This window comes from Telmatospirillum siberiense (assembly GCF_002845745.1).
GTDB lineage: Bacteria > Pseudomonadota > Alphaproteobacteria > Rhodospirillales > Magnetospirillaceae > Telmatospirillum > Telmatospirillum siberiense.
In genome coordinates this window covers 1-56712 of sequence record NZ_PIUM01000023.1, presented here as the reverse complement: position 1 = coordinate 56712, position 56712 = coordinate 1, and the positions used below count along the sequence as shown (strand labels likewise).

At 61.5% G+C, this 56712-nt stretch carries 55 protein-coding genes and 1 riboswitch (1 of these 56 only partly in view); of the genes, 15 read left to right on the top strand and 40 right to left on the bottom strand.

Annotated elements, in window-relative coordinates:
• From CWS72_RS18080 to CWS72_RS18045, 8 genes are all read right to left on the bottom strand, one after another.
• Positions 1 to 307, bottom strand: the 5' portion of a protein-coding gene (locus tag CWS72_RS18080) for a TetR/AcrR family transcriptional regulator (RefSeq protein WP_101252035.1). It extends 305 nt beyond the left edge of the window; the window shows 307 of its 612 coding nt (coding positions 1-307); it begins with the start codon at positions 305 to 307; its stop codon lies off the left edge, out of view.
• 76 nt (positions 308 to 383) lie between these two features.
• Positions 384 to 2450 carry a methyl-accepting chemotaxis protein gene (locus CWS72_RS18075; RefSeq protein WP_101252034.1) on the bottom strand — a complete coding sequence of 689 codons (2067 nt, stop codon included), beginning with the start codon at positions 2448 to 2450 and terminating at the stop codon, positions 384 to 386.
• A gap of 185 nt (positions 2451 to 2635) precedes the next feature.
• The gene (locus CWS72_RS18070) at positions 2636 to 3733 is read right to left on the bottom strand and encodes a mannonate dehydratase (protein WP_101252033.1); all 1098 of its coding nucleotides are present in this window, start codon (positions 3731 to 3733) and stop codon (positions 2636 to 2638) included.
• 16 nt (positions 3734 to 3749) lie between these two features.
• Entirely contained in the window at positions 3750 to 5084 is a 1335-nt protein-coding gene (locus CWS72_RS18065) for an MFS transporter (RefSeq protein WP_101252032.1), read from the bottom strand.
• Between the two features lie 167 nt (positions 5085 to 5251).
• Positions 5252 to 6334: a lactonase family protein gene (locus CWS72_RS18060; protein ID WP_241911802.1), complete on the bottom strand. Its 1083-nt coding sequence runs from the start codon at positions 6332 to 6334 to the stop codon at positions 5252 to 5254.
• Positions 6335 to 6517: 183 nt separating this feature from the next.
• Positions 6518 to 7288: an aldolase/citrate lyase family protein gene (locus tag CWS72_RS18055; RefSeq protein ID WP_101252030.1), complete on the bottom strand. Its 771-nt coding sequence runs from the start codon at positions 7286 to 7288 to the stop codon at positions 6518 to 6520.
• A gap of 21 nt (positions 7289 to 7309) precedes the next feature.
• Positions 7310 to 8200: a 2-hydroxy-3-oxopropionate reductase gene (gene glxR, locus CWS72_RS18050; protein ID WP_101252029.1), complete on the bottom strand. Its 891-nt coding sequence runs from the start codon at positions 8198 to 8200 to the stop codon at positions 7310 to 7312.
• Positions 8201 to 8529: 329 nt separating this feature from the next.
• Complete coding sequence (locus CWS72_RS18045) at positions 8530 to 9438, bottom strand: LysR family transcriptional regulator (RefSeq protein WP_101252084.1); 909 nt, start codon at positions 9436 to 9438, stop codon at positions 8530 to 8532.
• Positions 9439 to 9626: 188 nt separating this feature from the next.
• On the opposite strand from CWS72_RS18045, the gene CWS72_RS18040 reads away from it, so the two are divergent.
• The 4 genes from CWS72_RS18040 to CWS72_RS18030 all read left to right on the top strand — a co-directional run bounded on the left by CWS72_RS18040 (position 9627) and on the right by CWS72_RS18030 (position 14446).
• Positions 9627 to 11111 carry a methyl-accepting chemotaxis protein gene (locus tag CWS72_RS18040; protein WP_101252028.1) on the top strand — a complete coding sequence of 495 codons (1485 nt, stop codon included), beginning with the start codon at positions 9627 to 9629 and terminating at the stop codon, positions 11109 to 11111.
• Between the two features lie 338 nt (positions 11112 to 11449).
• On the top strand, positions 11450 to 11590 hold the full coding sequence (locus tag CWS72_RS27885; RefSeq protein ID WP_158240707.1) for a hypothetical protein: 141 nt from the start codon (positions 11450 to 11452) through the stop codon (positions 11588 to 11590).
• A gap of 406 nt (positions 11591 to 11996) precedes the next feature.
• Positions 11997 to 12980, top strand: coding sequence for an aldo/keto reductase (locus CWS72_RS18035; protein WP_274540609.1), 984 nt, complete (start codon positions 11997 to 11999; stop codon positions 12978 to 12980).
• Between the two features lie 152 nt (positions 12981 to 13132).
• The gene (locus CWS72_RS18030) at positions 13133 to 14446 is read left to right on the top strand and encodes an MFS transporter (protein ID WP_101252027.1); all 1314 of its coding nucleotides are present in this window, start codon (positions 13133 to 13135) and stop codon (positions 14444 to 14446) included.
• Positions 14447 to 14483: 37 nt separating this feature from the next.
• Here the strand turns inward: CWS72_RS18030 and CWS72_RS18025 are convergent, their stop codons facing one another.
• From CWS72_RS18025 to CWS72_RS18005, 5 genes are all read right to left on the bottom strand, one after another.
• The gene (locus CWS72_RS18025) at positions 14484 to 14999 is read right to left on the bottom strand and encodes a hypothetical protein (RefSeq protein WP_146002797.1); all 516 of its coding nucleotides are present in this window, start codon (positions 14997 to 14999) and stop codon (positions 14484 to 14486) included.
• Positions 15000 to 15052: 53 nt separating this feature from the next.
• Positions 15053 to 15862 (bottom strand): ABC transporter permease, encoded by an 810-nt coding sequence (locus CWS72_RS18020; protein ID WP_101252025.1) that lies wholly within the window; start codon positions 15860 to 15862, stop codon positions 15053 to 15055.
• Positions 15859 to 16455 (bottom strand): ABC transporter ATP-binding protein, encoded by a 597-nt coding sequence (locus tag CWS72_RS18015; RefSeq protein WP_101252024.1) that lies wholly within the window; start codon positions 16453 to 16455, stop codon positions 15859 to 15861. The genes CWS72_RS18020 and CWS72_RS18015 overlap by 4 nt, the downstream gene beginning before the upstream one ends.
• Positions 16456 to 16739: 284 nt before the next feature.
• Complete coding sequence (locus CWS72_RS18010; protein WP_101252023.1) at positions 16740 to 18392, bottom strand: NRAMP family divalent metal transporter; 1653 nt, start codon at positions 18390 to 18392, stop codon at positions 16740 to 16742.
• Positions 18393 to 18561: 169 nt separating this feature from the next.
• The gene (locus CWS72_RS18005) at positions 18562 to 18765 is read right to left on the bottom strand and encodes a hypothetical protein (protein ID WP_101252022.1); all 204 of its coding nucleotides are present in this window, start codon (positions 18763 to 18765) and stop codon (positions 18562 to 18564) included.
• 422 nt (positions 18766 to 19187) lie between these two features.
• On the opposite strand from CWS72_RS18005, the gene CWS72_RS18000 reads away from it, so the two are divergent.
• Positions 19188 to 21209, top strand: coding sequence for a M3 family metallopeptidase (locus CWS72_RS18000; protein ID WP_101252082.1), 2022 nt, complete (start codon positions 19188 to 19190; stop codon positions 21207 to 21209).
• A gap of 52 nt (positions 21210 to 21261) precedes the next feature.
• Here the strand turns inward: CWS72_RS18000 and CWS72_RS17995 are convergent, their stop codons facing one another.
• Complete coding sequence (locus CWS72_RS17995) at positions 21262 to 22878, bottom strand: methyl-accepting chemotaxis protein (RefSeq protein WP_241911798.1); 1617 nt, start codon at positions 22876 to 22878, stop codon at positions 21262 to 21264.
• Between the two features lie 341 nt (positions 22879 to 23219).
• On the opposite strand from CWS72_RS17995, the gene CWS72_RS17990 reads away from it, so the two are divergent.
• The 3 genes from CWS72_RS17990 to CWS72_RS17980 all read left to right on the top strand — a co-directional run bounded on the left by CWS72_RS17990 (position 23220) and on the right by CWS72_RS17980 (position 27621).
• Positions 23220 to 24125: a patatin-like phospholipase family protein gene (locus CWS72_RS17990; protein ID WP_241911797.1), complete on the top strand. Its 906-nt coding sequence runs from the start codon at positions 23220 to 23222 to the stop codon at positions 24123 to 24125.
• A 338-nt stretch (positions 24126 to 24463) separates the two neighbouring features.
• Positions 24464 to 26407 (top strand): methyl-accepting chemotaxis protein, encoded by a 1944-nt coding sequence (locus CWS72_RS17985; protein ID WP_146002796.1) that lies wholly within the window; start codon positions 24464 to 24466, stop codon positions 26405 to 26407.
• A 248-nt stretch (positions 26408 to 26655) separates the two neighbouring features.
• Positions 26656 to 27621: a 2-hydroxyacid dehydrogenase gene (locus CWS72_RS17980; protein ID WP_101252019.1), complete on the top strand. Its 966-nt coding sequence runs from the start codon at positions 26656 to 26658 to the stop codon at positions 27619 to 27621.
• A 33-nt stretch (positions 27622 to 27654) separates the two neighbouring features.
• On the opposite strand, the gene CWS72_RS17975 is transcribed toward CWS72_RS17980, so the two are convergent.
• Together CWS72_RS17975 and crcB are read right to left on the bottom strand one after the other, a co-directional pair.
• Positions 27655 to 28005, bottom strand: a complete 351-nt coding sequence (locus CWS72_RS17975; protein ID WP_101252080.1) for a DUF190 domain-containing protein — start codon at positions 28003 to 28005, stop codon at positions 27655 to 27657.
• Between the two features lie 14 nt (positions 28006 to 28019).
• On the bottom strand, positions 28020 to 28403 hold the full coding sequence (crcB, locus tag CWS72_RS17970; RefSeq protein ID WP_101252018.1) for a fluoride efflux transporter CrcB: 384 nt from the start codon (positions 28401 to 28403) through the stop codon (positions 28020 to 28022).
• Positions 28404 to 28503: 100 nt separating this feature from the next.
• Positions 28504 to 28563, bottom strand: a riboswitch (Fluoride riboswitch).
• A 151-nt stretch (positions 28564 to 28714) separates the two neighbouring features.
• Between crcB and CWS72_RS17965 the strand changes: the two genes are divergently transcribed.
• The gene (locus CWS72_RS17965; RefSeq protein WP_241911796.1) at positions 28715 to 29338 is read left to right on the top strand and encodes an HAD family hydrolase; all 624 of its coding nucleotides are present in this window, start codon (positions 28715 to 28717) and stop codon (positions 29336 to 29338) included.
• Positions 29339 to 29350: 12 nt separating this feature from the next.
• Here the strand turns inward: CWS72_RS17965 and CWS72_RS17960 are convergent, their stop codons facing one another.
• The 14 genes from CWS72_RS17960 to CWS72_RS17895 form a co-directional block, all read right to left on the bottom strand.
• On the bottom strand, positions 29351 to 30691 hold the full coding sequence (locus CWS72_RS17960; protein WP_101252017.1) for a sensor histidine kinase: 1341 nt from the start codon (positions 30689 to 30691) through the stop codon (positions 29351 to 29353).
• 4 nt (positions 30692 to 30695) lie between these two features.
• A complete protein-coding gene (locus CWS72_RS17955; protein ID WP_101252016.1) occupies positions 30696 to 32174 on the bottom strand; it encodes a sigma-54-dependent transcriptional regulator in 1479 nt (492 codons plus the stop codon).
• 364 nt (positions 32175 to 32538) lie between these two features.
• Positions 32539 to 33585 carry a hydrogenase expression/formation protein HypE gene (gene hypE, locus CWS72_RS17950; RefSeq protein WP_101252015.1) on the bottom strand — a complete coding sequence of 349 codons (1047 nt, stop codon included), beginning with the start codon at positions 33583 to 33585 and terminating at the stop codon, positions 32539 to 32541.
• Between the two features lie 185 nt (positions 33586 to 33770).
• On the bottom strand, positions 33771 to 34898 hold the full coding sequence (gene hypD / locus CWS72_RS17945; protein WP_101252014.1) for a hydrogenase formation protein HypD: 1128 nt from the start codon (positions 34896 to 34898) through the stop codon (positions 33771 to 33773).
• Complete coding sequence (locus CWS72_RS17940) at positions 34895 to 35119, bottom strand: HypC/HybG/HupF family hydrogenase formation chaperone (RefSeq protein WP_101252078.1); 225 nt, start codon at positions 35117 to 35119, stop codon at positions 34895 to 34897. The genes hypD and CWS72_RS17940 overlap by 4 nt, the downstream gene beginning before the upstream one ends.
• 124 nt (positions 35120 to 35243) lie before the next feature.
• Complete coding sequence (hypB, locus tag CWS72_RS17935) at positions 35244 to 36209, bottom strand: hydrogenase nickel incorporation protein HypB (protein WP_101252013.1); 966 nt, start codon at positions 36207 to 36209, stop codon at positions 35244 to 35246.
• On the bottom strand, positions 36209 to 36550 hold the full coding sequence (gene hypA, locus CWS72_RS17930; protein ID WP_199175773.1) for a hydrogenase maturation nickel metallochaperone HypA: 342 nt from the start codon (positions 36548 to 36550) through the stop codon (positions 36209 to 36211). The genes hypB and hypA overlap by 1 nt, the downstream gene beginning before the upstream one ends.
• Complete coding sequence (locus CWS72_RS17925) at positions 36550 to 37701, bottom strand: nickel-dependent hydrogenase large subunit (RefSeq protein ID WP_101252012.1); 1152 nt, start codon at positions 37699 to 37701, stop codon at positions 36550 to 36552. The genes hypA and CWS72_RS17925 overlap by 1 nt, the downstream gene beginning before the upstream one ends.
• 28 nt (positions 37702 to 37729) lie before the next feature.
• Positions 37730 to 37984: a HypC/HybG/HupF family hydrogenase formation chaperone gene (locus CWS72_RS17920; RefSeq protein WP_101252011.1), complete on the bottom strand. Its 255-nt coding sequence runs from the start codon at positions 37982 to 37984 to the stop codon at positions 37730 to 37732.
• A gap of 6 nt (positions 37985 to 37990) precedes the next feature.
• On the bottom strand, positions 37991 to 38470 hold the full coding sequence (locus CWS72_RS17915; RefSeq protein WP_101252010.1) for a HyaD/HybD family hydrogenase maturation endopeptidase: 480 nt from the start codon (positions 38468 to 38470) through the stop codon (positions 37991 to 37993).
• Positions 38471 to 38560: 90 nt separating this feature from the next.
• Positions 38561 to 40270 (bottom strand): nickel-dependent hydrogenase large subunit, encoded by a 1710-nt coding sequence (locus CWS72_RS17910; RefSeq protein ID WP_101252009.1) that lies wholly within the window; start codon positions 40268 to 40270, stop codon positions 38561 to 38563.
• 14 nt (positions 40271 to 40284) lie between these two features.
• A complete protein-coding gene (gene hybB / locus CWS72_RS17905) occupies positions 40285 to 41478 on the bottom strand; it encodes a Ni/Fe-hydrogenase cytochrome b subunit (protein WP_101252008.1) in 1194 nt (397 codons plus the stop codon).
• A 2-nt stretch (positions 41479 to 41480) separates the two neighbouring features.
• Positions 41481 to 42452 carry a hydrogenase 2 operon protein HybA gene (gene hybA, locus CWS72_RS17900; protein ID WP_101252007.1) on the bottom strand — a complete coding sequence of 324 codons (972 nt, stop codon included), beginning with the start codon at positions 42450 to 42452 and terminating at the stop codon, positions 41481 to 41483.
• A 4-nt stretch (positions 42453 to 42456) separates the two neighbouring features.
• Entirely contained in the window at positions 42457 to 43581 is a 1125-nt protein-coding gene (locus CWS72_RS17895; protein ID WP_101252006.1) for a hydrogenase small subunit, read from the bottom strand.
• Between the two features lie 714 nt (positions 43582 to 44295).
• Here CWS72_RS17895 and CWS72_RS17890 point away from each other — a divergent pair.
• Entirely contained in the window at positions 44296 to 44520 is a 225-nt protein-coding gene (locus CWS72_RS17890) for a hypothetical protein (protein ID WP_101252005.1), read from the top strand.
• Positions 44521 to 44588: 68 nt separating this feature from the next.
• Here CWS72_RS17890 and CWS72_RS17885 read toward each other — a convergent pair whose 3' ends face one another.
• Complete coding sequence (locus CWS72_RS17885; RefSeq protein WP_101252004.1) at positions 44589 to 46058, bottom strand: nickel-dependent hydrogenase large subunit; 1470 nt, start codon at positions 46056 to 46058, stop codon at positions 44589 to 44591.
• Positions 46059 to 46062: 4 nt separating this feature from the next.
• Complete coding sequence (locus tag CWS72_RS17880) at positions 46063 to 47076, bottom strand: NADH-quinone oxidoreductase subunit B family protein (RefSeq protein ID WP_101252003.1); 1014 nt, start codon at positions 47074 to 47076, stop codon at positions 46063 to 46065.
• 124 nt (positions 47077 to 47200) lie between these two features.
• Between CWS72_RS17880 and CWS72_RS17875 the strand changes: the two genes are divergently transcribed.
• Together CWS72_RS17875 and CWS72_RS17870 are read left to right on the top strand one after the other, a co-directional pair.
• A complete protein-coding gene (locus tag CWS72_RS17875) occupies positions 47201 to 47404 on the top strand; it encodes a hypothetical protein (RefSeq protein ID WP_146002795.1) in 204 nt (67 codons plus the stop codon).
• An 84-nt stretch (positions 47405 to 47488) separates the two neighbouring features.
• The gene (locus CWS72_RS17870) at positions 47489 to 47818 is read left to right on the top strand and encodes a DHCW motif cupin fold protein (protein WP_101252001.1); all 330 of its coding nucleotides are present in this window, start codon (positions 47489 to 47491) and stop codon (positions 47816 to 47818) included.
• A gap of 270 nt (positions 47819 to 48088) precedes the next feature.
• Here CWS72_RS17870 and acpS read toward each other — a convergent pair whose 3' ends face one another.
• From acpS to folK, 5 genes are all read right to left on the bottom strand, one after another.
• Positions 48089 to 48502, bottom strand: a complete 414-nt coding sequence (gene acpS, locus CWS72_RS17865; RefSeq protein ID WP_101252000.1) for a holo-ACP synthase — start codon at positions 48500 to 48502, stop codon at positions 48089 to 48091.
• An 18-nt stretch (positions 48503 to 48520) separates the two neighbouring features.
• On the bottom strand, positions 48521 to 49255 hold the full coding sequence (locus CWS72_RS17860) for a pyridoxine 5'-phosphate synthase (RefSeq protein WP_101251999.1): 735 nt from the start codon (positions 49253 to 49255) through the stop codon (positions 48521 to 48523).
• A gap of 28 nt (positions 49256 to 49283) precedes the next feature.
• The gene (locus tag CWS72_RS17855) at positions 49284 to 51440 is read right to left on the bottom strand and encodes a RelA/SpoT family protein (RefSeq protein WP_101251998.1); all 2157 of its coding nucleotides are present in this window, start codon (positions 51438 to 51440) and stop codon (positions 49284 to 49286) included.
• Between the two features lie 150 nt (positions 51441 to 51590).
• Positions 51591 to 51983, bottom strand: coding sequence for a DNA-directed RNA polymerase subunit omega (rpoZ, locus tag CWS72_RS17850; RefSeq protein ID WP_101251997.1), 393 nt, complete (start codon positions 51981 to 51983; stop codon positions 51591 to 51593).
• A 99-nt stretch (positions 51984 to 52082) separates the two neighbouring features.
• Positions 52083 to 52613 carry a 2-amino-4-hydroxy-6-hydroxymethyldihydropteridine diphosphokinase gene (folK, locus tag CWS72_RS17845; protein WP_101251996.1) on the bottom strand — a complete coding sequence of 177 codons (531 nt, stop codon included), beginning with the start codon at positions 52611 to 52613 and terminating at the stop codon, positions 52083 to 52085.
• 119 nt (positions 52614 to 52732) lie between these two features.
• Between folK and CWS72_RS17840 the strand changes: the two genes are divergently transcribed.
• The 3 genes from CWS72_RS17840 (at position 52733) to CWS72_RS17830 (ending at position 54444) form a co-directional block, all read left to right on the top strand.
• The gene (locus tag CWS72_RS17840; RefSeq protein ID WP_101251995.1) at positions 52733 to 53305 is read left to right on the top strand and encodes a LabA-like NYN domain-containing protein; all 573 of its coding nucleotides are present in this window, start codon (positions 52733 to 52735) and stop codon (positions 53303 to 53305) included.
• Between the two features lie 8 nt (positions 53306 to 53313).
• Entirely contained in the window at positions 53314 to 53955 is a 642-nt protein-coding gene (locus tag CWS72_RS17835) for a uracil-DNA glycosylase (protein ID WP_101251994.1), read from the top strand.
• A gap of 84 nt (positions 53956 to 54039) precedes the next feature.
• A complete protein-coding gene (locus CWS72_RS17830; RefSeq protein ID WP_101251993.1) occupies positions 54040 to 54444 on the top strand; it encodes a bacteriohemerythrin in 405 nt (134 codons plus the stop codon).
• A gap of 20 nt (positions 54445 to 54464) precedes the next feature.
• Here the strand turns inward: CWS72_RS17830 and CWS72_RS17825 are convergent, their stop codons facing one another.
• From CWS72_RS17825 to dapA, 3 genes are read right to left on the bottom strand one after another with little or no spacing between them, the layout of a single operon-like run.
• The gene (locus CWS72_RS17825) at positions 54465 to 54959 is read right to left on the bottom strand and encodes a glutathione peroxidase (protein ID WP_101251992.1); all 495 of its coding nucleotides are present in this window, start codon (positions 54957 to 54959) and stop codon (positions 54465 to 54467) included.
• 52 nt (positions 54960 to 55011) lie between these two features.
• Entirely contained in the window at positions 55012 to 55485 is a 474-nt protein-coding gene (gene smpB, locus CWS72_RS17820; RefSeq protein WP_101251991.1) for an SsrA-binding protein SmpB, read from the bottom strand.
• Between the two features lie 2 nt (positions 55486 to 55487).
• A complete protein-coding gene (dapA, locus tag CWS72_RS17815; protein ID WP_101251990.1) occupies positions 55488 to 56360 on the bottom strand; it encodes a 4-hydroxy-tetrahydrodipicolinate synthase in 873 nt (290 codons plus the stop codon).
• Between the last annotated feature and the right edge of the window lie 352 nt (positions 56361 to 56712).

Genomic DNA, 56712 nt, shown 5'->3' with positions numbered 1-56712 from the left:
TGGCCGGGGTATCGCGCACGATGCGCAACTGAACGTCGAGTACGGCGTTCAGGCGGCCGAGCGGAGTGTCGGCGGTATCGGCGGCGGCCCGCAGGCGCGGCGCCACATGGCCGGCGATCCAATCGACCACCGCCAAAAGGATCTCCTCCCTCTTGGGAAAATGGCGGAAAATCGCGGCCTGGCTCACCCCGACGATCTCAGCGATGGCCGTCGTCGTCGCCGCCGATGGCCCTCCCCGGTCGATCAGGGCAAGAGCCGCCCCGACGATCTCCTCGCGCCGCTCCAACGCGCTTTTGCGCAAACGCATGACCGCCTCGCACGATTAAGTAAGTGAGTACACACTAACATAATCGCCTTAAACGGTCAATTCCGAGCCCGCCACATCACGTCAGCGTGGCCACCTGCCCCAGGAAAGCGTTCACCTTATCGTGAAACTGACGAACCTCACCGGCCATGGCTTGCGCGGAGGTTTGCACATGAGCGGCCTCGTCTTTCGCCTGGGCGGCCGCTTCAGCCAATTTTTTAGCCAATTTGGCGCCTTTTTCCGCCCCGTCGGCGGCGAATTGCACGCGCCGGCTGATTTCCTCGGTTGCCGCATGCTGCTGCTCGATCGAGGCCGCCACGTCGCCGGCCAGCGTGGTGATGCGGGAAATGCTGCCATCAATCTCTCCCATCGAAACGACGGCATTGTCCGAGGCCAAACGAATGGCCTCGATCTGCTCTCCAACGTCCTTGGTCGCCTGAGTGGTCCGCACGGCCAGCGCCTTCACCTCGCCGGCCACCACCGAAAACCCCTGTCCCGCTTCGCCGGCGCGCGCCGCCTCGATGGTGGCGTTCAGGGCCAAAAGATTGGTCTGCCCCGCGATCTCGCGGATCAGGTCCACCACGTCGCCGATCTTGGCGGCATAGTCCGCCAGCAGGGCGAACTGCTCGGAACTGCGTTTCACATTTTCCGAAGCGCTGAGGGACTGATCGGCCGTGTCGCCGACGCGGCTGGCGATTTCCCCAATCGAAGCCGAGAGCTCCACCGCAGTTCCGGCCAGCGCCTGCACTTCCATGCCGACATTGTTGGCCGCCTCGGCCACGCCATGAGCATCCGCCATCGTGGACGATGCGCTGGTCGTCATGCTTTGCGTGGTTCCGCACATGGCCTCGACGCCGGTTGACACCTCATCCAGCGCCTTGCCGGCTTCCGTTTCGAATTGCCTCACCTCGCCGGACAGACGTTCGGCCCTCGTCAACCGCTGCTCCTGGGCCTGCCTCGCCTCGGCGGCCACCTGGCGCATGTGGCGGGCATTGTCGCGCAAAACGATCAACGCCTTGGCCATCGCCTCGACCTCGTCGGCGCGTTCGGAGCGGTCGATCTCCACCTCCAGATCATCGGCGGCCAAACGGGTCACGGCCTCGGTCAACCGCCCCAGACGGAGGATCACCTGACGAAGCAGAACGATGATCACGCTGGCCGTGACGACACAAACCATCGACAGGACCGCCAACGAACCGCCAAGACGAATCCAGGCATTTTCGATGGCGGCGCCGTTGATGTCGTAGGCGGTGGCGATCGCGGCGTCGCGCATCACCAAACCGTTGTTCAACATCGGCGTCGTCCAGGTCCGCCATTCGCTGTCGGGCATCGGCGACGGCTGTCCATTGCGCGCCGCCTCGAGAATCGCGCGATACCGCTGTTCGCCTTCGGTCATCACCGTGTTGCGGACATGATCCAGCGCCTTGGCCAGCTTGGGGGGATTGCCGAGATTGGCCACCGCCTGCATCTGCATTTGCCAAATCAGCGCCACCTTGCCCGACAGTTCAGTCGAAACGACGACGCGGTCGGGCGAAAACGCCTGACCGCGCACGAACAGGCCAAGCAAGGCCGAACGGCCACCGTTTACATTCCGGGATTCCTGGGCCAACCGGGCCAGATTGGCCGGCCCGGAGAGATTGGGGCCGGCATTTGTCGTGCTGCGAAAGGATTCGTCGACCGCCGTATCGATGAAGGCCAACCCCCGCGAGATACCATCGACCGATGCCGCCAGGGCGTTGGCGGAGCGCTCCGCCTTCGGTTTCCGCAAATCCAGACGGGTCTGATCGCGCGTGCTTTTGAAGACCGAGATGGCGGAATCGATGGATGCCGTCGACAAACCGGCGATCAACGCCGCCTCCCGCGCCGCCGTCAAAGTCGCGTCGGTGGTGGCCACGGCCTTGTCGACCGCAGCCGCCACATCGCCCGACATGGGCGCGGCATTGTCCAGCGCACCGCCCCAGGCGCTCCGCTCCGAGGCCAAAAGACCACCGATCTGGAGACATAATTCGAACGTCTTAAGGGAACGGGTCGCGGCATTCTGCTGACGAAGATCGGAGACGGCGCTCCAGGCGATGAAGATGGAAACACCGACCGCAAGAACGGCAATAGCCAGATTTCCCGTCAAGATCTTGGCCCGCACATTCATGTTTGTCTCCCCCTCGACTATTTCCGAATACGATCGAAAATCACTATGCCATTCCCAAACAAACCCTCATGACCTTCAGCGAAGACAAGCGGCTCATGTCTAGTTTCACCGCCAGATACCAATAAGAAATACACCATTCACCGCTCAGTTCTCGTTGAAGGATATTCTCGAATAACGCTTTACTTTTATGACCTTACCCCCGCCGCTTGTAACAGTCCCCGGGTATAGCCCAGACAAAATGAGAAAAAGCGTTCCCGGCCGGGATCGACATCGGATAGGGGAACGTGATCGGGGCAAAGGATACCGGCGTAGCCGGCATCCCGATAAGCCGCGATGCATTTCAACATGTCGACCGACCCCTCGTCCGGCATGGCTTCGCGAAAATCGAGGTAGCCGCCCTTGATATTGCGGAAATGCACCATGAAGATCCGGTTGATGCCACTGGCGGGACCAAAGGCGCCGATCGCCTCAAGCACCGCCTCCGTGGGGTTGGGTGACATTTCCGCCACCGTTCCCTGGCAGAAATTGAAGCCATGCGACCTGCTTTCCGGCGCCAGGGCGATGAAGCGACGCATGCCGCCGATCGATCCCAAAACGTGATGGACGCCGTTCAATCCGCCCGGCGGATAAGCCGGATCGTGGGGATGGCAGGCCAGGCGCACGCCGGCCTTTTCCGCCGTAGGCAGCAGTTCCCCGACCAGATATTCGATGGCCTTCCACCCTTCGGCCTCGCTGATGCCGCCGGCCTCCGACGCCATCACCTGGCCGCAGGTTTCCGGGGCGCCCTTCGCCTCGACGGGCGATTGCGCCCCCTTCGTTCCATCCTCGGGAAGAACGACACCCCAATAGGAAAAACGGGCATCGGCCTCCGCCTTGTAATCGGCGGCCCGGAAGGTGCTGCATTTCATGCCGCCGCGTCCCTCGGTGACGCCGGTCCGGGTGATGCCCACCATGGCGACGGTATATTTCAAGGTGTCGACACCGCCGTCCGCGGCGGCCTGGATGTCTTTGCGCAATCTGCGGACGATGGCCTGGGCACGGTCGGGCTGGCGCAGGCTGTCGAGCAGGACGGACCCGACATCGAGCGCCATGACCTCAAGCCGCATGCCGAATCCCTCGACCCAGCGCCGCAGGGCGGCGACCTTGCCGGCGTCCCAGGCGCCGTCATCGCCCTGGATGGCGAAATTGGGCCGGGTATCGATGACAATTCCCGAAACGCCGAGCTGCGCCGACAGACGCATCCTCTCGTCGGTGGGACTGATCAGTTGTTCTCCGAGATACATGAATGACCTCCCCTGCCTATTCCTTCAGTTCCATACGTTTGACCTCGCCCACGATCACCAGATAGCTGAGAGCGGCGACCAGGGCATTGGCGCCGACGAAGACCAGCGCGCCGTTGAAGGATCCCGTTTCCTGAATGATGAAGCCGATGATGATCGGTGTCGAAATCGACGACAGATTGCCGCACATGTTGAAGACGCCGCCGGAAAGGCCGGTGATCTGCTTGGGCGCCGTATCGGACAGGACCGCCCAGCCCAGGGCGCCGACCCCCTTGCCGAAAAAGGCCAGGGCCATCAGGGCGACGACCAGCCATTGAAGGTCAGTGTAATTGCAGGCGATCATCGTCATCGACAGGACCATGCCGGCGACGATGGGAGTCTTGCGCGCCGCGGACAGGGAATAGCCCCGGCGCAGCATGTAGTCCGACATGATGCCCCCCAGGATTCCGCCCGCGAAACCACAGACCGCCGGCAGCGAAGCGACGAAACCGGCCTTCAGGATCGACATGCCGCGAGCCTGGACCAGGTAGACCGGAAACCAGGTGATGAAAAAATAGGTAATGGCGTTGATACAGAATTGGCCGAGAAAGATGCCCGACATCATGCGGCTGGCGAAAAGCTGGCGGATATAGTCCCATTTCGGGCCGCCGTCCGCCGCCTTTTCCTTCCTTCCCTGGTCGAGATTGACCAGTCCGCCGCCGCCGGCGATGTAATCGACCTCGGCCTGGTTGGCCCGCGGATGATTTACCGGGCTTCGCATGATCTTCAGCCAGACGAAGGTCATGACGATGCCCAGCCCCCCCATGACGCCGAAAACCCAGGGCCAGCCGAAGGCATGGGTGATCCAGCCCATCAGGGGCGCGAAAATCACCGTGGCGAAATACTGTGCCGAATTGAAGATGGCCGATGCCGTCGCCCGTTCGTTTCCGGGAAACCAGGCGGCGACGACGCGGCTGTTTCCGGGAAATGACGGGGCTTCGGCCAGTCCCACCAGGAAACGCAGGCCGAACAACAGGGCGATCGCCGCTCCGCCGGTGAAAAAGCCGACGGCTCCCTGGCACAGGGTGAACAGCGACCAGAGGAAAATGCTGAAAGCGTAAACGTTTTTCGAGCCGAAACGATCGAGCAGCCATCCGCCCGGTAATTGCCCGATGACATAGGCCCAGCCGAAGGCCGAAAAGATGATGCCCATCTGCGCCGCGTCGAGCCCCAGATCCTTCGAAACGACGGGTCCCGCGATGGCCAGTGTGGCCCGATCGGCATAATTGATGGCCGTCAGGACGAAGAGAAGAAGAACGATGTAATAGCGGAAATGTGTCCGCTTTTCCTGTGTTGACCCCGGCGTGACGTCCATGGACCTGTCCTCCCCGAAGATTGAGCCGGATCACCGGCCCGCTTTTAAGGCGCGTGGCATGTCATGAATCAAAGCTCAAGCCGGATGAATCCGGCCGATGGGCTATCCGCAAACAACCGTTTTCCGGCCGCCGTCCTTGAGAACGACGGCCGGAAACATGCTCCGAGTTACGGCAAATCGACGATTTCGACCCAGTTGGCGCCCTTGCCGGCTGGATAGCGGTCGAGCAGGGTCAATTCCCCTGTAGTCTGATTGATCCGATAAACCGCCAGGCGATCCGATTTCTCGCCGGATGCGATCAAAAAAGTCCCGGTTGGATCGATGCCGATCCCCCGTGGCTGCGTTTCCGTCGGATACTCGGTCACATAGGTGAGCCGCCCCGTTCCGGGTGCCACGGAGAGTAACGAGATCTTGCTTCTCGTTCTTTCGCTCACATAGAGAAAGCGGCCATTGGGCGTGATCTTCAAATCGGCGGACCAAACCCGCGATTTGTCGTCCTTGATGCCGGACTTGGCATTGGCTGCCGCCACTTGGGGATAGAGCCCGGGAACGAGGCCGGACCCGGCGGGCATGCTGGCGGTATCACCGACAGCTTTCAATGTTCCCTTGGCTTTATTGACGGAAAATTGAAAGACATTTCCACTCAGCTCATTGCTGACATAGATGTTTTTTTGATCCGGAGAAAAAATAATATGCCGAGGACCGTTTTCCTCGGGCTCTTTTATGAGGGCGGGCTTGTTCTCCGACAATTTTCCCGTCTTCGCGTCGAAACGGAATTGCAGGATTTGGTCGCTGCCGAGATTTGTCGCATAGACGAATTTATTGGACGCGTCGATACGAATGCTATGTGCGTTGTGGCCGGTCGGAACGACCTGAATGGCCTCGGCGCGGGCAAGTCCGGCTTCATCAATCGGGTTTACGGCGATCTTGTCCCCGCCGTAGGACGCCGTGAAAAGAAACCGCCCCGTAGCGTCGATCGAAATGTAGGCCATGCTGTCGGGCAATGGCGCGCTCGCCTTTTGACTGAGCGCGCCGCTCGACGGATCGATGGCATAGGTCACCACGTTGAACGGTTTCGACCGAACGGAGGCATAAAGGAATTTCTTGTCCGGGCTGACGGTCATCGGCATCACCGCCTTGCCCGCCGAGGTCTTACCGAGGGAGGAAAGCGATCCGGTTTCCTTGTCCAAGAGGAAACCGTCGATGTCGCCGTCCTCGGCATTGGAAACGTAGACGAAGGTTTTAGCCATGGCCGGCACCTGTCCGCCCATGCCTAAAAGCGCAGCCGCAAGGCAAGCTGCACCCAGCGCAAGCCTGGATGTCTTCACGATGTTTCCTCCTGATATCCCAAGGTCCTTTTATTTTACGAGCGGCCGCTTCAGCGGCCGCCGACGCCCCGGCGGACCAATGCCGGGGCGATTTGAAGGTTCCTTTCAGCTCTTGAACTTCTGGACCAACTGCTCGGAACCGCGAGCGAGCAAGCCGAGGTCGGATCCGACGGCGGTGAACAGGCATCCCAGTTCGATATAATGACGGGCCAGGGCCTCGTCGGGGGTCAGAATGCCGGCAGGCAGGCCGGCCGCCTGGATACGCCCGATGGTCTGGTCAATAATGGTCAGAACCTCGGGATGTTTCGGATTACCGGCGTGACCCAAGGCGGCGGAGAGATCGCCGGGCCCGATGAACAGGCCGTCGACACCCTCGACGGCGGCGATTTCCTCGAGGTTGTCGAGCCCCTTGCGGGTCTCGACCTGCAAAAGGACGCAAATCTCCTCCTCGCAGATCTGCGGATAGTTCTTCACCCGGCCATAGAGCGCGGCGCGCGGCGCCGCCGAATAGCCGCGCACACCCTTCGGCGGATAGCGGGTGGCGGCCACCGCCGCCCTCGCCTCCGCCGCCGATTCGATGGTCGGAATCAGCAGGGTCTGCACCCCGATATCGAGATAGCGCTTGATATCCACCGTGTCGTTCCAGGGAATGCGCACCACCGGATGGGCGGTGCCCCCCTGCGCCGCCTGCAATTGCGACATGACCATGGGAAGCTCGTTCGGAGCATGCTCGGTGTCGAGGACCAGCCAATCGAAGCCGGCACCGGCGATCACCTCGACCGTCATATGGTTCGACAGGATTGACCACAGACCGATTTGCAGCCGGCCGCTCTTGATCGCATGCTTGAAATGGTTCACGGGTAAGGTCGTGTTCATTTTCGCGTGTCCATCCTGCTTTCAGGCTTTCTGCCCGATCTCGAAGTTGGCCATGATCTCCAGGGCTCGGACCATGCCGGAATGATCCCAGGCCTTTCCGCCGTGCGAGGAACAGGCGTTGAAAAGCTCCTGACAGGTCGCCGTGTTGGGAAGCGACAGGCCGATCTTGCGGGCCGTCGACAAAGCCAGATTGAGATCCTTCTGATGCAGTTCGATCCGGAAGCCGGGATCGAAATTCCGTTTGACCATGCGTTCGCCATGCACTTCCAGGATGCGCGACGAAGCGAAGCCGCCCATCAGGGCCTGGCGCACCTTGGCCGGATCGGCCCCAGCCTTGGCGGCCAGCAGCAGCGCTTCGCCGACCGCCTCGATGGTGAGCGCCACGATGATCTGGTTGGCGACCTTGCAGGTCTGACCGTCGCCGTTGCCGCCGACCAGGGTGATGTTCTTGCCCATCAGGTCGAAAAGCGGACGGGCCCGTTCGAAGGCGGCGTCGCTGCCGCCCACCATGATGGTCAGGGACGCCGCCTTGGCGCCCACCTCGCCGCCCGACACCGGCGCGTCGAGATAGTCGGCGCCCAGCGCCTTGATCTTCTCGGCGAACTGCTTGGTCTCGATCGGCGAGATCGAGCTCATGTCGATCACCAGCTTGCCCTTCGACAGTCCCTCGGCGACCCCCTTCGCCCCGAACAGGACCTTCTCGACGTCCGGCGTGTCGGGGACCATGACGATCACGATCTCGGCCTGCTCGGCCACGGACTTGCCGTCGGCGCAGGCCTTGGCTCCACCCTTGACCAATATGTCCGGTACCGGACCGATCGTATGGACGAACAATTCATGGCCGCCCGCCAGCAAGTGACCCGCCATCGGCGTGCCCATGATGCCTAATCCGATAAAACCAACCTTGCTCATGGCGTCCTCTTTCGAAAGCTTGTTGAAACGACGTGACGGGGTGGTGGAAAGGTTTCAACGCAAAAGCCGACACCGCACTTTGATCTCCGCCCGGCGCTCCCGCCGACCGGACATGAGGCCATGGCGCCGCCGCACGAGCTTTTCTCGGCTCAGTGGACGGACGACGCACCAACTCCGGGGTGTGGTTTTTCGGTCATGACGCTTCCACTCGACTTGGTCGAATTCTTGATTCCGCCACCACGGTAATTTTGGGAAGCCTCAAGGTCCATGTCGTCGGAAGCATCGTTCGATGCATTTTCGGTATCGCTGACGCGAGAACCGAACGGCTCTCATTTCGCGGAGGATCCGCCCCCGCCGAATTCCCGCAGGATGAGTTCGCTCAGTACCGAAGCGGCGGGATTTTCATTGCCATCCCGCCAAGCCAGGAAAAGCTCGGTGGAAGCCTTCGCCTCAGACGGAAAATCGCGCAGAACGACGCCATCCGGATGCAGGTTGCGGGCCGATTCCGGCACCACGGCGAGGCCGATGCCGGCATTGACCAGCGCCAGGATGGAGTGTGTCTGAATGGCGTATTGGACGTAATTGGGGGCGACGCCGGCGGTCTGGAACAGTCCGGCCAGGAGATCGTGGAAATAACGCCCCTCGACCGGGGAATAGGTAATGAACGGCTGACGGTCGAGATCGGTGAGACGAAGCTGCTCGCACGCCGCCAGCGGATGATCGCGCGGCACGGCGAGCAGCAATGGTTCCCGCAGAATCCGTTTCCCCGAAATTCCATAGCGATTGAGCGGCGGACGCAAGAAACCGAGATCGATCCGTCCGGAGTTCAGAGCCTCGATCTGGTCAAGGGTTACCATTTCGCGCAAGACCAGATCGATCTCGGGCAGCTTTTCCTTGGCCAGCGCGACCAGCCGGGGCAGGAAGGCATAACTCGACGCCGCGGTGAAACCCAAGGTGACCAACCCCGATTCGCCGCGCGCCATCCTCTGGGCGATGACCTTGGCGTTTTCGGCGATATGCAGCAGCCGGCGCGCTTCCAAATAAAACGCCTTGCCGGCCGGGGTAAGTTCGACCAGCCGGCTCGAACGCCTCAGCAGACAAACTCCCAACTCATGTTCGAGAAGCTGGATCTGCCGGCTTAGCGGAGGCTGGGTCATGTTCAGCCGCTGGGCCGCGCGATGGAAGTGCAGCTCCTCGGCCAGGACAATGAAACAGCGCAGATGGCTGAACTCGAACATCGATCCAATATAAGCATTGATTGCGACGTAATCCACTCCGCCGTCAGCATCACGCCATAGGGCTCGAAAAATTAGAGACGTCCTAAAATGGGGATAGCACGCCATTATATTCATGGCAGAATATCTCAGTATGCGAATCAAGCCATCCGGCTGAAATCGAATTTGACGCAGACATTGAGGTATTTTCGATGCTCAAAATTATTTCCGGTGCCCGCTGTTCCGAAATGGAAGGCACGCTGGCGGCTTTGGAAAAGACACAGGCCGTCATTGAATTTCAGATGGATGGCACCATCATCCGCGCCAATGACAATTTCCTGACCCTGATGGGCTACCGGCAGGAAGAAATCCGCGGCAAGCATCATTCGATGTTCGTCGAACAGGCTTACCGCGACAGCCCAGAATACAAGCAATTCTGGGAAAAGTTGCGTAGTGGCCAATTCCAGAAGGCGCAATTCAAGCGCATCGCCAAGGGCGGCCGCGAGGTGTGGATCGAAGGCGCCTACAATCCGATCATGGGCTCCGACGGCAAGCCGTTCAAAGTGGTGAAATACGCCACGGACGTCACCGAGGATAAATTGAAATACGCCGACCTTCTGGGCCAGATCCAGGCCATCGGCAAGGCTCAGGCCGTCATCGAATTCAAGCTCGACGGCACGGTGATCACGGCCAACCAGAACTTTCTGAACGCGCTCGGCTATTCTCTACCGGAAATCCAGGGCAAACATCACTCCATGTTCGTCGAGCCGGCCTATCGCAACAGCGCCGAATACAAGCAATTTTGGGAAAAACTGCGCAGCGGGCAATATCAGGCCGCGCAATACAAACGCATCGGCAAGGGCGGCCGCGAGGTGTGGATCGAAGCCTCCTACAACCCCATCCTCGATCTCAACGGCAAGCCGTACAAGGTGGTGAAATACGCCACCGACATCACCCGGCAGATCGCCCTGCTGGACAGCCTGAAAACGCTGATCGACGTCAATTTCGGAGAAATCGACGGCGCTCTCGGCCGCTCATCCAACCAGACGTCGGAAGCCGTCCGCGCCGCGTCCGAAACTTCGGGCAATGTCCAGATGCTGGCGTCGAGCGCCGAGGAACTTGACGCCTCCATCAAGGAAATCTCGGAAAGCATGGCGAAGTCCAAAGGCGCCACGGACCATGTTTTCGAGCAGACCTCGGTGGCCGATCAGTCGGCCTCGCGCCTCCAGGACGCGGCGACCGCCATGGGCGGCGTGGTGGTGTTGATCCAGACCATCGCCGGTCAGATCAATCTGCTGGCATTGAACGCCACCATCGAATCGGCCCGGGCCGGCGAGGCCGGCAAGGGATTTGCCGTGGTCGCCAACGAAGTCAAGCATCTGGCCAATCAGGCGGCCCGCGCCACCGAACAGATTTCCGAGGAAATCGAAAAGGTGCAGGCGGCTTCCGTCGACGTGGTCTCGGTGCTTACCGACATCCGTCACTCCATCGCCACGGTGCGCGAATATGTCACCGGCACCGCCGGGGCGGTCGAGGAACAAAGCGCGGTGACCCGCAGCATGTCGTCGAGCATGCAGGGCACGTCGGTGGCGGTGGACACCATCAGCGGAAGCATCAACGAAATTTCCGCGGCCATCCAACAGGTCAGCCAGGCGGTGACCAAAACCAAGGAAGCCGCCCAGGTCCTGGCGCGATAAGCGCGGCGAAGCGTCAGAGGAAGAACCCCGGGCGGACGAATGTCCGCCCGGGGCGGCGGCACTTGAATTTGAAACAAGGAAAAGCAGGGTCACCGACTACCCCGGCACCAGACCACCGCGGCTCAAGATCAACCCTGTCTGTAGTTTCTTGTCTCAGGATGGGGTGCACTCCACATCTGCACCTATCTGTGTTCATCGGTGTTCATCTGTGCTCCATTTTGACAAGGCCCGGTCCCCGGACCGAGCCTTCGGGAGCAGCCCGATTAGCCCCGGGATAACTCGCCGGAATCGATCATAAGGAAACACAGATCAGAACCGATAAACACCGATGAACACAGATGCGGATCGAAGCGCTACAGGCGGCCGGGGCTCCGAACTCAGGTTTCGATTTCTTTGACATCGGCGTCATGGCCGTGCGCAACATACGGCTGTCCGGCACGGATCGTGCTGGCCTCTATTTGAGTGGTAATCACACCTAAAAACCGTCATTGCCGGACTTGATCCGGCAATCCATGGTTGCATAGATCGACCGACATCATTTGAAGTGGGCACGTGGATGCCCGTCTCAAGCACGGGCATGACGACCTTTGGTGGTTAAACTCGGCCCAATTTTTCCTAAATATTGAGGGCAAAATCTGTGCCGGACAGCCGTGTGTCAGGCACGGGCATGACGACTCTTGAGAGTCGTGCCGGCAAATGAAATTGGCGGCGCCAAACGATTGTTACCCTGAATTCGTTGCCCGGCCCCTGACCCATGGCCGATAACGAAACGCCGAAAAATATGCCATAGTGGCCGCTTCATTTCAGAAGACGGGCCGGAACGGTGCGACGTCTCAAACCGGCGCCACTTTCGCCTCCAGTCCTTATTCGAGAAGGAGCATCATCTTGCGCAACCGTCTCCTCGCTCCCGATCTTTCCGTCTCGGCGCTGGGCCTTGGTTGCATGGGGATGTCGGAATTCTATGCCGGCGGCAGCGAGGAGCAATCCATCGCCACCATCCATCGTGCCCTCGATCTGGGCGTCACCCTGCTCGACACCGCCGATATGTACGGATGGGGCCACAACGAACGCCTGGTCGGACGGGCCCTGAAGGGACGCCGCGATCAGGTGGTGCTGGCCACCAAATTCGGCAATGTGCGTGGTCCCAACGGTGAATTCCTGGGGATTGACGGTCGTCCGGACTATGTCCGCAAGGCCTGCGACGCCAGCCTCCAGCGGCTGGGGATCGACGTCATCGATCTCTACTACCAGCATCGGGTCGATCCCAAGACGCCGATCGAGGACACCGTCGGCGCCATGGCCGATCTGGTCCGTCAGGGCAAGGTGCGTCATCTCGGCCTGTCCGAGGCGGCTCCGGCGACGATCAGACGGGCGGCGGCCACCCATCCCATCGCCGCGCTGCAAACCGAGTATTCCCTGTGGAGCCGCGATCCGGAAACGGAAATCCTTTCCACCTGCCGCGAACTCGGTATCGGATTCGTAGCCTATAGCCCGCTCGGACGCGGTTTTCTCACCGGACGTTTCCGCCGGCCCGAGGATATTCCGGAAAACGACTGGCGCCGCCATCATCCCCGTTTTTCCGGGGAAAATTTCGCGCATAATCTGCGTCTGGCCGAAACCGTGCGGAGCATGGCGAAGGAACACCGCTGCACCGCCGCGCAACTGGCCCTGGCCTGGGTGCTGGCGCAAGGCAAGGATATCGTCCCCATTCCGGGAACCAAACAGGTCGCCCTGTTGGAGGAAAATCTGGGCGCCTTGTCCATCACCCTTTCAGAGGATGATCTGCAACGCCTCGACGAAGCCTTTCCACGCGGCGCCACCGCGGGCGATCGCTACCTGCCGCAAGGCATGCAGGCGCTCAATCTCTGATCGATTCCCTCCACGCGTTCCATTCCGGGACACGCCGATTGTGCCCATACCAAAAGCGGGATAAAACCGTAATGGTATATCGCGATGCACTATACCGGGATCAATAATAAATGAATCCCGCAGGCATACCGGAAGATGCGAAGGAGGAAACAATGACGGCCACCACGGTTTTGGAGCCAGAAAATCCCGTCGATCTGAGAAAAACATATAAAAAAGTCGCGCTTCACCTGCTGCCGTTTCTATTCATCTGCTATCTCTTCAATTACCTCGACCGGGTGAATGTCGGCTTCGCCAAGCTGCAGATGCTCGATGATCTCCACCTGAGCGAAACCGTCTACGGCCTGGGAGCCGGCATCTTTTTCATCGGCTATGTCCTCTGCGGGGTGCCCAGCAATCTTACCCTCTACAAGGTGGGGGCGCGGCGCTGGCTGACGGTCACCATGATCCTGTGGGGCATCTTTTCGACCTGCCTGCTGTTCGTCACCTCGGCGACGTCCTTTTACGTCCTGCGCCTGCTCACCGGTGCTTCCGAGGCGGGTTTCTTCCCCGGCATCATTCTTTACTTCACCCTTTGGTTTCCCTCCGCCGAACGGGGCCGGATCATCGCCCTGTTCATGTCGGCCATCCCCATTTCCGGCCTGATCGGCAGCCCGTTCTCCGGCTGGATTCTGAAAAGCTTCGCCTCCGGCATGGGGGGATTGGCCGGATGGCAATGGCTTTATCTGCTGCAGGGACTGCCGACCATCCTGCTGGGCATCGGACTGTTCTTCCTGCTGAACGACGGCATCGACCAGGCCAAATGGCTGAACGAGAACGAGCGCCACGCCCTGAAGCAAGCCCTGATCGACGATGAAAAGAACCGCCCGGCCACGGTTTCGGACTCCTTCGCGCGGGTCCTGCGCAATCCCAGCGTCTGGGTTCTCGGGATCATCTATTTCTGCATTCAATGCGGCGTCTATTCGATCAACTTCTGGCTGCCGACCATCATCAAATCAAGCGGCATCGCCAATCCGATGACCATCGGCTGGTTGAGCGCCATTCCCTATCTCGCGGCCAGCATCTTCATGGTGATCGTCGGCCGTTCGGCCGATGCCAAACGCGAGCGTCGCTGGCATCTTGCGGTGCCGATGCTGATGGGGGTCGTGGGATTGCTGATCGCCGCGAATTTCGCCTCCAGCACGACCGTGGCCACCATCGGATTGACATTGGCGACCATGGGGGCGCTGACCGGGCTGCCCATGTTCTGGCCGCTGTCCGGCGGCTTCCTCACCGCCTCGGCCGCGGCCGGCGGCTTGGCATTGATCAATTCGCTGGGCCAATGCGCCGGCTTCTTGAGCCCCTATCTCGTCGGCTGGATCAAGGACACCACGCACAGCACGGATCTGGCGCTCTACATCCTGGCCGCGCTGATGCTGCTGGGCGTCGTCCTGGTGCTGCGCATTCCGGGACGGGTGGTCAACCGCTGAGTGGTTTTCCGAAGCGGCGCCTCACGCCGGGACCGGCTTACCGAAGCGGCTGACGTGAAACGCTGGGCTGCGGAGCGGCCGCCGGGGCCGGTGGAGTGGCGTAAGAGCCGCCTCCGCCGCCTCCGGTCCCCGCGCCGATGGCGGGAGCCACGGTGATGATGGTTTCGACGCCGAAAGTGGTGTCCCGGATCTGCACGGTGGCGATGCGATCGGCGCGCTGCCAGGTCTGGATGCTGATACTGGCGCGCACCGAGGTGATTTCCTGCCAGCCGAACCCGGGCATGTCCGACTTATAGAGGTCGTAGATGGGGCCCGTTCCGCCCCCGGTCGTATAGACGAGCCGCCCCACCCAGCTTTCCCCATGGCCGAGCAGAAGCGACTGGTCAACGTCCATCCTGGCCTTGGCCGGGATCGGGATATCGGAAAACTGGCTGAAGCTGGGAGCCGCCGGCGAACCATCGGATCGCGCCGAACTGGGTGCCAGGGCATTTCCGGAACAGGCCGCGAGACCCAGGAGAACGACCAGGCCGATGGAGGCCGCGCCAGCTTTCATCTTCATCCTCCGGAGATGTCCCTCGTTGTTATTACCATGCCCGGCACCCTTCGTCATTCCCCGCTCAACGGCCGCAACCGATCCAACCGCAGGCGATGGCGGGCATCGGTCAGGCGGAAAACACCCCCCATCACCGCGCCGACGGCGCCGATGCCGGTACCGCCGGCGATCAGGAACATGATGAGGATCTGATATTTGACCGCTTCCATCGGCGCGACACCGCCCAGGATCTGACCGGTCATCATCCCGGGCAGGGAAACGACCCCGGTGGCCGACATGCTGTTGATGGTCGGCATCAAGGCGTTACGCAGGGCATCGCGGATGACCGGCCCCAAAGCCTCGAAACGTGGCGCCCCCAGCATCAGCCGAGCCTCGACGCCCGAACGGCGCTGCGCCAGACCGTTGGTCAGGGTGTTCAAGCCAAGGGAAACCCCGGTCATGGTGTTACCGAGAATCATCCCCAGAAGCGGAATGGCGTAGCGCGGATCGTACCAGGGATCTGGACGCAGGGCGGTCGTCAGGGCGAAAATGGTCACCAGGCAGGCCGCCATGCTCATGCAGGAGGTGCCAAGGCCGAACGACCACCATCCCGCCAGGGGACGATCCTGACGCGCCGTCGCCTCACGTCCGGCGAACAGGACCATGACCAGCGCCGCCAGCCCCGTCCACCAGGGTGAGACATGGGAAAACAGCGTGGCCAGGACCAAACCCATCAGCGAAAGCTGCACCACCATGCGAACGGCGGCGATCAACAGACGCCGGTGAACCCCCAGATGCAGGGCCAGGGAAAGGGCGGCATTGGCCAGCACCAGCAGGCTGCCCAAAGCCAGATCGGTGGCGGAAAGAGCGATATAGCCGTTCATGCCGCCTCCTCCCGCACCTGTCCGGCTTCGACCCGCAGAAAACGCCTGGCCACCCGCTCGCCCTGAGCGGCATCATGGGTGACCCACAGCACCGCCAACCCATCCCGGACGCGCTCGGCGATCATCGCCTCCACCACCGACACCGACGCCGCGTCCAAGGCCGCCGTCGGTTCGTCGAGAAGGAGCACCTTCGGACTCTGCGTCAGGGCCCGCACCAGGGCGAGGCGCATGCGCTCGCCGGTCGAGGGCCGGGTCAATGGCCAGTCCCCGGCATCGGCCGGCAACCCCAGCCGCTCGACCAGGGGCAAGGCCGTCGCCCAATCTGAAAAATGCCGGCCGACGCGATCATCCCACCAACCGGGCTCGGCCGGCAGATAGCCGACCAGCCGTCGCCAGGCCGGACCGTCCATCGCCTCCCGCGCCACACCGTCGAGACTGACCTCGCCGCTGTTGGGATCCAAATCGACGATAGAACGCAACAATAGGGATTTTCCGGCCCCCGACGGACCACGAACGGCGACGCATTCGCCGTAATCCAACGAAAAGGAAGCGGGCGCCAGACCAGACCGGCTCAATTGGGAAATGACAAGCATGGCAGGGATTTAACCATGAACCTTCATTGCGGCCTAGTCGAACATGTCATTTGAAATGACATGTTCGACTAGGCTTTTTGTGAAGCCTTCGCCTCCGGCTTCGGCGATGCTCAGGCGCCGCTCGGGCTTGGTGGCACCTTTCATTTAAGATGAAACGCGCCACGAGTGGTGAAAGTCCGACGGACGGCGCCGCCGCCATCCGTCGGACTTTCATAACAATTCAATCAGTTGGCCCACCACGCTTTGTAAACGGTTGATGGCATCGCGGATGCCCCCCACCCCGGCTAACCGGCGGTACCGATCGCCAACTGCACGATCCGGACAAGCACAAGCCCACCGGCGATGACCAGATAGCCGCGCAACAGTCCCATCCACAGGCGACTTGCGGGGGACAGGCGGGCCGGCGGCAAAGTCTTGAGAGGCGGCATCATCCAAGTGGCCTTCACCTCCCCCGCATTCCCCCCGTTCCCCATCGCCGGCGACGGAGGACGGCCATGCCCCCACACAACGAACGCCAGGGCGACGACCGCCGCCGTCAAGCCGCCGCCGATTAAGACGAGGAAGATGACCTGCTCGCTCAAGTCCGGCCAAAGAACCGAAGCCGTCAGGATCATCGAGAGCATGACCAGCACGGCGATGACGGCGCCGGTGAAATAATTGAGAAGCCGGGAGTTGACCCATGGCCCCAAGACCGCCTTGTCGTTGCAGAGCAACAGCAGGAATACCGTGGCGCTGGGAAGCAGAACGCCGGCCAGGGTCTGCACCGCGTTGGTCAGCAGACCGAGCGGAGTCCCGGGGGTCAGCACCAATGCCGCCGCCAGAGCGATGAGACCGCAATAGACCAGATAGAAAACCTTGGCATCCGACGGTTTGCGGTGCAGCGAATGCTTGAGCGACAGCACATCGCCGATGGCGTAGGCGGTGGAAAGAGACACCGCCGAGGCACCGATGATGCTGGCATCGATCAGAGCTATGGCGAACAGCACGCCGGGGGTCCGCCCGACATAAGTCTCAAGCCCGGCGGCGACGGCGCCGGCATCGGAGAAATTACCGAATTCGGAATGGCCGCCGAAGGTGGCGGCGGTAAAAGCCATCATGGCCACCGCGCCGATGATCACCAGCACGATGCCGAGCCACAGGTCGACCCGCTCGTAACGCATGAAACGGGGCGTGATGCGCTTGTCGATGATATAGCTCTGCTGAAAGAACAGTTGCCACGGCGCCACCGTGGTTCCGACGATGGCGATGATCAGCAGCATCACGTCACTCAACCTGGCGCCTTCCGGCAATTGCGGCACGACCATGTCGCGCGCCACCTGCGCGAAGGGCGGATGAACCCAAAGGAAGACCGGCACCAGCAGCAGACTGCCGGCGCACAGGATCAGGGAAAAACGCTCGAAACGACGGAAATCCCCCGTTCCTGCCGCCAGCATGATCAACAGGGCCGCGGCGGCGACGCCGATCTCCCTGGAAACGCCCAGATAATCGAGCGCCAGACTGATTCCGATGAATTCGGTGACAATGGTCAGGGCGTTCAGCAAGAACAGATCGATCACACTGAACGCGCCCCAGAACTTGCCGAATCGTTCGAGGATGAGGCGCGCATGGCCGACGCGGGCGACGACACCCAACCGCAGCACCATTTCCTGATTGACGTAGAGAACGGGAACCAGCAACAGCAGGGTCCACAGCAGGGCCGTTCCGTAATTCTGCCCGGCCTGCGTATAGGTGCCGAACGCACCGGCGTCATTGTCGCCCACCATGACGATCAGTCCAGGGCCGAGGATGGCGAGCAACGTCTTGAAACGCGCCATCCAGCTCGTGCGGGGCGCCGCATCGCCCTGTCTGATGGTGCCCAGCGCGCCGCGAATATGTCCGACATGCGCCTCGTCGAGGACGGCCCCCTGCGGCACGATTTCGAGTTCAATATGGCTCATACTTGCGATCCCTTTGGCTTCGCCCGCCGTCAGGCGATACTGAAATTCACTGTATTTTTAATGAGATAGCCCTATTCCTGAGGCAGGCGCGGATCACGCCGCCCGGAAATCCCGGGATACCCACGTTCCATCCATGATGGTCATCGGTGCCGGCCGGCACCGATGACCATCAGATCCGGACGAGTCGGAGATGCGGAATGGGTCTTCGGGAGTCCGGATCGGACTCCCAGGCGCAGACGAGCCGGCCGGTCGCGGAATCGACGGTCCAGCGACGGACCAGACGACGCGGCTTTTTCACCAATGCCGCGCCTCGCGCGACAGTGGTCGTGACGAAAAAATCAATGGGCGAAGCGATGGCCGATGCGAAAGCCATGAGCACCTCCTCTTAAGAAGCGGGTTGACGATGTCATCCCAGGAGGTGCCACGACTGACGGATCCGGGGCTCACCGCATGGCGGGGCGCCGTCTCAGATCAGTCCCGGAACAATCCTGGGCAATAAAATCCGGAATCCACGCAATCGACGAAAAACGCCGACTGGGAGGCTCCGCGGACGAACTGCTCGGTCGCGGGGTCATAAAGTCACTCTGAGTTGTTGCGAGATATCGCCGAATGCACGAAGTCACCCGGCGATGAGGCTTCAATATGCCCGCTCATCGCGAAGGTCAAGACGCAAATCCGCACCGGATGCGGGAAGGTTGGGATGATTTTCGGATTCCCTTACGCCGCCCGAAGCCTATATCTACGGATAGGCACCTCCATCGAAATGCACGAAAAAGTGCGAAGGACGAAATGCGCATGAGAGACAATCCCTTTTTCGAAACCTGGACCACGCCTTACCAGATGCCTCCCTTCGAGCGCATCCGTCCGGAGCATTTTCCCCCCGCTTTCGATCGAGGCATGGCTGACCATCTGGCGGAAATCGAAGCCATTGCCGGCGACATCCGGTCACCCGACTTCGCCAACACCATCGAAGCCCTGGAGCGCAGCGGCCGCCTGCTGGAACGCGTCGCCAACGTCTTCTTCAACCTGACCTCCAGCGACACCACCGATGCGTTGGACGCCGTCGAACGCGACTATGCGCCGAAACTCGCCCAGCATCAGATGCGCATCAGCCTCAACCCGCATCTGTTCGCCCGCATCGCCGAACTCCATGAAAAGCGCCGCGCGTTGGGATTGAGCGAGGACCAGATGCGTCTGCTGGAGCGCCGTCACCTCGATTTCATCCGCAGCGGCGCCGGCCTTTCCGGCGAGGCGAAAATCCGCATGGCGGCCATTTCCGAACGGCTGGCCACGCTGCACACCACATTCGGCCAAAACGTCCTTTTCGACGAAAAGGACTGGCATCTGAGCCTGACCGAAAACGATCTCGACGGCCTCCCCGAGGCATTGCGCAATGCCGCCAGGCAGGCTGCGGAAGAGCGGGGATTGAAGGGCGGCTGGGTGATCACCCTGGCTCGCTCATCGGTCGAACCGTTTCTCACCTTCTCTGCGCGCCGCGACCTGCGCCGGGAAGCCTACCAGTCCTGGAGCAGGCGGGGCGGCAGGCCCGGCGATCACGACAACCGGCCATTGATCCGCGAAATCGTCGCCTTGCGGGCCGAGCAGGCGCGGCTTCTTGGCTACGACAGCTATGCCGCCTTCAAGCTGGACGATTCCATGGCCCAAACCGTCTCCGCCGCCCATGGGTTGCTCGACCAGGTCTGGATACCGGCCAAACGAAAGGCCGCCGAGGAACGCGCCCTGCTGGAAAGCGAGGCCAGGTCCGAGGGCATGAACGAGCCCATCGCGCCATGGGACTGGCGCTATTACGCCGAGAAGGTCCGCAAGGCCCGCTATGACCTCGACGAAACCGAGGTGAAGCCCTATTTCGTGCTCGACAACATGGTGAAGGCCGCCTTCGATACGGCCAAGCGGCTGTTCGGCCTCAATTTCGCCGAACGCGCAGACCTGCCGGTCTATCACCCCGACGTGCGGGCCTATGAGGTGACGGATGCCGGCGGAAAGCCGATCGGATTGTTCCTTCAAGACAATTTCGCGCGGGCGGCCAAGCGTTCGGGCGCCTGGATGAGCAGCTACCGGGACCAATCCGACCTGGACGGCGAGGTGCTGCCCATCGTCGTCAACAACAACAACGTGGCCAAGGCCAGCCCCACCCTGCTCAGTTTTGACGACGCCACCACCTTGTTCCATGAATTCGGTCACGCCCTGCACGGCCTGCTGAGCAAAGTGCGCTACCCGTCGCAGTCAGGCACCGCGGTCCGCCGCGATTTCGTCGAATTCCCCTCGCAGGTCTTCGAACATTGGCTGTCCGAGCCCCGGACCTTGCGGCGCTACGCCCTGCATCATCGAACGGGGGAACCGATCCCCGAGGCCCTGCTCCGGCGACTGCTGGCCACCCGCACCTTCAATCAGGGCTTCGCCACGGTGGAATATACGGCGGCAGCCCTCCTCGACCTCGCCTTCCATAGCGCGCCCATGACGGACAGCGATGTCGACGCCTTCGAAAAGGACCTGCTGGAACGCATCGGCATGCCGGCGGAGATCGGCGTGCGCCATCGGCCGGCGCATTTCCAGCATCTGTTCGCCGGCAGCGGCTATGCCGCCGGCTATTACGCCTATCTTTGGGCGGAAGTCCTGGATGCCGACGGCTTCGCCGCCTTCACCGAGGCGAAGGATCCCTTCGAGCCATCCCTGGCCGCCCGCCTGAAGGACATCTACTCCGCCGGAGACACCCACGATCCGATGGCGCTTTACGTCGCTTTCCGGGGGCGTCCGCCCCACGTCGAGCCACTGCTGGAGAAACGCGGATTGAATTAGAACGGGGACGCGCGGTGACGGGCGGAAACGCCGGCCACCGCGGCGCTTTTACTCAATCCCCCCGCACATCGGCGAGGAAACGCCGAACCTGACCATGCAGCGTGTCGCACTCGCGCCGCAGTTTCCCGGCGGCTTCCAGCACATTCGCCGAAAGCCCGCGCGTCTGGGTCACCGCCGTCGTCACCTCGGCGATGGCCTCGCTGACCTGGGTGGTTCCCGCCGACGCCTCATGGACGTTGCGGGTGATTTCCTGCGTCGCGCCACCTTGCTCATCGACGGCAGTGGCGATCGCCGAGGTGGAATCGCGGATGGTGCCGATGATACCGGAAATCCCATCGATGGCACCGACGGCAACGTCAGTCGCCTGTTGAATGGCCGAGACCTGCTCACTGATCTCGTCGGTCGCCCTGGCGGTCTGGTTGGCCAGGCTTTTCACTTCGTTGGCGACCACGGCGAAGCCCTTGCCGGCATCTCCGGCCCTGGCCGCCTCGATGGTGGCGTTCAAGGCCAGAAGATTGGTCTGGCTGGCGATATCATTGATCAGACTGACCACCGTGCCGATCCGCTGGGCCGCCTCGGCCAGACCACGGACATGCGCATTGGTTTTGTCGGCCTCGGCGACGGCCTGTCCGGCGACCTCCGCCGACGTGGTAACCCGCTGGCTGATTTCGCCGATCGACGCCGTCAACTGCTCGGTCGCGGCGGCCACCGTCTGGACGTTGGTGGAAGCCTGCTCGGCGGCGGAAGCAACCGTCATCGAGCGGGTGGAGGTCACCTCGGCGGCAGAGGACATGCCGGCGGCATCGCGTTCCAGCGCCTCCGCCTCCCCGGTAAGGGCGGCCAGCACCGTCGAAACCGCGTTATCGAACTCCTTTGCCAAGGCGCCGATGCGTTCCGCCTCCTTGGCACGGCGAAGCTGATCCGCCTCGCGCGCCGCCGCCATATTGCGATTCTCGATCATTCGCACACGGAAGACTTCCAATGTCCCCGCCATGGCGGCGATCTCGTCCCGGCCACGATCGACGGAGACCTCGCTCTCATAATCGCCATCGGCCAATTTCCGCATATGATCGGCCTGCGATTTGACACGCCGGCCGATATTGCGGGCCACGACGACGCCGATCAGTCCAACGACCAACAGGGCGCCGACACCGGCGATGGCGATTTCCAGCAAGGCGCGACGGGTTTCCACCTCGACGTCGTCGACATAGACGCCCGTGCCGACCATCCATCCCCAGGGTTCGAATCCTTCGGCATATCCCAGTTTGGCAGCAGCCTCGGTCTCACCCGGCTTTGGCCATTGAAAGGGGACAAAGCCGCCTCCCCGGCGCGCCTGCGCGATCAACTCGTCGATCGTGTGGTGCCCACCGGCATCGATCATTTTCTTGGCAACGTCGTAAGAGCCTTCCTGATCCGTCAGGAACGGATGGGCCAGCAACTTGCCGTCATAGGCATAGATATAGAAATACTCGTTTCCGGAATAACGAATGGCCCTGACGGCGTTCCTCGCCATCGTCTGGGCCTGCTCCCCGCTCAGGTGGCCGGCCTTGGCCTCGGCCTGAAATGAAGCCACCACTTTGACGGCCGCCTCGGTCACGCTCTTGATTTGCAACCGATGGGTATTGTCGATTTTTTCATGGACGGTTGTGGCGGCAAAAATCCCAACCAAGGAAACAACCATAGCGGAAAGGACTGGTATTAGCAGAATCTGCTGCCGTATGGAAAACGCTCTCATTCCGAACTCTCTCGATCTCTGATTTTTACACTCAAGGTTTTATATTTTTTATTTTATGTAAACTTTATGCCATAAACCATATCACGAATATCATGAGATATAATTATCTGATTTTACATTATTATTACGAATAAGATTCAAGAATCGCAGGCTATTATTCACATTATCATTAGCGCTCTCCGGCCGTGGCCTCCGGACCGGAACAAGGATCGTTTGGTGGCGACGCACAAAACCGGTAAAGTGGGAAAACAATCCCTTTCGGCGGCGTGTGGCCCATGATGAGCAGCAAGACACCGCGCATCGGCATCGCTCTGGGAAGTGGCATCGCCCGTGGCTGGGCGCATATCGGCATTCTGCGGGCTTTGGAAAGTCGTGGAATCGTCCCCGACATCGTCTGTGGCACCTCGGTCGGCGCCTTCGTCGGCGGCGCCTATGCCGCCGGCCGCCTGGACGCGCTGGAAACCTGGGCCCGCGATCTGAAGAAGTTCAGTCTTTCCCGCCTGTTCGATGTGCAATTCGCCCATGGCGGATTGATTGCCGGACGCAAGATGATGCAGATCTTCGAGGAGGAACTCCCCGAGATCCGCATTGAGGATCTGCCTCTCCGTTTTGCCTGCGTCTCCACGGATCTCGACACCGGTCACGAGGTCTGGATCCAGGATGGCCCCTTGATCGAGGCGGTCCGCGCCTCCTCGGCGGTGCCCGGCATTCTGCCGCCGGTGCGTTTCGACGGCCGCCGGCTGATCGACGGCGCCCTGGTCAATCCCATCCCCGTCTCGGTCTGCCGGGCACTAGGCGCGCACATCGTCATCGCCGTCGATCTCAACACCGACGTTTTCGAAGCTGGATGGCAGCGGACCACCACGGAAATCGGCGATACCGACGAAAAAGCGATCGTCGGGCGGATCAAGTCCCTGCCCGGTGCCGATTTCATCCGCCATCTGTTCCGCCACCAGAACCACGAGCCGAGCGTCCTGGGCGTCATGGCCCGCTCGCTGGACATCATCCAGAACCGTACCAGCCGCATTCGCCTGGCCAGTGACCCGCCCGACGTCAAACTGACCCCTCAGTTGGGTGGGATCGGCATGCTGCAGTTCGACCGCGCCGCAGAAGTAATCGCGGCGGGGACCGCCGCCGTCGAGGAGGCCGAAGCCGCCCTGAACGAGCTTCTAGTGCATTGAATCATTCAGATGATTCAATGCACTAGACTCTGCAAGAGCGAAAAAGATCCGCTTTTTCATCGCTCAAGCGCCGCGCCGACTGGAGTGCATTGACGAAATTGTTGGATCTTCTTTTTGTGTCAATGCACTAGCGCGATAAAACGGCGACTGCGCCGAGGGACCAATACCTTCACTTTCAGGAAACGCTTTTGTCCTCAAACGGGGACTGCCCTCTCGCGTCCACTCCATGATAATCATATCTTCAACCACAGGTTAAAAACGGAACGGCACCACGGCCGGCCGCAGAAAACCGGACTCCCGTGACAGAGGAAAAAAGGAAACTGGAGATGGAGCTTTCCATGGAAACGGCATCGACCGAGGTCACCCGAGTACTCGAAAGTGATGGATCGCTCTCCGGCATCACCCCGGAATCCTTTCGTTTCGGCGCGGACCAGGCAAGCCTGGCCCTCGCCTTCATCTCGCCACATGTGGATTTTCGCTCCGTCACGACGGCCCTGACCCGGCTGGCAGGCCGGACACCGCTGATGTGCGTCTCGACGTCCGGCGAATTGAGCGCACAAAACCAATGCCTCTATAAGCCGGCGGGAGATCGATGGGAAACCGTGGTCGTGCAGGTGTTTTCCCCATCGCTGATCGCCCAGACCAGCATTCATGCCGTGCCCCTGCACAACGATGACATCCGCCGAGGCACACCCGATCTGTCCCGGGAAGATCGCGTCGCCCGCATCGCGCAATCCCTGTCCTCGGTATCGCCCGGCTTCCGCATCACCGCGCCGGATACCCTGGCCCTGACGTTCATCGACGGACTGTCGGCTTGCGAAAACTATTTCATGGAGGCGGTTTATCTGACCGGCCGTTTCCCCTGCCTGTTCATCGGCGGATCGGCGGGCGGCACCTTCGATTTCAAGCACACCTATCTCTACGACGGACAGCGGGTCCTGGAAAACCATGCGGTGATCGGCTTCATCAAACTGGCGCCCGGCATGCGTTACGGCGCCCTGAAAAGCCAGAATTTCCGCAAGACCGGAAAATCGGTGGTGGTGGTTGACGCAGATCCCGACCGCCGTCTCGTTACCGGTGTTTTGGACGGCAACTCCAATCAGGTAATTCCGATCACCGAAGCCTGGAGCCGCATTTTGCAGGTCCCCGCCGCCAAACTGGCCGACAGGTTGGCCGGTCACACCTTCGGCATCGAATTGAACGGAGAATTGTACGTGCGTTCGGTCGCCGGCATCGATGCAGCAGCCGGCAGCATGTCCTTCTTCTGCGATCTCTCAGCAGGCGACGAACTCCTCCTGCTGGAGGCCACCGGCTTCGTTGATCAGACCAAGCGCGACATCGACGCCTTTCTGCGCGGCAAGCCGAAGGCGGTGGGGGCCATTCTCAACGATTGCATCCTGCGGCGTCTGAACAATGGACGTGATCTCGCCGGCCTGAACGGCGCCTGGTCCGTCCCCGCCGCCGGTTTCTCCACCTTCGGCGAGTTGTTCGGAATCAACATCAACCAAACCCTGTCGGCGGTGGTGTTCTTCGATGCCCGCGAGGCGGACTTCCAAGACGCCTTCATCGACGACTTCACGGTACATTACGCACGCTTCAACGAATATTTCCTGCGCAGCCGCTTTAACGGCATGCAGATGCTCAATCGCCTCCGCAGCGGCATGATCCAACGTCTGGTCGAGCATCTGCGAAACAGTTCCAATCTCACCCGCGAAATCGACGGCGTGCTCACCCAAGTGGTGGATATCCGCCAGACCATAGAAGGCGTCATGGGAAACGTCGCTTCCGGCGGTAAAGTGAACGAAAGCATGAATTCCGAGGCCTTGAGCAGCAGCTTCACCGCGCTGGGCGGCTATACCGCAGGACTGCGAGACGTCATGAAGATCATCGACAACATCGCGGGACAAACCAACCTTCTGGCCCTGAACGCCACCATCGAGGCGGCCCGGGCCGGTGACGCCGGCAAAGGGTTCGCCGTGGTCGCCCATGAGGTGAAGAAGCTGGCCAATGACACCAAGGCCTCCCTGAGCAGAACCCAGTCGTCGATCAATGGCATGGAAGAGGCCTTGTCCGGATTGGGAAAAACCATCGAAACGGCACGCAGCCGTTTCACCCAGTCGGAAATCCGCTATGACGAGGCGATCACCCAGGTCCACTCCATCGTCTCGCTGACGGGCAAGATCGAAGGCACCCTGTCCGGATTGAGCCACGCCGTCGCCCAACAGATGAGCGCGCTCGGCAAACTGGACGAGGAGGTCGCCCTTTTGAAACGCCTGGAATAGGCCTGCCGGGAATATCGCGACCAACAAGACTGAGGTGATGCGGGGACAAACGGCACCCCGCATCCGAAATCATAGATGGATGGGTTCCGTTTTAATGGATACCGATGATCCTTCCCGAGTAAATTTCCATAGTCATTCATAGTCAACAGCATCGACCGACATTGACTCTCCCCACCGTCTCTCCAGAATGCCAGCCGGTGTTCCCCATCCCCGCGGAACCAACGACTGCCCAGGGAAGACAGATCTCCATGAATGCGAAGCCGGACAAGGTCGGACTTTTGGTCGCGCGGCGCATGCCGGATGCCGTCGAGGAACGTGCCCGCCGGGAATTCAACGCCGTCATCGCCGAAGACGATATGGACGTGCCGGCGGTCCTCGGCCTCTGTCGGAAACTGGGCAATCCGGCGGTGATAATCGGCAAGAAATCCGGTTTTTCGGCAGCCGACATCGCCCAGTTGCCCGAAACCATTCGCATCATCGCCAACCCGACCGCCGGCTACGACCACATGGATGTGGAAGCGGCCCATGCTCGCGGCATCATCGTCACCAACGCGCCCGACGCATTGACCGAATGTACCGCCGACTTCTCCTTCATGCTGATCCTGGCCGCCTGCCGCCGCGCCTCCGAATACGACCAAATCATGCGGAAAGGCTGGCGCCGGTCGTTCGGCATGCCCGACATGCTGGGCAAGCGGGTCAACGGCCAGACGCTGGGTATCGTCGGCATGGGCCGGATCGGCCGAGCCGTCGCCAGGCGTGCGCGGGGCTTCAACATGCCCATCCTCTATCACAACCGTACCCGCCTTCCTCCCGAGCTCGAAGACGGCGCCGAATATGTGAGCGATCTCGCCGACATGCTGCCGCGCTGCGACATCCTCTCGCTGCATCTGCCCGCCGGCGGGAAAACGCTGATGACGAGGGAGGCCTTCAACCGGCTGCCGCGCGGCGCGGTCTTCGTCAATGCCGCCCGGGGCTCCCTGGTCGACGAAGACGCCCTGATCGAAGCACTTGAATCGGGGCATCTGTTCGCCGCCGGTCTCGACGTCTATCGGCAGGAGCCGAATTTCGATCTGCGCCTGGCGAAACTGCCGAATGTCTTCCTCGCCCCGCACATGGGCAGTGCGACGACGGATGCCCGCAACCAGATGGGTTTCACGGCGCTCGACAATGTGGCCGCCGTGTTGGCCGGACGCCCTCCCCTCGATCCCGTGTAGTTATCGGTATGGCGCATGAGGCGCCCGCCGGTATCAGATGTCGATCTTGTGCTTCGTTTCTCCGTATTGCACGATGCGAACCTTCTCCAGGGTCACCAGAGTGCTGACCAGCAGATCCTTGACCGCTTCCAGATAGGCTTCGATCTTTGGACGGGTATCGACGATCTCCAGGACCAGGGGCAAATTGCTGGACAGGTCGAGAATCTTCGTCGTGTGCATCTTGCCCGAATGACCGTAGCCCATCGGGCCACGCAATACGGTCGCCCCCGCCAAACCAAGCTCCCTGGCTTTCATGACCAGCGTTTCATACAACGGACTGGAACCGCATCGCTCGCTTTCCCCAAGATAAATCCTGAGCAGCAGGGCGGCATTGGGCAGTGTCATGGACGAGTCCTCCATTAGCCGGTCACGAGGTTCGCGGCGACGGCCCCCAGCCATGCGCCGACGAGGCAAAGAACCACCGACAACACGATGTTCATGCTGGCATGAAACCACTCGCCGCCCTGGGCCAGAACCAACGTCTGCATGCTGAACGACGAGAATGTGGTGTAGCCGCCGCAGATGCCGACCATGAAGAATTGCCGCCATTCGCCCGGTACGAACAAGCGGGCGCCCGGCGCGGTCAGCGTGGCGAAGAAGACGATGGCGAACGAACCGGTGATATTGATCACCAGCGTACCCCATGGAAAGGTTTGTCCGAACCAGTTGGCGATCAGGCTGGATAGCCAATAACGGAGGACGGATCCGATCGCCCCCCCGACCGCGACGAGAAGATAAGTCATTCATAGTCCTCGTGGTGCCGAATGACGTGCAGGCATGAAAACACCAGCCCCATCGTGATGGATGGCGGCAGGTTGGCACAACTCCCCACCGCGCGGTAACTACGCAGTAGGAGTCATCAGCCTTTCGGCGGTTTCGGGAGACCCCATTCCCATCGAATGTCCACTTAGTATGAACAATGGAACCGTCCCGTCAATCGGGAACGGGAGTCTCTCGCGCCAAGATATCCTGGAAAAGCCACACTTCAGGTGTTTTAGTCGACATCCCCGGAAAAACGGGGAACCGCTAAAAATAATGGAAAGAGGAGAGCGATTTGTCCCCGAACATTACGCCGTCTTCGATCATTTTCGATATCGGAGGCGTTCTGATCGACTGGAATCCGAGATATCTGTACAGAAAGCTGTTCGACGACGAACAGGAGATGGAACGTTTCCTCGCGGACGTCTGCACCCCCGGATGGAATGACCAGATGGACGCCGGCCGCAGCTGGTCGGAAGCGATCGACGAACTGGTCGCCCGCCACCCCGAACAGGCAGAGAACATCCGTGCCTTCCGGGGAAGATGGCCGGAGATGCTGGGCGGCACCATCGATGAGACGGTGGGGATCCTGGAGACCCTTCACCGGAAGGGCACGCCGCTCTATGCTCTGACCAACTGGTCGGAGGATACCTTCGAACTGACCAAAAGCCGCTTTCCGTTCCTGAACTATTTTCGCGGCATCGTCGTCTCGGGCCGGGAACGGCTCCGCAAACCCGATCCCGAAATCTTTCACCGTCTGCTGAAACGATATGACATCGCGGCGCCCCACCATGCCGTCTTCATCGACGACAATGCGGAGAATATCGCCTCCGCCGCCACCTTGGGCTTCCACGCCATTCGGTTTCTTTCGGCGACGAAGCTGCGCTCGGAATTGCAGGACCTCGGCTTCGCGGTCTGATTGGCGGACAGCTCATCCCGCCGGCAGGATGATGGTGAAGGCGGCACCGCCGTCCGGGCTGTTGGACACCTCGATCTTGCCGCCGTGATCGCGGATGATGCTCCAGGTGACCCAAAGGCCGAGACCGGTGCCGCCTCCCACGCCCTTGGTGGTGAAGAACGGCTCGAAGATCTTCGAAAGATTTTCCGCGGCGATGCCGGGGCCGTTGTCGCGCATGACCACCAGCACCTGCAATCCCAGACGCCGGCCGGACAAGGCGATCTTGGGATGGGGCACGTTCTTCATCGCATCGACGGAGTTCTGCATCAGATTGACGAAAACCTGATGCAGGGGTCCTTCGATCCCCTCGACAAGCAGCTCCGTGGGAAGATTGTCCTCCAGGGCGATCACCTGCTTGCCCGAGCGGCGGACCCATTGCATGGCGTTGCGGGCGACTTCGGCGATATTGACCTTCTGGTTCTCGGTCGGATCGACGAAAGACAGCCGTCGCAGGTTCTTGACGATCTCGGTGATCCGCAGCGCCCCTTCCAGCGTGCCCTCGATCAGCGGATCGAAATCTTTCAGTAACTGATCGATCTTCAATTGCTCGCGCAGATCCTCGCGCTCCGCATGATCCATCCCGCCATGCACGGCGTCGATATAGCGCACCAGCTTTTCGCGATAGCGCGACAGCGTATAGACGTTGCTGTAGACGAAGCTCACCGGATTGTTGAGTTCGTGGGCGACCCCGGCGACCAGACGGCCGAGCGAGGCCATCTTTTCCGCCTGCACCAGCTGAAGCTGGGCCCGCTTCAGGTCGAGATGGGCGTCGTGCAGCCCCTGGTAGGCCCGCCGCAGTTCGCCGACCGGCCGACCGACGATGACCATGCCGGGCATCCCGCGTTGGCGCTCCAGACGCGGCGAGCAATTCATCGCCACAAGATCGGTATAACCGCCGCTTTTGCTTTTCAGCCGCGCCTCATGCTCGGAGACGATGCCGCCGGGCCGGAAGACCTGGGCATCCTCTTCGGCCAGCAGTGCGGTCAGCGGCTGGTTGAAAAGGTCGTCGAAAGTGAATTCGGTCAGGCTCAGCAGCGCCGGGTTGACCTGCAGGATGCGTCCCTTCTGGTCGCAAACCACCAGAATGTCGGACATCGAGGCCATGACGCTGCCGATAAACTGCTGAGCATGCTCCAGCGCGGCATTTTTCTGTTCGAGGTCGACCTCGTAACGGATGAGGTCGGAATAGACCTCGTCCATCTTGCGGATCACCTCGATCCAGGCGGCCTCGGCCGCGCTGGTCTCAGGATCGGAAGCTTCTATTCCGCTCCCGGCCCTTAGGCCGTCGGCGGGAGGCTGGGACGGCTCACCCATGACATCAATTCATCCTTTCCAGCCCGTAGCGCTGCAATTTGGCCCTGAGCCCGACGCGCGACAACCCCAGTTCGTCGGCCACCCGGCTGATATTCCAACGATGGCGGTTCAAGGCGTCACGAATGATTTCCTCTTCCAGGGTCTCCACCCGCTCGCGCAGCGTATTGCCCGCCCCCCCGTTCAAGCGCTCGCCGGCCGTGATTTCCACGGGACCGTCGGAGGAAGGCTTGTCTTCCCAATTGGTCTGCGAACGTTGCAGGGCCGGGCTCAGCAGATGGGCCGAAATCACCGGATGCTCGGCCAGCGCCACCATCCTCTGGATCTCGTTTTGCAACTCGCGCACATTGCCCGGCCAATCATAGGTCTTGAGCCGGTTCTGCACTTCGTCGGAAAAACCACTAATGACCTTGCCGAACGCCTTGGTGGTCTCGTCCAACAATAATTCGGCCAGCAACGGAACGTCCATCGGCCGGTCGCGCAACGCCGGCAGATGCAAGCGGAAGGCGGCCAGGCGGTAGTAAAGATCGCGACGGAAACGATCGGCCTGGACTTCCGCCTCAAGATTGCGGTTGGTCGCCGAGATGACACGCACATCCACCTTGCGGGTCAGCCGGGCACCCAGGGGACGAATTTCACCCTCCTGCAGAACGCGCAGCAGCTTGACCTGAAAAGCCGGAGAGGTCTCGCCGATTTCGTCTAGAAAAATGGTGCCGCCGTCGGCTTGTTCGAAGAGGCCGATGCGGTCCTCGTAAGCCCCCGTGAAGGCCCCCTTCTTCGAGCCGAACAGCTCGGATTCGAGCAATTGATCGGGAAGCGCCGCACAGTTTTCGATGATGAAGGGCTTGTCGGCGCGCGGTGAATTGTAATGTAGCGCCCGGGCCAGCAATTCCTTGCCGGTTCCCGATTCGCCGGTGATCAATACGGAGATGTCATAGCCGGCGATCTTTTCAGCCGTCCGGATGGCATCGGCCATCGGACTGTTCGGCGCGCGCACGATGCGCTCGAAGCCATAGCGACTTTTCAGCACGCCGCGTTTCACCGCGACGATCTGTTGCAGCGTCTGCGTGGCCACGCGGATTTCGATGCTGGCGTTCTGGTTCTCGCGTTGAAGCTGAAAGGCGCGGACGGCCCCCTTGACCGTCTGGATCAGTTCGACCGGATCCCATGGCTTGGTGATGTATTGATAGATCCCCGCCTCGTTCAGGCCGGCAATGATGTCTTCCGAATCGGTGAAGCCGGAAATGATCATGCGGACCGGATCGGGCCAGCGATGACGCACGGTCTTCAGAAAATCGACGCCGGTGCGGTCGGGCATCTTCTGGTCGCACAGGATGGCATGAACCATCTCGACCTCAAGCAACGCCTCCGCCTCGCTGGCCGAGGAGGCGCACAACACTTCGAACTCGTCGGCAAGCACGCGCCGGAGGGATTCCTGGGAGCGCACCTCGTCATCGATTACCAGAACAATGGGCAATTTGGTCATGAATGTTTCACCGGCTTTCTACGCTGCGCCGCCTGGAACGGCGACGCCCACGCCTTTCGGTATCTCTTGGCTGGGATTATAGCGTGCCGCGCCGCAAGTTGGATCGAATCCATAAAAATGGTATCGCATCCCTTGCCGCGCCGCTCCCGCCGGGGTCTCCAACGTCCTCGATTTTCTCGTATTGTTCCCGTCGGGCGCCCTCCCGATCAATCGGTCGGGAAAGCGCGGATCGTGCCCGGTTTGTTCTGCCAATCCATTGATTTTTAATGAAAGTAATTTTCGCTGGCGGGGCCGTCCGGAAATAACCGCGTCATTTCCGGACGCTTCCGCCATGGCGGATGAAATTCCGCGAGGACCACCGCCCTCAACAAATCCTCGGCAATTGTTCGCCGGCCAGCCAGTCGACGACGCGATTGCCGCCAAAGCTGGTTTCCATCTGGACGAAGTGGTGGGAATCTTCGACCACGGTGCCGATTATCGCGCTGTCCTTGCCCAGGGGATGGGACCGCATCACCGAAAGCAGGCGCTCGGCCGTCTCGCCGGGCACGATGGCGATCAGCTTTCCTTCGTTCGCCACGTAAAGCGGATCGAGCCCCAGCAGTTCGCAGGCCCCCCTCACCTCCTGGCGAATCGGGATATCGGCCTCCCGGATCCGCATGCCGACGCCCGACTGGGATGCCAGTTCGTTCAGGGTCGAAGCCAAACCGCCGCGCGTCGGATCGCGCAGGCAATGAATGGCGGGCACCGCGGCCACCATGTCCGCGACCAGGCCGTGCAGCGCGGCCGAATCGGAATGCAATGTCGTTTCGAAACCCAAACTTTCACGCAGGCTCATCACCGCGACGCCATGATCGCCCATGGTGCCGCTGATCAGAATGGCATCGCCCGGCCGCGCCAAATCGCCGGAAATGCGCACCCCCTCGGGAACCTGCCCGATGCCGGTGGTGGCGATAAACAGACCATCTCCCTTGCCCTTTTCAACCACCTTGGTGTCGCCGGTCACCACCGGAACACCCGCCGCCTTGCTGGCCGCGGCCATCGAGATGACGATCCGCTTCAAGTCGGCGAGCGGCAATCCCTCCTCGATGATGAAGGAGGCCGACAAGGCCAGCGGCACGGCGCCGGCCATGGCGACGTCGTTGATCGTACCGTGGACCGACAACGAGCCGATATCGCCGCCGGGAAAAAACAGCGGCGATATGACATAGCCGTCGGTGGTCATCACCACTCGCCCCGCCTCGACCGCCAGGCAAGCCTGATCGTTACGCTGTCGCAACGCGTCATTATCGAAGCATTCGATGAACAACTCCTCGACGAGTTGCGCCATCGCCCGTCCCCCGCCCCCATGGGTAAGATCGACGCGGCCGTTCTTGAAATCGAGGGAAGGTCCTTTGCGCTGAAGAGTCGTCATTCGATACTCGTTATTTGAAGGTTGACCACCAGATCACCAAGGCCCCAAGCGAAGGCTTTGGCGGCATTCATCTCTTCTTGGCGCCCTGGTGGTTCAAATATTTCCAATTGGGGCTTCGCTCCAAACCCTAAGGGCGGGCGGGAAGCGCCGCTCGGGCTTAAGGGCCTGTCGATTCCAACAGGCCCTTAGCTGGCCTGACGGAAGCGGCCATAGGTCCAGTGGGCGGCGCAGGCCCCTTCTGCGGAGACCATGCAGGACCCCATAGGACTTTCCGGAGTGCAGACCGTGCCGAACAGCTTGCAGTCGGCCGGTTTCTTGAGGCCGCGCAGAATGGTGCCGCATTCACAGGCCCGGTTGTCGGGCACCGACCGGGTTTCAATGGAGAACCGGCGCTCGGCGTCGAAGTCGGCGTAGGCTTCCCTGATGGCCAGGGCACTGTTGTCCACGTATCCCAAACCGCGCCATTCGAATGTCGGGCGCAACTCGAAGACGTCGGCGACGATGGCCTGGGCCTTCAGATTTCCGTCCCTGGTGACCGCCCGGCTGAATTCGTTTTCCACCTCCGCGCGCCCATCGTTCAGCTGACGCACCAGCATCAGGATGGCCTGGAGAACATCGAGCGGTTCGAAACCGGCGATGACGACCGGCTTGCGATAGGTTTCGGCGAAGGGTTCGTAGGGACGGCTGCCGATGACCGTCGAGACGTGGGCCGGGCCGATGAAACCGTCCAGCGGCACCGTTCCCAGTCGGCTCACCTCCGGGCTTTCCAGGATGGTGGCGATCGCCGACGGCGTTAGAACGTGATTGCTGAATACCGAATAGTTGGCCAGTCCCATCGCCTTGGCCTGCTGGATCACCAGGGCGGTGGGCGGCGTCGTGGTTTCGAAACCGATGGCGAAGAAGACAACCTGCTTGCCCGGATTTTCCCTGGCGACGACAAGACTGTCGGCCGCGGAATAGACCATGCGGACGTCGGCGCCCTCGGCCTTGACCTTCATCAGACTGAGACGGTTCGAGCCGGGAACGCGCAGGAGATCGCCGTAGATGCAAAGAATGACATCCGGCCTGCGGGCAATGCCGATGGCGTCGTCGACCCGTCCGATGGGCAATACGCAGACGGGACACCCCGGCCCATGGATCATGCGCACGTTGGCGGGAAGCAGATCCTCGATGCCGTAGCGCGAAATCGCATGGGTGTGCCCTCCGCAGAACTCCATCAGGGAGTAGCTGCGGTCGGATGAGGCCTCGGCGCCGATGGTGGCGGCGATTTTGCGGGCCAGATGTCCGTCGCGGAATTCGTCGATGTATTTCATTGCGCGGCCGCCGACATTTCGGCGAACAGGGCCAGGGTCTTCGCGGCCTCTTCCGGATCGACCTTGGACAGGGCGTAGCCGACATGGACGATCACGTAGTCGCCGACGGAAACGCCTTCCACCAGGGCGAGCGAAATCTCCTTGTTCACACCGCCCAATTCGACCACGGCCAGGTCATCGGGCAGCATTTCCTTGATCAGAGCGGGTAAAGCCAAACACATGGAAGTCTTTCCTTTTCTTTTCGGTTCCCGCATTGAGAAATCGGTGGCACCGGCGTCCCTGCCGGTGTTTGCCTGTCCGGCTTCGCCGCATCACCGGCGGGGACGCCGGTGCCACTGAAACCGTTCACTTCGCCGCGAGTTGATTGCGCACGTCGGCCAGCTTGGCCTCCAGCGCGGCGACCCGATTGGCCAACACGACCTGACGCTTGCCGTCGATCCACCGATACCACTCCTCCAGCCCCTCGCCGGTGGTCGCCGAGACCTTGAGCACCGCGATCTCGGGATTGATCTTGCGGGCGAATGAGATACAGCGCTCGACATCGAAAGTGAGATAGGGCAGCAGATCGACCTTGTTCAGAAGCATCACCTCGGCGGCGGCGAACATGTCGGGATATTTGAGCGGCTTGTCCTCGCCCTCGGTGACGGACAGGATCACCACCTTGGCCGCCTCGCCCAGATCGAAGCCGGCGGGACAGACGAGATTGCCGACGTTCTCGATGAACAACGTCGAATCCTCAGGCACCCCCAGCTTTTCGGCGGCCCGGCCGATCATATGGGCATCCAGATGACAACCCTTGCCAGTATTGACCTGCAAGGCCGGTGCGCCGGTGGCGCGGATGCGGTCGGCATCGTTGCTGGTCTGCTGGTCGCCCTCGATGACCGCCACGGGATAGCGCGACTTGACGTCGCTGACCGTCCGGCACAAGAGCGTCGTCTTTCCCGATCCGGGGCTGGAGACGAGATTGAGGGCGAGAATGCCGGCCTCGGCGAAAGCCGCCCGGTTGCGCGCCGCATAACCGTTGTTGTAGCCCAGGATGTCCTGTTCGATCTTGACCATGCGGGCCTGGCTCAGGCCGGGCACATGGGCTCCGGCCGGGCCGTGACCGAAATGCAGGTCGGCCCCCTCCTCCCGCACATGGTCATGGTCATGGTCATGAGTATGCGTATGACCATGATCGTGATCATGATGATGGCCGTCGTCATGGTCATGATGATGGCCATGCGCGTGCGGGTGATCATGACCATGATCATGATGGTGGTGATCGGCCTGCTGGTCCGTCTGGCTGCCGCAGCCACACACCGTGCACATCACTCCACCTCCAATTCCTTGATTCGCATCTCGTCGCCTCCACTGACCTGCAGCTTTTCACCGCCGCATTCGGGACAGGACGCGTAACGTTCGCTCAGATGTACCTGCTTGCCGCAGTCCATGCAAAGGGCTTGGCCGGGAATACGGATGATTTCCATCCTTGCGTCCTCGGCCAGGGTTCCGACGCGGATCGCCTCGAAACAGAATTGCAGCGCCTCCGGGTCGACTGTCGACAATTCCCCGATTTCCAGCCACAGAATCTTGACCCGGCTGAAGCTCTGCGCCACCGCCTGTTCCTCAAGGACCCTGAGCACACCCTCGGTCAGCGACATTTCATGCATCACGGCCCCTCGATTTGACAAGCGACGCAGGGGTCCAGGGCCGCGACCAGCAAGGCCGCCCGCGCTTTCGGATCAGGACCGGCGGGCCGGCCTTGCAATCCCTGCACGAACGCTCCCCGAGGATGGAAATTCCACTCGGTGGGCGCCAGGATCTGATAGCGCGTGACGATATCTCCACCGGCTTCCACCCGATGGACCAGGCGCCCACGGGCCGCCTCCACCACGGCCAAGCCGCTCACCGCCGGAGGCATCGACTGCGAGCTGCTATCATTGCACAGACCATGACCAAAGTCCTGCATTTCACGCAAAAGAACGCTCAATTCGGCAACCCTGGCGGCGATCTGGGCCAAAAGGCCTGGACCGAAACCGGCGACGATATCCGCCACCAACGGATGATCGGCCCGCCTGGCCAAGGGACCGGTGTGAAACAGACGCCCGTCCCAATCCGGCTGACAGATGAACTCGCCCGTATGGTCGTTCTCCAGACGGATATTCAGGCGGTCACGATCGAGAACGGGCAACGCCGGCACCTCGGCCGCCCCGAATCCCGCCAAGCCATCGGTGAGCAGACGGGCCGCCAGACGGGCCGCGACGGTCTCGCCGGCGGCCGACCAGGAAACCCAGGCGGCACCGGTCTCCGGTACGGACGTCCCGAAGACGACCTCGCCCAGCCCGGCGGCGACGCTCGCCATGGCCTGCCGCAACGCCTCCTCGTCGATCCGCAGGATGCCGCCCCCCGGCCTTGCCCAATCGCCTTGGGGATAGACCAGCCGATGCAGATCGACCAGGGTCCCGCGCAAGGATTTCAGAACGGCAATGGCCGGCGGTTCTCCGAGCAACTGCGCCCAATCGAGACAGGCGCGGCCGGCGTGCTCCAGCACCGTTTCCCCGGCGATCAGAAAAAGCCGCGCCGCTTCCTGCGCGGGCGTGGGAACGAGCCCTCTGGCCCGTTCGACGGCTTCCGCCGCAGCCAACCCCTGGGCCATGCGACAAATGGAGAACAGGCGGGAGATCAATCCGGGGACATCGTCGGCCACCCGGCCGACCAGCGGCCGGGTGGCGGTCAACAGCCTCCGATTGCGGATCCCGACATGGGAAAACGATCCATCCGCAACGGCGAGATCGATATGGATGGCACCTTCAACGGGCATGCAAGGACGTCTCGATAAACCCTTCCCGTCACGAGGAAGGGGTTAAAACCGTATTTGTTTCCGCGTCGTCGATGGCTTGAGCGAAATAGGCCAAAGCCTCCCGCGCGAATTCCTCGGGCACCCGCTCGACGGCGAAAGTGCCCGCTTGAATAGTCAGGAAATCCCCGATCGCGACGGGTTCGTTCATCAGCATCAGGCTGACCGAACGCTCGACCCCGAAACATTCCACCCGGGCCATATCGCCGTCAATGGAAAGAACGCGAGAGGGGATTGCGGTACACATCCGTCTTCACACCCTTGCCCGCGCCGGCGATCCAATGGCGGCCAATTCCTCGGTCACCAGTTCCAGCACCCGGTCCATCTTCGCCGCCACATCGGGGGACAGTTCCATCGCCATCTCCAGCGACACCGGCTGGACGCCGATCAGAACCACCCTTTCCGGCGCACCGCCTGAAAAACGCAGGGCCGCCAGCACATCGCAGAGCCCCACCTGATGGGGCGACAGCTTGGTCTTGAAGAAGGCCGGCACCTCCTCGCCCTCCAGGCGGACGACGCTGCCCGGCGCCGCGCCGACCCTGACCGCGTCGATAACGATCAGATCGTGCGCGCCTTGCAGATCCGGCAGCAATTCCATTCCCGTGGTGCCGCCGTCGACCACCTCGACATTGTCGGGCAGCAGAAAGCGCTGTTGCAACGCCTCGACGGCGTGGACACCGATGCCCTCGTCCGACATCAGGATGTTACCGATTCCCAGAATCACCACGCGCATGTTTCTCTCACCCGAAAAAAAGCTCGCGGTCACCACGTTGGGCGGGCGACCGCGAGCCTTGTGCAAGACTATCTCAAACGATCGCCCTGGTTAAAGCGCTTTCACCTGCACGACCGTCTTGTTCTCCTTGTCCGTCAGATGGACGGCGCAGGCAAGACAGGGGTCGAACGAGTGAACGGTACGCAGAACCTCGAGCGGACGTTCGGGATCGGCCACCGGCGTGTTCAGCAGAGAGGCTTCGTAGGGGCCGACCGCCTCGTCCTCGCCGCGGGGCGCCGCCAACCAGGTGGTGGGCACGACCGCCTGATAGTTGGCGATCTTGCCGTCCTTGATCACCGACCAATGCGACAACACGCCGCGCGGCGCTTCGTGCAGACCGACACCCATGATCTCGCCCTTCGGGAAGACCGGCTTGTTGAAGGTCGCCACGTCACCCTTGGCGATGTTCTCCATCAGGGCCTGCCAGTTGGCCTGCAGGCTTTCATAGACCACGCCGCAGCGTACGGCGCGGGCGGCATGACGGCCGATGGTCGAATGCAGGGCCGAGATCGGAAGCTTGGTTCCCGACAACTGGCTGACCGTGTCGATCATCCGGTTCAGATGGCTGATGGTCGGCTGATGTCCGGCGGCGACGCCGCACAGCACATTGGCCAGCGGACCGACCTGGGCCGGCTTGCCGTAGAAGGTCGGCGACTTGACCCAGGAATATTTGCCGTCGTCCTGGAAGTCGGTGTAGGCGGGAGTGGTCTCGCCCTTCCACGGATGAAGCGCACCGGCGCCGGCCGAATACTTGTACCAGGAATGCTTGACCGATTCGGCCACGCCGTCCCGGAAATAGCTGTCGGCATAGGAGGTGATCGGCTTGTAGGTCGACAGATCGCCGCCCTTGATGAAGCCGCCCGGCGTCATGAACTTGGTGCATTTGGTGTCGATCGGCATATCGGGCACCGACAGATAATCGGTGACGCCGGCGCCGATGGCCGTCCAATCGGAATAGAAGGCGCCGACCGCGGCCACATCCACCTGATAACAGTTGCGGATGAACGAGCCCAGCTTGTCCATCATCTCCTTGATCAGCAGCAGGCGCTCGACGGTGAGCACCGACTGGCTGTCCGTGGAAATCGGGTTGGACACGCCGCCGACGGCCAGGTTCTGGATGTGCGGGGTCTTCGATCCCAGGGTCGCCACGATCTTGTTGGCGTAACGCTGGACTTCAAGCGCCTGCAGATAGTGCGCCACCGCCATCAGGTTGACTTCCGGCGGCAGCTTCATCGCCGGATGGCCCCAATAACCGTTGGTGAACACGCCCAACTGGCCGGAACCGACGAAGGTCTTCAGGCGGTTCTGCACGTCGGCCATGACATGGCGGCTGTTGCCTTCCCAGTCCGACAGGCTTTCGGCCAGCTGCGCGGCCTTGGCCGGATCGGCCTTCAAGGCCGAGACCACGTCCACCCAGTCGAGGGCCGACAGGTGATAGAAGTGAACGATGTGATCATGAATGGAGTGCGCGTTCATGATCATGTTGCGGATGTACTGCGCGTTGAGCGGAACCTCAAGCTTCAGGGCGTCCTCGACCGAACGCACCGAGGCCATCGCATGCACGGTGGTGCACACGCCGCAGATACGCTGCACGATGGTCCAGGCGTCACGCGGATCGCGACCCAGCACGATCTGCTCGATGCCCCGCCACATCTGGCCCGAAGACCAGGCCCGGTTGACCTTCCCGTTCTCGACATTCACGTCGACGCGCAGATGTCCTTCGATACGGGTGATGGGGTCGATGGTAATTCTCGTCGCCACGGCAACTCTCCTCTTTACTCGTTGGTCGTCGCGGCCGCGCTAGGGGCACGCAGAACGGTGTGGGAACCCTTGCCATGGGCAGGGTGATGACTGGACAGAACAGGGAACAGCTTCACGCAGACGATATAGCCCAAAATCTCCAGGGCCACGAAGCCAACGGTGATCAGGATCTCGCCCACCGACGGGAAATAATGCCATCCCTCGCGGCCATAGGCGATCAGAACCAGATCGAGGCGATAAAGGGCGCCCGCCAGCAGCATGGAAACCGCCGCGATGAACAGAAGCTGCGGATTGACCCGGTTCTTCTGCGTAGCCAGCAGGATGACCGGCAGGACGAACAGCAGGTTCTCCAGGATGAAGAAGAACGAATATTTGCCCGAGGTCAGGACCAGGCCCAGCTTGCCGGCGTAGGCAAGATTGCCCCAGCGGACCACCAGATAAAAAATCAGCAGTCCGGAGATGAGGCGCGAGATCTTGCCCAGCATATGGGCCTCGCTGGGACGATTGTAGGCTTCGGTGACCAGGCTGCCTTCGAAGATGACGATGGAGTAGCCCATGCAGATGGCCGACGAAAGCGCCATCACCGGCAGAAGATTGCTCTGCCACAGGGGGTGGACCAGATAGCCGGCCGGGATCAGCAGCGAGCCCAGGGAGGACTGATGCATGGTCGGCAACAGGCAGCCGATGGCGATCGGAATGAAGGCGGTCTTCTTCAAGATGGCCACCACCTTCGGCGGCGCAAATCTTTCGGCGATCGCCGGAGCGAACTCGACCCACAACACCATGCAGTAGGCGGCGATGCAGCAGGCGACCTCGAACATGATCGAGGTGGGATTGGCCCATCCCGGCAGGAACAGATGCCAGGCGTTCCAGTAACGGCCGACGTCGAACATGATCGACATGCCGCCCAGGCTGTAGCCGAAGGCGCTGGCGATCAGAGCGGGACGGACCAGCGGATGGTATTCGCCCCGATTGAAGATATAGACCAGGATCGCCATGGAATAGCCGCCGCAGGCGAAGGCGGTGCTGATGAACACGTCATAGGCGATCCACAGGCCGAAACCGTAGCCGTTGGACAGGTTGGTCACCGCGCCCAGACCGAAAACGAGGCGGTAGAGCAACAAAGCGCCCATGATGACCGTGAGGATGGCGGTGATCACCGTCGTCTTGGTGATATAGGACCCGCCGAGAGGAGCAGCCTTGGACATGGTTATTCCTCCTCATCATGGTTTTTGGTGTTCTTGCGGGCGACGTAGAGCAGGCCGGCAAACAAGGCCACCGGGGCTATCAGGTCGTGATAGATCCCTTCCTGAATGGTCTCCGCCTCGGAGGCGTAGGACCGCTCGCGCAGCTTCGGATAGCCCATCTTTTCGAAGGGCACGCCGGACAGCAGCAACATCTGGGTGCCGCCCATCTCGGTCGTCCCGTAGGCATGCTGGACGTAAGCGGCGTTCGGATGCTCATGCACGTCGGGCGAACCGACGGTCTTGCGGGCGAAGGTGTTCGGCTTGCCCGCCGGCACGGCGAGACGACGATCGGCCTCTTCCTTCAAGGCGGTCACCGGACCGAACAGCGTCGCGCCGGTCGGGCACACCTCGGCGCAGGCCGGAATCTTGCCCTCGGCCTGCCGATGCTTGCACAACTGGCACTTCAGGAGCTTCGGGAAGGCCTTGTCGAACTCGAACTGCGGCACGGCGAACGGACAGGCCACGATGCAATAGCGGCAACCGATGCAATCGGCCGGTTCGTGGCTGACGATGCCGGTCACCGGATCCTTGGTCATGGCGGTGACCGGGCAAACCGACACGCAGGACGGATCGACGCAATGCAGGCAGGATCGCTTCATGAAGGCGAAGCCGTCCTTCTCCTGGTCCTTGTGCTGCCCGGTCCCTTCCGAATACATCTTGATGACCGTGATGGTCTTTCCCGAGATGTCGAGCGGATTGTCCCAGAGCTTCTCCTCGGTGGAGAACTCCGGATGGGTGTCGTTGGCGTCGCGACAGGCGACGACGCAGGCCTTGCATCCGACGCAAATGGTCGAATCGTAGAGCAGACCGACCGCCTTTGGCGGCATGGTCAGGTTCTCGCGGGCCTCGGCCGGTGTGGTCGTGGCCGCGGCGCAAGCCGCGGCGGCACTGCCAGCGGCCGCTCCCTTGAGAAAATTTCGTCTGGAGAAAGCCATGGGATCATTCCTTCCCAATCGACGAGTCTTCCGGCTTTTTCTTGCCGAGGTTGGCGGCGAATTTCGCACCGGCCCCCACAGCCAGGCCACCGATGACGGCCATGGTCGCACCGGACGCCAGGGTGATCCCTTGACCTTGTTCCTCGACGATCCGCGCGTAGGATTCGGGCGGCGTGATGTAAACCGGCTCGGCCAGGGAATGGATCGGCTTGGTGAAGCCGATGCCCTTCTCCGAACAGCCGATGCAGGGATGGCCGGTCCCAACCGGCCAGCTCCCGCTACCGATGTCGTTGAAGAGAATCGAAGGACAGTTGGCGAAAGTCTCGGGGCCCTTGCAGCCCAGCTTGTAGAGACAATAGCCCAGACGATGGCCTTCGTCGCCGAATTCCTGGGCGAAGCGGCCGGCATCGAAATGCGGGCGGCGTTCGCAGTTCTCGTGGATGATCCGGCCATAGGCGAACTTCGGCCGTCCCTTGCCGTCGAGTTCGGGCAGCTTGCCGAAGGTCAGGTAATGCACGACGGTCGAAAGGAAGTTGTAGGGGCTGGGCGGGCAACCGGGGATATTGACCACCGGCTTGTCCTTGATGATCTCGTCGACACCGACGGCGCCGGTCGGATTGGGGGCCGAGGACGGCATGCCGCCCCAGGCGGCGCAGGAGCCGATGGCGATGACGGCGGCGGCGTCGGCCGCGCATTCCTTCACCAGATCGAGCGCCGTATGGCCGCCGACCTTACAGTAGATGCCGCCATCCTTCATCGGAATGGCACCCTCGACGACCAGGACATACTTGCCCTTGTTGGCGGCCATCGACGCCTTGCGCGCGGCTTCGGCCTGGTGGCCGGCGCCGGCGAACAGCGTCTCGTGATAATCGAGGGAGATGATCTCGAGAATCAGCTTATCGAGGGCGGGATGTTCGGCACGCAGCATCGATTCGGTGCAGCCCGTGCATTCCTGGAAATGCAGCCAGATCACCGGCGGGCGCGTGGAGGAAGCAATGGCGTTGGCGATCGCTGCGTCAGCGCCCTTCGGCAAGCCCATCGTGGCTGCCATGGCCGCACAGAACTGCATGAAACTACGGCGTGAAAGCCCCAGCCTCGTCTCGATCGCGTTCAAGATGTCGTCGTTCATATTCCCAACCTCTCTCTACTCACGCGAAGAACGATTCACCGCCCCGGCGCGTACCGTCGGCGGGAAAATGGTCAAAACTGACAGATAAGGTCCGTTCCGATGCGGACGCGACGTCGCCGGGACAGGCTTCGGGCATCGTCCCCATGGAACGGCGCGCCGGCATGGTGCTGATAAGAAAGTAGCCAGACAAACCCGAACCTCCCGACTGCGGACCGCGACGGTCTCACGAACCACCCATCCATACGCAAGAGCTGGGCCAGTTTCGGCTGGGAGAGCTTATGTAATTTTATTCAATGAGTTATATATCATCTTAAGATAATTATTGAAAGCAAATAACCCTTCGGTATGGAAGGGTTTATACCACTTATGGAAAGTTACTTTGCTATCGTAAGTCCAGGGCGATGGTGCGGGGTGGAAAGAAAATTCCCCCCACTGGAAACCCGCAGGTGCCCGCTGACGGGCGACGGCACCGTCGTCTGGTCCCGGGAATGGCGGAGAACCGGGATCATCGGCGGGATATGGCGATGAAAACGGAAATTAATACAACAACATCAATAGATTATAGGACAGTTTTACCAAAGGAGTTGCGACCGTTCCCATTGCCACCCTCCCCGGCCGGTGAGATGATGGGCGCGCCATGGAATTCATCGGGTCCACGGTACGTTGAAAATGGCAAATTGCCGAATAGGGCTTGATTAAGGAAGATGTCGAGAGATGGCCAAAAAAGATTCCCTCCGCCTGCCGGATGAAGACACGGTCGATCAGCGTGTTCTGGCCGCAGCAATGGCCCTCTACAAGCATGCCAATCCGGGGGGCCGGTGGGCACGGTCCGACAAGAAACACTTCTGGCTGGCGGACGCTCAAAGGGCGATCGACGCGGCCGATGAGGTCGACCCGCTCAGGGCGACCGGTGATCGGGGTGAGGTGGCTCATCGGTGAGGCCGGCGTGAATTTCGGAAACTTTCCGAAGATCTCAAGACAACATACTTATTTTAAACGATAAATTTTCAGTGCACCGTGCAATTCATGCAAGGGTCGAAGGACCTCACGATGTGCTGGACCGTCAGAGGAAAATCCTCGCCCGGCGCCACGGCCGCGCCGACCAGGGCCTCCTCCAGAGGGCCCGGCGCGCCGGTTCCGTCGCGCGGCGAGAAATTCCAGGTGGTCGGCGCGACGATCTGATAACGGGAAAGCCGCCCCTTCTCCACCGCCAGCCAATGCCCCAGGGCGCCCCTCGCCGCCTCGACCAGCCCGACACCCTCGGCCCGGTCGGGAATATCGCCATCCCGGCAATAAGGGCCGGGCTCGGCCAGCGACTGAACCCAGCGTTCCATCGCCGGCACCAGAAGCGCCAATTCGAGCAGACGGGCGATGACCCGCCCGCGGACCGTGCCGCGCCCGCCGGTCCTTGCGGCCAATCCGCGGATCAACGGATGTCCTGCCACCATCTGGCGGGCAAAGGCGCCGACCTCGGCGCTGACGCCATCCAGGCGCGGCGCCTTGCACCAGCTATAGGCATCGTATTTGTCGATATCGGGCATCGAGATGCCCTGCTCCGGATGAAGGTTGGCCCCGTTCATCCAGGCATGGCTCAGATCCTCCCGCAGACCGGAAAGTTCGAGCGGCCGCGATTCGCCATCGCGCCACATCCCGGCGGCAAACAGGGGGCCATCCGCTCCTGCGAAACCGCCATAGCTTAAAAAGCGCGCCGGACCGGGGCCGGCCTCGGCAAGCCCCACCTCCTCGGCCATATGCAGAAAGAAGCGAAAATCTCCTTCGCCGGCCGGCCGGGCGGCGATCCAGGCCTCCAGATCGGCCGGCCCGTCGAGAGCCGCGATCCGTTCCAGCGAATCGGCGAACAGCCGCGTTTCGAGAAACGTCCGGAATTCGCCCAGCGCGGCACGCAGCCGCATCCGCTCGCCCATATCGACCGATTTGCTCACCCCTCCGGGCTGCAAGGCGAGGTTGTGCGGCCATTTTCCGGCCAGTATCCCGATGACATGCAGGAACGATACCCTGGCCTTCTGAGCGGCCCGCGCCGCCTCTCCGGACTGGGCCTGAAATCTCTTCAGCGCTTCGGCGTACCACTCCCGCCCTTGATAGGCCGCGCGGGCGAAATCGGGCAGAAAGAACAGATAAAAGTGGGTCAGGTGGTCGGTGGCGTTCTCGCAGGCCAGAATCAGATCGGCCACGGCCCTGCCATTGGCCGGAGCCTCCAGCCCCATCACCCCGCCAAGCGCCCTGGCGGCGGCGGTCGACTGCGAGACCGAGCAGATTCCACAGATCCTGGGGGCGATCACCAGGGCGTCGAGAGCCGGGCGTCCAGCCAGGATTTGTTCGAATCCGCGGTACATCGGCGATGTGACGAAGGCGCCGGCCACCCGACCGTCGTCGATCTCCAGCTTGACCTCAAGATCGCCCTCGACACGGTTGAAGGGCCCCAGGGTCAGCTTGCGGGAAGTCTCGCTCACCGGCATATCCTCATGACGGCGACCGGCGCCGCGGAGGCACCAGCACATGATCTTCGCGGGCGTTCTTGCGCACCCGCTCCGGCGTCGCCGATTTCGACAGGGCGGACAGCGCGACGAACCAAGCCTTCGGCATATCCACTGGCAGACCGATGGGAATCCCGGCGACCTTCGGTGTCTCCAGAAAGGCTCCGACGGGTTCTTCGAAGCCCGGCGAAGTGCAGTTGATGCAGGCGTAGCCGGCATCGGGACAGGCCCGACCGCCATTCCACATTCGGAAATTGCAATCGCCCGGCGCCTGCGTCCCCTTGCATCCCAAATTCTCCATCAGGCATCCGAGATGGGACGGCGCCGCTGCGCTGGCCTTGAACTCGTAATATTCGTTCCGCGCGCAGCCATGATGGGCCAGATGATTGGCCCAGAAACGCGGCCGGCCGAAACCGTCCAGATCGGCCGCCTGAAGCCCCCCCGATGCCAGCGCCATCAGGGTTTCGACCAGCCAGCCGGGATGCGGCGCGCATCCCGCCACATTGATCACCGGCAACCCGCCGGGCGAAAGCCACCCTTCTCCCAGCAGCCCTCCGTCCTCCTCGCCGCAATATTGAAGTCCCGTCGCCTCGGTCGGTACCGTCTGCGCCGCCGGGATGGCGCCGAAAGCGGCGCAACTGCCGACCGCCACCACGAACCTGGCACGCTTGGCCAGTTCCCGCACCCACCAGATCATCGACCGGCCGCTGCCGGCCAGCATCTGAAATTTTCCGCTGCCGTTCGGTCCGGTCAGCAAGGCGCCTTCGATGCAAAGGGCATCGATCGGCTGCCCTCCGTCGCGACAACGTTCGAGCAGGCGAAGAACCTCGGAGCCCCCCTCCTCCGAAAAGGAAGGATGCCAGAGGAAGGATATGTCCGCCCGCTCGAGGGTTTCACTCAGGCCCGCCGGTTCGGCTCCCAGCGCGGACATGGTGCAGCCGCCGCAACTACCGGCCTGAAGCCAAAGAATTCGAAAGGGGGCAAGCGTCGAGGATTGCATGGCGCGGCAACATTAGGGCGCCCGGCTCCAACGGCACAACAAAATGATGGATAAGGGCTTGCGTTTTCCCCTTGCCGACAAATAATGTTCACGTTATGTTCTGTTTATGAACAAGGAGGATGCCATGCTGTTCCCCCATCCCAGAACCATCACCGGCCATTTGGCCAATGGCGCCTGCGCCCTGGCGATCGGCTGCTTCTTCGCCTTCGTCGGATTGAATGCCGCCAGCGGTTGCGGGCAGCCCGGTGGGGCCTGCATCCATGTTCATGATCTGGTTGGCTCCCCCGCTTCCCCCACTGTCCAGCAATTGGCGCTGGCCGGCCGCTGAACGAGACGCCGGCCGCCGTTTTTCACGTTTGCGGCTTCGTTTCCCGCGTATCATGGCGGCCACGACAGTGTGGAGCAGCCTTTGATGGACATGACGGGAATAGCCTTCGCGACGACCGATTGGTCGGCGGTTGAAAAAACAGAACATCGGGGCGAGCGGGGGTCAGCCTTCTGGCGCACGCGGCAATTCGGTTCCATCCGCGTACGCATGGTCGAATATTCGCCGGACTATCTCGCCGACCATTGGTGCTCGAAGGGGCACATTCTGCTATGCCTGGAAGGCGAACTGCATACCGAACTGCGCGATGGAAGGCGGTTCGTCCTGAAACCCGGAATGAGCTATCAGGTGGCCGACAATGCCGAAGCCCACCGTTCGTTCACCGCGACGGGGGCCAAGCTGTTCATCGTCGATTAATACCAAGTCTCGATGAGGATGACTCATCGAGACTTGGCCTGGCCCGTTGAGGGCCCGCGCCGCCGCCGGCCTTGCCGGCAATTATCGGGAATGTGCGCGAAGCGCACAGGGCGTTGGCGCGAAGCCTTAGCAGCCCGAAGGGCAAACGACGCCGCAGGCGGGCCGAAGGCCGAGCATGGCCAAGCAACGGTTTCGGAGGCACCCCGCCCGGCGGTTGAGGGCTCGGTGATCGGCTCCGATCACCGAGAGTTGGTGTAGGGATCGTCGCCTTTACGCCGCCGGAACGGCGGAGATGATCACCACCGCCTCGGCCATCGGATATTCGTCGGTCATGGTCAGGTCGATCCTGGCGGTCATTCCCGCCGGCACCATCTGAGCCAACCGCGCCGCCGCGCCGCCGCTCAGCGTCAGGGTGGGCGCGCCCGAGGGCAAATTGACGACCCCCAGATCGCGCCAGAAAACTCCACTGCGGAAACCGGTCCCCAACGCCTTGGCACAGGCCTCCTTGGCCGCGTAACGCTTGGCGTAGGTGGAGGCGCGCCCCTGCGCCGTGCCGCCCCGCCGCTCCGCCTTGGCCCGTTCCTGCTCGGTGAAGACGCGCGCGATGAAACGATCGCCGAAGCGATCGAGCGTCTTCTCGATGCGCCGGATATCGATGAGATCGCTGCCCAATCCGAGAATCACAGGGAAAAATCCGCGTTGTCAGGCCCGAGCCTGGTTCATCAACTGTCGCATCTGGCGGATCGCATCCTCCAACCCGATGAAGATGGCCTCACCGATCAGAAAATGGCCGATATTCAGCTCGACGATGGTGGGAATCTGCGCGATCGGCAGCACCGTCTCGAAGCTGAGACCATGTCCCGCGTGGCATTCGAGCCCCACCGCCTCGGCATGGGCCGCCGCCGCGACGACACGGGCCAGTTCACGTTCGCGATGCGGGCCGAAAGCGGCGTCGCAATAGGCTCCCGTATGCAATTCGATCACCGGCGCGCCCACCGCGCGGGCGGCGTCGATCTGCCGCAGGTCCGGTTCGATGAACAGGGAAACGCGGATCCCGGCCTCGCCCAGGGCGCCGACCAGGGGGCGCAAGGCAGCCTGACCACCGATCACGTCGAGACCGCCCTCGGTGGTCCGCTCCTCGCGGCGCTCAGGGACGATGCAGACGGCATTCGGCTTGTGACGCAGGGCGATTTCCGCCATTTCGGGCGTGGCAGCCATTTCCAGATTGAGCGGCAGATTGATCGCATCCATCAACCGGTCGATATCATCGTCCGAAATGTGACGGCGGTCCTCACGCAGATGGGCTGTGATGCCGTCGGCGCCGGAATCGGCAGCCAGACTCGCCGCCCTCACCGGATCGGGATGTTTTCCGCCACGGGCATTCCGAATGGTGGCGACATGGTCGATATTGACACCCAAACGCAGCGAACCAGTCATTCTATCCCCAATTTCCAAACGGAAAACTCTAATTCCGCGCCCGCTCGACTGAATTGATGGAGGGCGTCGCCCGTAAAGCCGCAATGATATTGGTCAGATGTTTGACGTCGCGAACCTCGACGTCGATGATCATTTCGAAAAAATCGGCGTTGCGGTTGGTAACCTTCAAATTGCTGATATTCCCGAGGTTCTTCGCGATCACCACGGACAGGCTGCCGAGATTTCCCGCCTCGTTGCCCACCACCAGACTGATCCGGCCGATATGCATCTCGCCATCGTCGGGAGCCTGGTTCCAGGCCAGATCGAGCCAGCGCTCGGGAGTCTCGGCGAACTGTTCGAGACTGTCGCAATCGATCGTATGAATGGTCACCCCTTTTCCGGTGGTGACGATTCCGACGATGCGGTCTCCGGGCAGCGGATGGCAACAGCCGGCGAAATGCATGGCCATGCCGGCCATCAGTCCGCGAATCGGCATGGCGGGCGTCTGCGGCTTGGCCTTGGCGCGCTTCAGGGCGACGACGTTGTCCGGGTTGTGCTGGGCTTTCTGCTGCGAAGTCTTCAGTTCGGGATAGACCGCCGAGACCACCTCGCGCCCCGTCAGCCCGCCTTCGCCCACGCTAACCACCAGATCCTCGACGGAGGCCGCCTTGAAGATCTTCAAGACCCCGTCCAGGGCCTTCTCGGTGAACTCGTAGCCTTCCTGCTTGAAGGCGCGATTGAGGATGGCCCGGCCCAGGTCGATGTACTGGCCGCGCTGCTGGGTGCGAATGAAACGCCGGATGCGAGCCCGAGCCCGCCCGGTGACGACGAAGCGTTCCCAGGTCGGGTTCGGCGTCTGCGCCTTCGACGTGATGATTTCGATCTGGTCGCCGTTGTTGAGCGGCGTCCGCAGCGGCATCATCCGGCCATTGACCTTGGCGCCCACGCAGGTATCGCCCACCGCGGAATGCACCGCATAGGCGAAATCGACGGGACAGGCGCCGCGCGGCAGGGCGATCAGATCGCCCTTCGGGGTAAAACAGAACACCTGGTCCTGGAACATCTCAAGCTTGGTATGCTCGAGGAATTCCTCGGGATTGGAGGCATGCTCCATGATGTCGAGCAATTCGCGCAGCCAGCGATATTGCTTGCCGTCGTCGGCCGGACGCATGCCCTGCTTGTAGGACCAATGGGCGGCGACGCCCAGTTCGGAAACCTCGTGCATGTCCTGGGTGCGGATCTGCACCTCGATTCGATGCCGTTCCGGGCCGAAAACACCGGTATGCAGCGAGCGATAGCCGTTGGGCTTGGGCGTCGAGATGTAATCCTTGAAACGGTTCGGCACCATCGGATAGTGGCTGTGGATGACGCCGAGAGCCCGGTAGCAATCCTCGACCGACCCCACGAGAACACGAAACGCCATGATGTCCGACAACTGCTCGAAGGCGACGTTCTTGAGCTGCATCTTGCGCCAGATCGAATAAGGCGTTTTCTCGCGGCCCGACACCGAGGCATCGACGTCGGCCTCCTTCAGGATCTTGCGCAGCTCGTCGAGGATGCGGCTGATCAGGTCGCCGCCCTTCTCCCGCAGGAAATTGAGACGGGCCACCAATGACCCCCGCACGTCGGGGTGCAATTCGGCGAAGGCCAGATCCTCTAGCTCGTTCTTCACCTCGGAAATGCCGATGCGTTCGGCCAGTGGAGCGTAGATCTCCATGGTTTCCAAGGCGATCCGCCGCCGCTTGTCGGGATTGCGGATGTAATGGAGCGTGCGCATGTTGTGCAGCCGGTCGGCCAGCTTGACCAGCAGCACGCGGATGTCCTCGGACATCGCCAGGACCAGCTTGCGGAAGTTCTCGGCCTGTTTCGACTGATCCGACTGCAGTTCGATGCGCGAAAGCTTGGTCACGCCATCGACGAGACGCGAGACCTCGGCCCCGAACATCTTGGTGATGTCCGCCACGGTGGCCGGCGTGTCCTCGATGGTGTCATGCAAAAGCGCGGTGATGATCGAGGCCGCATCCATCTTGTATTTGGTCAGGATGCCGGCCACCTCGATCGGGTGGGAAAAATAAGGATCGCCCGAGGCGCGAAGCTGCGATCCGTGCTGCTTCATGGCGAAAACATAGGCGCGGTTGATAGCGTCCTCGTCCGCCGTCGGATCGTAGGACTTTACGCGTTCGACCAATTCGAACTGGCGCATCATTGGCGGTCACCCGCACCGATGGACAAGACTATCCTCAGTTTTAGAACACAAGGCCCGACCGATGCCAAAGCACCCTCGGGCCTTGCCTGTGAAACTCAACGTTCAATGGCCGTCACCCCGGCAACGGTTTTGGGCAACGGCATCAGTCCGTCACTCGTCGTCGAAATTACCGGGCTCTTCGATATCCGCGCCATCTTCATGGATGGACAAGCCGCCTTCTTCCAGCATGTCCTCGTCAATCGCCCCGGCGCCGGCGTCGAGCGCCAGTTCGCGGGTGGCCAGGACGTCGATCTCGTCCTCTTCCGGCTCGTCGACCTCGACATGCTTTTGCAGACCCTGCACCAGGGAATTGCGAAGAGTGTCGAGATTGACCGTTTCGTCGGCGATTTCGCGCAAGGCAACCACGGGGTTCTTGTCGTTGTCGCGATCGACCGTCAGTTGCCCGCCCGAGGAAATATCGCGCGCCCGCTGCCCCGCCAGCATCACCAGTTCAAAGCGGTTGGGGATCTTCAAGACGCAATCTTCTACCGTAACTCGGGCCATCTCATTACTTCTCCAGGCAAAGGCGCAGTTGGTCAGGATATATATTTTTTCGTGTGAATGAAAGCAAGGTCGCTGTCACCTTCCGGTCATGTCCCGGTATCATACCTGCCCCCTTTCATCCTCGGCGATACAATATTGATCATCCTCCAGCACGGCGATCATCGCCTCCAGCGATTCGCCGCTGACCGGATGAACCCAGCCGGGCGCGATATCGCGCAGGGGCAGAAGAACGAAGGCGCGCCCACTCATCCTTGGATGAGGAACCAGCGGACGCGGCTGGTCATCCATGACTTGCGTCCCATAGGCCAACAAGTCAAGATCCAGCACGCGCGCGGCGTTGACCACCGTGCGCATGCGACCAAACGCCGCTTCGGTGGCGTGCAGCAGGTCGAGCAACGCCGCAGCCGATAAATTCGTTTCGACCGCCGCGACGGCATTGACGAACCAGGGCTGATCGGATATCGGCACCGGTCTGGTCCGCCAGAAGCGGGAGCGGCGGGTGACGCGCACCCCTTGGGCGGCCAGATGGTCCAGCGCCGCCTCGAGGGTTTGACGGGGCGAGCCGGCTGAACTGGGAAGATTGGCGCCCAGGCCGATGAGAATGAGGTTCTGATCGGCTATCGGCACCATGCGGACTCTCCCGGCTTCCTCTTGCGGGGGCCGATCTTGACGCTTACGTTAACCATTATTCCAGACCACCGCAGAGCATTGTTGCGGAACGCCTTTTGATCCAGTGAGATATCATGACAATGGTTTTTTATTCCCAAGAACGTATCGGTTTGTTCATAGACGGCTCCAATCTTTACGCCGCCGCCAGGGCCCTGGGCTTCGACATCGACTATAAACGTCTTCTTGATCTGTTCGCCGCGAAGGGCCGTCTGATCCGGGCTTTCTATTACACCGCCCTGGTCGAAGACCAGGAATATTCGCCGATCCGCCCCCTGGTCGATTGGCTGGACTACAACGGCTATACCATGGTCACCAAGCCGACCAAGGAATTCACCGACGCGACGGGCCGGCGCAAGATCAAGGGCAACATGGATATCGAGCTGGCCATCGATGTGATGGAGATGGCCCAGTATCTTGACCATGTCGTGCTGTTTTCGGGCGATGGCGACTTCCGGCGCCTGGTCGAGGCCGTTCAACGCAAGGGCGTGCGCGTCACCGTGGTCAGCACCGTGCGCTCCCAGCCGCCGATGGTCGCCGATGAACTGCGCCGCCAGGCGGATACCTTCGTCGAGCTGCAGGATCTGGAATCGGCCATAGCGAGGACGGCGCAAACCCATCGCGATGACCCCGACTCTCCCGATTTCGACGACTGACGGCCCTCATGGCTCAAAATCATGAACCCGGGCGGGACTGCCCGCGCTGCCCCCGTCTTGTCGCCTTCCGCGAGGAAATGCGGATCAAACATCCCGGCTGGCATAATGCGCCGGTCCCCTCCTTCGGCCCGCTCGACGCATCCCTGCTGATCGTCGGCCTCGGCCCCGGCCTGCGCGGAGCCAACGCCACCGGACGCCCCTTCACTGGCGACTGGGCGGGAGATCTGCTCTACGGCACCCTGCTGGCCAAAGGCCGGGCCAGCGGCGTCTATGACGAGCGCCCGGACGACGGGCTGGAACTAATCGATTGCCGGATCACCAACGCCGTCCGTTGCGTACCCCCGGCCAACCGCCCCACCGGAGAGGAAGAACAATCCTGCCGCCCCTTCCTTATCGAGGAAATAGCCTCCATGCCCCGTCTGCGGGTCATCCTCGCCCTCGGCGGCATCGCCCACAACGCGGTCCTGACCACCCGCAAACTCAAGAAAAATGCTTACCCCTTCGCCCATGGCGCCATACACCCTCTTCCGGACGGTCCTACTTTAGTCGACAGTTATCATTGCTCGCGGCTCAATACGAACACACGACGATTGACCGAGGCGATGTTCCATCAAGTCTTCGACAGCGCCGTTGCTGCAACGCGGAAATAAAAAAGGCGAGCCCCCTCCTGGTTATTAGTCAGATAATGCCCATCTGAGAGAAAAATAACATTGAGGACAGGTGGGAGAGACACCATGGTCATCGAGTGGACGGACGCCTACAAGATCGGTATCCCCGGTCTGGATGACGACCACAAGAAATTGGTCGATACCGTCAACCACTTCTTCACCCAGGCCGAATACGGCGTGGACACCCGCGCCCTGGGGATCATCCTCGATCAGGTGGTCGCGCAGATGGAGGCGCATTTCCAGCGCGAGGAGACTCTTCTCGACCGCCACGACTATCTGGATCGCCTCGGCCACACCACCCGTCATCAGCAGGTGATGCAGCAATTGAAGCGGTTCATCGAACCCTATAAAAGCGGGGCGCTGCTGCACGATCAGACGTGCGACAAGGCGGAATTCCTTTCGAATCTGCTGATCAAGCACATCATCGAGGATGACCAGCCGTTCAAATCCTGTCTACGGACACTGGTCTGACAGCCAGTTCCACCCTAATATTATCGAGGAAGAACGGCTTCGATCCCCTTGATAAACCTGGGTGATGTAGGTTTTGTCACGGTTGAGAACCAATCGGCCAACCGACCATCCGGGGCGATCAGATATTTATGAAAGTTCCATCGCGGCTTCGCCCACGGACCGAAGGACCGCGCCGCCCAACGATAGAAAGGATGAGCCCCCTCACCTTTCACTTTGACCTTTTCGGTGAGCGGAAAACGGACCCGGTAGGTCGATTCGCAAAATTGTAGGATTTCCTCCGAATCACCCGGCTCTTGTCCGCCGAAATCGTCGCAGGGCACCCCCAGAACGGTCAGGCCCCGCTCCAGATAAGTCTCATAAACAGCTTCCAACCCTTTGTATTGCGGCGTAAAACCGCATTTCGAGGCTGTATTGACGATCAGCAGGGCCGAGCCCCGATAGCGGGCCAGGGGTAACGGCTGCCCATCAATGCCGACGAAGGAAAAATCCCAGGCGCATCTCGGCGGATCATCCATAACGCCGTTCCCTCCAGAGAAAAGCCTCGCAAACCATGCGCGGGAGCGAGGATCATCCGCGGTCGCGCATCAGTCTCGCCTTGTCGCGCTGCCAGTCCCGTTCCTTTTCGGCGGCGCGCTTGTCGTGAGTCTTCCGCCCCTTGGCCAAGCCCAGTTGCACCTTGGCGATTCCGCGCGGATTGAAGAAGATCGACAGGGGAACCAGGGTCATCCCCTCGCGGGTGACCGCCATCAGCAGCCTGCGCAACTCCTTCCGGTGAACCAGCAATTTCCTCGGCCGGCGCGTCTCATGGGTAAAGACCGTCTTCACCTGATATTCGGGGATATAGGCGTTGAACAGATAGAGTTCACCCTCCTGCTGTCCGGCGAAGGCGTCCGCCAGATTGGCCCGCCCCGTCCGCAGGGTTTTGACCTCGGTTCCGGCCAGCATGATACCGGCCTCCAAGGTTTCCTGGATGCTGTAGTCATGACGCGCCCGCCGATTCTCGACGGCGATGTTGCCCGCGATTAAGGCCGGACGCCCCATGGTCAGATCAACCCCAAGGCCTGCATCGCCGATTTCACCTTCTGCTTGTTGGCCTCGCTGATCTCGACCAGGGGCAGGCGCAGGGTGCCGTCGCTCTTGCCGAGAAGACTGACCCCATATTTGACCGGCGCCGGATTGGTCTCGGAGAACATCGAGTCATGCAGCGGCATCAACTTGTCGCGCAGATCGTAGACGGTCGCGTAATCGCCGGCCGCCCACGCGTCCTGCAGACGGGCGCAAAGCCGGGGAGCGACATTCGACGTCACCGAAATACAGCCGACCCCGCCCTGGGCCAGGAAAGCGACGGCATTGGCGTCCTCGCCGCTCAACTGGCAGAACTGCGAGCCAATGGCCAGACGGGTCCGCAGCGGGCGGATGATGTCGTTGGTCGCATCCTTGACGCCGACGATATTGGCAAGTTTGGCCAGGCGCGCCATCGTCTCGACACTCATGTCGACGACGCTGCGTCCCGGAATGTTGTAGATGATGATCGGAATATCGACGGCGTCGTTGATGGCCTTGAAATGCTGGTACAGGCCTTCCTGGGTCGGCTTGTTGTAATAAGGAGTGACCACCAGCGCGGCGTCGGCTCCCGCCTTCTTGGCATGGCGGGCCAGGTCGATCGCCTCGGCGGTGGAATTGGAGCCGGCGCCGGCGATCACCGGAACCTTGCCCTTCGCCACCTCGACGCAAAGCTCGACAACCCGATGATGTTCTTCATGGCTGAGCGTCGGTGATTCGCCGGTCGTCCCGCACGGCACGAAGCCGTCGGTTCCCTCGGCGATCTGCCATTCCACGAAGGATTGGAAACCCGCCTCGTCAAGCCGTCCGTCACGGAACGGTGTGATCAGGGCGGTGATCGAACCCTTGAACATGCCTGTCTCCCTAGCGCGCCTCGACGCTATTTCGTCATAAAAAGGAAAAGGAACATAGCCCCCGATGGAGCCGCCCGCAAGCCCGGCCATCCGTCTCCGGGGCAATCGCCTGAACGCGCTTGTCCCGGTTTAAATTCTTAGCCCCTCAGGCGCCGGGCGGCGGACATCCGTCCGCCTCGGGCTTCCTCCGCTAAAGCTTCGGGGCGATCGCGGTAGGGACGCTCATTGCTGAGCGCCCCCCCACAGATCCGTACGTGCGGCTTTCCCGCATACGGCTCCCACCTCGGGTATTTGACGGCGAACCTCTGGTTCGGCCAGGGATGAAGGATGCGGGGCTTAGGTAGCCAGTCAT

What these genes read in the sequence shown, in the direction of transcription:
- CWS72_RS18075 (WP_101252034.1), bottom strand. Translation starts at nt 2,450, where the DNA reads ATGAATGTGCGGGCCAAGATCTTGACGGGAAATCTGGCTATTGCCGTT.
- CWS72_RS18070 (WP_101252033.1), bottom strand. Translation starts at nt 3,733, where the DNA reads ATGTATCTCGGAGAACAACTGATCAGTCCCACCGACGAGAGGATGCGT.
- CWS72_RS18065 (WP_101252032.1), bottom strand. Translation starts at nt 5,084, where the DNA reads ATGGACGTCACGCCGGGGTCAACACAGGAAAAGCGGACACATTTCCGC.
- CWS72_RS18060 (WP_241911802.1), bottom strand. Translation starts at nt 6,334, where the DNA reads ATGGCTAAAACCTTCGTCTACGTTTCCAATGCCGAGGACGGCGACATC.
- CWS72_RS18055 (WP_101252030.1), bottom strand. Translation starts at nt 7,288, where the DNA reads ATGAACACGACCTTACCCGTGAACCATTTCAAGCATGCGATCAAGAGC.
- glxR (WP_101252029.1), bottom strand. Translation starts at nt 8,200, where the DNA reads ATGAGCAAGGTTGGTTTTATCGGATTAGGCATCATGGGCACGCCGATG.
- CWS72_RS18045 (WP_101252084.1), bottom strand. Translation starts at nt 9,438, where the DNA reads ATGTTCGAGTTCAGCCATCTGCGCTGTTTCATTGTCCTGGCCGAGGAG.
- CWS72_RS18040 (WP_101252028.1), top strand. Translation starts at nt 9,627, where the DNA reads ATGCTCAAAATTATTTCCGGTGCCCGCTGTTCCGAAATGGAAGGCACG.
- CWS72_RS27885 (WP_158240707.1), top strand. Translation starts at nt 11,450, where the DNA reads ATGCGGATCGAAGCGCTACAGGCGGCCGGGGCTCCGAACTCAGGTTTC.
- CWS72_RS18030 (WP_101252027.1), top strand. Translation starts at nt 13,133, where the DNA reads ATGACGGCCACCACGGTTTTGGAGCCAGAAAATCCCGTCGATCTGAGA.
- CWS72_RS18025 (WP_146002797.1), bottom strand. Translation starts at nt 14,999, where the DNA reads ATGAAAGCTGGCGCGGCCTCCATCGGCCTGGTCGTTCTCCTGGGTCTC.
- CWS72_RS18020 (WP_101252025.1), bottom strand. Translation starts at nt 15,862, where the DNA reads ATGAACGGCTATATCGCTCTTTCCGCCACCGATCTGGCTTTGGGCAGC.
- CWS72_RS18015 (WP_101252024.1), bottom strand. Translation starts at nt 16,455, where the DNA reads ATGCTTGTCATTTCCCAATTGAGCCGGTCTGGTCTGGCGCCCGCTTCC.
- CWS72_RS18010 (WP_101252023.1), bottom strand. Translation starts at nt 18,392, where the DNA reads ATGAGCCATATTGAACTCGAAATCGTGCCGCAGGGGGCCGTCCTCGAC.
- CWS72_RS18005 (WP_101252022.1), bottom strand. Translation starts at nt 18,765, where the DNA reads ATGGCTTTCGCATCGGCCATCGCTTCGCCCATTGATTTTTTCGTCACG.
- CWS72_RS18000 (WP_101252082.1), top strand. Translation starts at nt 19,188, where the DNA reads ATGAGAGACAATCCCTTTTTCGAAACCTGGACCACGCCTTACCAGATG.
- CWS72_RS17990 (WP_241911797.1), top strand. Translation starts at nt 23,220, where the DNA reads ATGATGAGCAGCAAGACACCGCGCATCGGCATCGCTCTGGGAAGTGGC.
- CWS72_RS17985 (WP_146002796.1), top strand. Translation starts at nt 24,464, where the DNA reads ATGGAAACGGCATCGACCGAGGTCACCCGAGTACTCGAAAGTGATGGA.
- CWS72_RS17980 (WP_101252019.1), top strand. Translation starts at nt 26,656, where the DNA reads ATGAATGCGAAGCCGGACAAGGTCGGACTTTTGGTCGCGCGGCGCATG.
- CWS72_RS17975 (WP_101252080.1), bottom strand. Translation starts at nt 28,005, where the DNA reads ATGACACTGCCCAATGCCGCCCTGCTGCTCAGGATTTATCTTGGGGAA.
- crcB (WP_101252018.1), bottom strand. Translation starts at nt 28,403, where the DNA reads ATGACTTATCTTCTCGTCGCGGTCGGGGGGGCGATCGGATCCGTCCTC.
- CWS72_RS17960 (WP_101252017.1), bottom strand. Translation starts at nt 30,691, where the DNA reads ATGGGTGAGCCGTCCCAGCCTCCCGCCGACGGCCTAAGGGCCGGGAGC.
- CWS72_RS17955 (WP_101252016.1), bottom strand. Translation starts at nt 32,174, where the DNA reads ATGACCAAATTGCCCATTGTTCTGGTAATCGATGACGAGGTGCGCTCC.
- hypE (WP_101252015.1), bottom strand. Translation starts at nt 33,585, where the DNA reads ATGACGACTCTTCAGCGCAAAGGACCTTCCCTCGATTTCAAGAACGGC.
- hypD (WP_101252014.1), bottom strand. Translation starts at nt 34,898, where the DNA reads ATGAAATACATCGACGAATTCCGCGACGGACATCTGGCCCGCAAAATC.
- CWS72_RS17940 (WP_101252078.1), bottom strand. Translation starts at nt 35,119, where the DNA reads ATGTGTTTGGCTTTACCCGCTCTGATCAAGGAAATGCTGCCCGATGAC.
- hypB (WP_101252013.1), bottom strand. Translation starts at nt 36,209, where the DNA reads ATGTGCACGGTGTGTGGCTGCGGCAGCCAGACGGACCAGCAGGCCGAT.
- hypA (WP_199175773.1), bottom strand. Translation starts at nt 36,550, where the DNA reads ATGCATGAAATGTCGCTGACCGAGGGTGTGCTCAGGGTCCTTGAGGAA.
- CWS72_RS17925 (WP_101252012.1), bottom strand. Translation starts at nt 37,701, where the DNA reads ATGCCCGTTGAAGGTGCCATCCATATCGATCTCGCCGTTGCGGATGGA.
- CWS72_RS17920 (WP_101252011.1), bottom strand. Translation starts at nt 37,984, where the DNA reads ATGTGTACCGCAATCCCCTCTCGCGTTCTTTCCATTGACGGCGATATG.
- CWS72_RS17915 (WP_101252010.1), bottom strand. Translation starts at nt 38,470, where the DNA reads ATGCGCGTGGTGATTCTGGGAATCGGTAACATCCTGATGTCGGACGAG.
- hybB (WP_101252008.1), bottom strand. Translation starts at nt 41,478, where the DNA reads ATGTCCAAGGCTGCTCCTCTCGGCGGGTCCTATATCACCAAGACGACG.
- hybA (WP_101252007.1), bottom strand. Translation starts at nt 42,452, where the DNA reads ATGGCTTTCTCCAGACGAAATTTTCTCAAGGGAGCGGCCGCTGGCAGT.
- CWS72_RS17895 (WP_101252006.1), bottom strand. Translation starts at nt 43,581, where the DNA reads ATGAACGACGACATCTTGAACGCGATCGAGACGAGGCTGGGGCTTTCA.
- CWS72_RS17890 (WP_101252005.1), top strand. Translation starts at nt 44,296, where the DNA reads ATGGCCAAAAAAGATTCCCTCCGCCTGCCGGATGAAGACACGGTCGAT.
- CWS72_RS17885 (WP_101252004.1), bottom strand. Translation starts at nt 46,058, where the DNA reads ATGCCGGTGAGCGAGACTTCCCGCAAGCTGACCCTGGGGCCCTTCAAC.
- CWS72_RS17880 (WP_101252003.1), bottom strand. Translation starts at nt 47,076, where the DNA reads ATGCAATCCTCGACGCTTGCCCCCTTTCGAATTCTTTGGCTTCAGGCC.
- CWS72_RS17875 (WP_146002795.1), top strand. Translation starts at nt 47,201, where the DNA reads ATGCTGTTCCCCCATCCCAGAACCATCACCGGCCATTTGGCCAATGGC.
- CWS72_RS17870 (WP_101252001.1), top strand. Translation starts at nt 47,489, where the DNA reads ATGGACATGACGGGAATAGCCTTCGCGACGACCGATTGGTCGGCGGTT.
- CWS72_RS17860 (WP_101251999.1), bottom strand. Translation starts at nt 49,255, where the DNA reads ATGACTGGTTCGCTGCGTTTGGGTGTCAATATCGACCATGTCGCCACC.
- CWS72_RS17855 (WP_101251998.1), bottom strand. Translation starts at nt 51,440, where the DNA reads ATGATGCGCCAGTTCGAATTGGTCGAACGCGTAAAGTCCTACGATCCG.
- rpoZ (WP_101251997.1), bottom strand. Translation starts at nt 51,983, where the DNA reads ATGGCCCGAGTTACGGTAGAAGATTGCGTCTTGAAGATCCCCAACCGC.
- folK (WP_101251996.1), bottom strand. Translation starts at nt 52,613, where the DNA reads ATGGTGCCGATAGCCGATCAGAACCTCATTCTCATCGGCCTGGGCGCC.
- CWS72_RS17840 (WP_101251995.1), top strand. Translation starts at nt 52,733, where the DNA reads ATGGTTTTTTATTCCCAAGAACGTATCGGTTTGTTCATAGACGGCTCC.
- CWS72_RS17835 (WP_101251994.1), top strand. Translation starts at nt 53,314, where the DNA reads ATGGCTCAAAATCATGAACCCGGGCGGGACTGCCCGCGCTGCCCCCGT.
- CWS72_RS17830 (WP_101251993.1), top strand. Translation starts at nt 54,040, where the DNA reads ATGGTCATCGAGTGGACGGACGCCTACAAGATCGGTATCCCCGGTCTG.
- CWS72_RS17825 (WP_101251992.1), bottom strand. Translation starts at nt 54,959, where the DNA reads ATGGATGATCCGCCGAGATGCGCCTGGGATTTTTCCTTCGTCGGCATT.
- smpB (WP_101251991.1), bottom strand. Translation starts at nt 55,485, where the DNA reads ATGGGGCGTCCGGCCTTAATCGCGGGCAACATCGCCGTCGAGAATCGG.
- dapA (WP_101251990.1), bottom strand. Translation starts at nt 56,360, where the DNA reads ATGTTCAAGGGTTCGATCACCGCCCTGATCACACCGTTCCGTGACGGA.